Annotated in this window: 36 protein-coding genes, 1 tRNA gene, 2 rRNA genes, 6 pseudogenes and 1 riboswitch (1 of these 46 running past the window's edge); of the genes and pseudogenes, 30 read left to right on the top strand and 15 right to left on the bottom strand. The window is 68.3% G+C overall.

Annotated features, from left to right (window positions below; all coding sequences use genetic code 11):
• The 7 genes from MU852_RS04685 to MU852_RS04655 form a co-directional block, all read left to right on the top strand.
• Positions 1 to 2029: ribosomal RNA gene (locus tag MU852_RS04685) — 23S ribosomal RNA — on the top strand; it begins 750 nt to the left of the window's first position.
• Between the two features lie 89 nt (positions 2030 to 2118).
• A 5S ribosomal RNA gene (gene rrf, locus MU852_RS04680) occupies positions 2119 to 2233 on the top strand.
• A gap of 104 nt (positions 2234 to 2337) precedes the next feature.
• Positions 2338 to 2414, top strand: a tRNA-Met gene (locus tag MU852_RS04675).
• Between the two features lie 318 nt (positions 2415 to 2732).
• Positions 2733 to 2943: riboswitch (cobalamin riboswitch) on the top strand.
• Between the two features lie 109 nt (positions 2944 to 3052).
• Positions 3053 to 4039, top strand: coding sequence for a DUF1852 domain-containing protein (locus tag MU852_RS04670; RefSeq protein ID WP_249751223.1), 987 nt, complete (start codon positions 3053 to 3055; stop codon positions 4037 to 4039).
• Between the two features lie 27 nt (positions 4040 to 4066).
• A complete protein-coding gene (locus MU852_RS04665) occupies positions 4067 to 5095 on the top strand; it encodes a methionine synthase (protein WP_249751222.1) in 1029 nt (342 codons plus the stop codon).
• A 5-nt stretch (positions 5096 to 5100) separates the two neighbouring features.
• Positions 5101 to 6099, top strand: coding sequence for a bile acid:sodium symporter family protein (locus tag MU852_RS04660; protein ID WP_249751221.1), 999 nt, complete (start codon positions 5101 to 5103; stop codon positions 6097 to 6099).
• A 25-nt stretch (positions 6100 to 6124) separates the two neighbouring features.
• A complete protein-coding gene (locus MU852_RS04655; RefSeq protein WP_249751220.1) occupies positions 6125 to 6649 on the top strand; it encodes a flavin reductase family protein in 525 nt (174 codons plus the stop codon).
• A gap of 55 nt (positions 6650 to 6704) precedes the next feature.
• Here MU852_RS04655 and MU852_RS17715 read toward each other — a convergent pair whose 3' ends face one another.
• The gene (locus MU852_RS17715) at positions 6705 to 7304 is read right to left on the bottom strand and encodes a TonB-dependent receptor domain-containing protein (protein WP_347342340.1); all 600 of its coding nucleotides are present in this window, start codon (positions 7302 to 7304) and stop codon (positions 6705 to 6707) included.
• A gap of 86 nt (positions 7305 to 7390) precedes the next feature.
• Positions 7391 to 8761: pseudogene (locus tag MU852_RS04650) on the bottom strand (TonB-dependent receptor domain-containing protein); the annotation flags it as partial.
• Between the two features lie 106 nt (positions 8762 to 8867).
• Between MU852_RS04650 and MU852_RS04645 the strand changes: the two are divergent.
• Positions 8868 to 9140, top strand: coding sequence for a helix-turn-helix domain-containing protein (locus MU852_RS04645; protein WP_249751219.1), 273 nt, complete (start codon positions 8868 to 8870; stop codon positions 9138 to 9140).
• A 5-nt stretch (positions 9141 to 9145) separates the two neighbouring features.
• A complete protein-coding gene (locus MU852_RS04640; RefSeq protein ID WP_249751218.1) occupies positions 9146 to 9901 on the top strand; it encodes a class I SAM-dependent methyltransferase in 756 nt (251 codons plus the stop codon).
• Between the two features lie 52 nt (positions 9902 to 9953).
• On the opposite strand, the pseudogene MU852_RS04635 reads toward MU852_RS04640, so the two are convergent.
• The 4 genes and pseudogenes from MU852_RS04635 to MU852_RS04620 all read right to left on the bottom strand — a co-directional run bounded on the left by MU852_RS04635 (position 9954) and on the right by MU852_RS04620 (position 14360).
• A pseudogene (locus MU852_RS04635) lies at positions 9954 to 10270 on the bottom strand (MerC domain-containing protein).
• A gap of 196 nt (positions 10271 to 10466) precedes the next feature.
• Complete coding sequence (locus MU852_RS04630) at positions 10467 to 10901, bottom strand: transcriptional repressor (protein ID WP_249751217.1); 435 nt, start codon at positions 10899 to 10901, stop codon at positions 10467 to 10469.
• Between the two features lie 7 nt (positions 10902 to 10908).
• A complete protein-coding gene (locus tag MU852_RS04625; protein WP_249751216.1) occupies positions 10909 to 12318 on the bottom strand; it encodes a YncE family protein in 1410 nt (469 codons plus the stop codon).
• 23 nt (positions 12319 to 12341) lie between these two features.
• Positions 12342 to 14360, bottom strand: coding sequence for a TonB-dependent receptor domain-containing protein (locus tag MU852_RS04620; RefSeq protein ID WP_249751215.1), 2019 nt, complete (start codon positions 14358 to 14360; stop codon positions 12342 to 12344).
• A 178-nt stretch (positions 14361 to 14538) separates the two neighbouring features.
• Here MU852_RS04620 and MU852_RS04615 point away from each other — a divergent pair, with 178 nt between their 5' ends.
• The 4 genes from MU852_RS04615 (at position 14539) to MU852_RS04595 (ending at position 22246) form a co-directional block, all read left to right on the top strand.
• A complete protein-coding gene (locus tag MU852_RS04615) occupies positions 14539 to 15525 on the top strand; it encodes a LysR family transcriptional regulator (protein WP_249751214.1) in 987 nt (328 codons plus the stop codon).
• A gap of 219 nt (positions 15526 to 15744) precedes the next feature.
• On the top strand, positions 15745 to 18651 hold the full coding sequence (locus MU852_RS04610; RefSeq protein ID WP_430641189.1) for a TonB-dependent receptor: 2907 nt from the start codon (positions 15745 to 15747) through the stop codon (positions 18649 to 18651).
• 518 nt (positions 18652 to 19169) lie between these two features.
• A complete protein-coding gene (locus tag MU852_RS04600) occupies positions 19170 to 20684 on the top strand; it encodes a glycoside hydrolase family 3 protein (protein ID WP_347342370.1) in 1515 nt (504 codons plus the stop codon).
• Between the two features lie 32 nt (positions 20685 to 20716).
• Positions 20717 to 22246 carry a tryptophan halogenase family protein gene (locus tag MU852_RS04595; protein ID WP_249751212.1) on the top strand — a complete coding sequence of 510 codons (1530 nt, stop codon included), beginning with the start codon at positions 20717 to 20719 and terminating at the stop codon, positions 22244 to 22246.
• On the opposite strand, the gene MU852_RS17710 is transcribed toward MU852_RS04595, so the two are convergent.
• The 5 genes from MU852_RS17710 to MU852_RS04575 all read right to left on the bottom strand — a co-directional run bounded on the left by MU852_RS17710 (position 22219) and on the right by MU852_RS04575 (position 27946).
• Positions 22219 to 22575: a glycoside hydrolase family 30 beta sandwich domain-containing protein gene (locus MU852_RS17710; RefSeq protein ID WP_347342339.1), complete on the bottom strand. Its 357-nt coding sequence runs from the start codon at positions 22573 to 22575 to the stop codon at positions 22219 to 22221. The genes MU852_RS04595 and MU852_RS17710 overlap by 28 nt on opposite strands.
• Positions 22575 to 23564: a glycoside hydrolase family 30 protein gene (locus tag MU852_RS04590; protein ID WP_347342338.1), complete on the bottom strand. Its 990-nt coding sequence runs from the start codon at positions 23562 to 23564 to the stop codon at positions 22575 to 22577. Before MU852_RS04590 ends, MU852_RS17710 begins: the two co-directional genes overlap by 1 nt.
• 150 nt (positions 23565 to 23714) lie before the next feature.
• Complete coding sequence (locus MU852_RS04585) at positions 23715 to 24755, bottom strand: LacI family DNA-binding transcriptional regulator (RefSeq protein ID WP_249751211.1); 1041 nt, start codon at positions 24753 to 24755, stop codon at positions 23715 to 23717.
• Between the two features lie 93 nt (positions 24756 to 24848).
• Complete coding sequence (locus MU852_RS04580) at positions 24849 to 25763, bottom strand: HpcH/HpaI aldolase/citrate lyase family protein (RefSeq protein WP_249751210.1); 915 nt, start codon at positions 25761 to 25763, stop codon at positions 24849 to 24851.
• A gap of 50 nt (positions 25764 to 25813) precedes the next feature.
• Positions 25814 to 27946, bottom strand: coding sequence for a malate synthase G (locus MU852_RS04575; RefSeq protein WP_249751209.1), 2133 nt, complete (start codon positions 27944 to 27946; stop codon positions 25814 to 25816).
• An 83-nt stretch (positions 27947 to 28029) separates the two neighbouring features.
• On the opposite strand from MU852_RS04575, the gene MU852_RS04570 reads away from it, so the two are divergent.
• The 9 genes and pseudogenes from MU852_RS04570 to MU852_RS04530 all read left to right on the top strand — a co-directional run bounded on the left by MU852_RS04570 (position 28030) and on the right by MU852_RS04530 (position 36706).
• Positions 28030 to 28371: a helix-turn-helix domain-containing protein gene (locus MU852_RS04570; RefSeq protein WP_347342369.1), complete on the top strand. Its 342-nt coding sequence runs from the start codon at positions 28030 to 28032 to the stop codon at positions 28369 to 28371.
• A complete protein-coding gene (locus MU852_RS04565; protein WP_249751857.1) occupies positions 28254 to 28943 on the top strand; it encodes a substrate binding domain-containing protein in 690 nt (229 codons plus the stop codon). The genes MU852_RS04570 and MU852_RS04565 overlap by 118 nt, the downstream gene beginning before the upstream one ends.
• 84 nt (positions 28944 to 29027) lie before the next feature.
• Positions 29028 to 30531: pseudogene (locus tag MU852_RS04560) on the top strand (CoA-acylating methylmalonate-semialdehyde dehydrogenase).
• Between the two features lie 7 nt (positions 30532 to 30538).
• Positions 30539 to 31673, top strand: a pseudogene (locus tag MU852_RS04555) (isobutyryl-CoA dehydrogenase).
• Positions 31670 to 32719: an enoyl-CoA hydratase/isomerase family protein gene (locus MU852_RS04550; RefSeq protein WP_249751208.1), complete on the top strand. Its 1050-nt coding sequence runs from the start codon at positions 31670 to 31672 to the stop codon at positions 32717 to 32719. The pseudogene MU852_RS04555 and the gene MU852_RS04550 overlap by 4 nt, the downstream one beginning before the upstream one ends.
• Positions 32720 to 32747: 28 nt before the next feature.
• Positions 32748 to 33646 (top strand): annotated as a pseudogene (gene mmsB / locus MU852_RS04545) (3-hydroxyisobutyrate dehydrogenase).
• Position 33647: 1 nt separating this feature from the next.
• Positions 33648 to 34433: an enoyl-CoA hydratase gene (locus MU852_RS04540; protein WP_249751207.1), complete on the top strand. Its 786-nt coding sequence runs from the start codon at positions 33648 to 33650 to the stop codon at positions 34431 to 34433.
• A gap of 300 nt (positions 34434 to 34733) precedes the next feature.
• The gene (locus MU852_RS04535; RefSeq protein ID WP_249751206.1) at positions 34734 to 35456 is read left to right on the top strand and encodes a flavin reductase family protein; all 723 of its coding nucleotides are present in this window, start codon (positions 34734 to 34736) and stop codon (positions 35454 to 35456) included.
• A gap of 62 nt (positions 35457 to 35518) precedes the next feature.
• On the top strand, positions 35519 to 36706 hold the full coding sequence (locus MU852_RS04530; protein ID WP_249751205.1) for an acetyl-CoA C-acyltransferase: 1188 nt from the start codon (positions 35519 to 35521) through the stop codon (positions 36704 to 36706).
• Positions 36707 to 36728: 22 nt separating this feature from the next.
• Here the strand turns inward: MU852_RS04530 and MU852_RS04525 are convergent, their stop codons facing one another.
• Complete coding sequence (locus MU852_RS04525) at positions 36729 to 37109, bottom strand: response regulator (RefSeq protein ID WP_283843780.1); 381 nt, start codon at positions 37107 to 37109, stop codon at positions 36729 to 36731.
• A gap of 126 nt (positions 37110 to 37235) precedes the next feature.
• Positions 37236 to 38678 (bottom strand): helix-turn-helix domain-containing protein, encoded by a 1443-nt coding sequence (locus tag MU852_RS04520; RefSeq protein ID WP_249751203.1) that lies wholly within the window; start codon positions 38676 to 38678, stop codon positions 37236 to 37238.
• A gap of 130 nt (positions 38679 to 38808) precedes the next feature.
• Here MU852_RS04520 and MU852_RS04515 point away from each other — a divergent pair.
• Positions 38809 to 40343 (top strand): annotated as a pseudogene (locus MU852_RS04515) (acyl-CoA carboxylase subunit beta).
• Positions 40344 to 40704: 361 nt separating this feature from the next.
• Here MU852_RS04515 and MU852_RS17705 read toward each other — a convergent pair.
• Positions 40705 to 40866, bottom strand: coding sequence for a GIY-YIG nuclease family protein (locus tag MU852_RS17705; protein ID WP_347342337.1), 162 nt, complete (start codon positions 40864 to 40866; stop codon positions 40705 to 40707).
• Between the two features lie 125 nt (positions 40867 to 40991).
• On the opposite strand from MU852_RS17705, the gene MU852_RS04505 reads away from it, so the two are divergent.
• The 7 genes from MU852_RS04505 to tdh all read left to right on the top strand — a co-directional run bounded on the left by MU852_RS04505 (position 40992) and on the right by tdh (position 50158).
• Positions 40992 to 42971 carry an acetyl-CoA carboxylase biotin carboxylase subunit gene (locus MU852_RS04505; protein WP_249751202.1) on the top strand — a complete coding sequence of 660 codons (1980 nt, stop codon included), beginning with the start codon at positions 40992 to 40994 and terminating at the stop codon, positions 42969 to 42971.
• A gap of 25 nt (positions 42972 to 42996) precedes the next feature.
• On the top strand, positions 42997 to 44349 hold the full coding sequence (locus MU852_RS04500; RefSeq protein ID WP_430641214.1) for a methylmalonyl-CoA mutase family protein: 1353 nt from the start codon (positions 42997 to 42999) through the stop codon (positions 44347 to 44349).
• Complete coding sequence (gene scpA, locus MU852_RS04495) at positions 44346 to 46502, top strand: methylmalonyl-CoA mutase (protein WP_249751200.1); 2157 nt, start codon at positions 44346 to 44348, stop codon at positions 46500 to 46502. Before MU852_RS04500 ends, scpA begins: the two co-directional genes overlap by 4 nt.
• Entirely contained in the window at positions 46499 to 46921 is a 423-nt protein-coding gene (gene mce, locus MU852_RS04490) for a methylmalonyl-CoA epimerase (protein ID WP_249751199.1), read from the top strand. Before scpA ends, mce begins: the two co-directional genes overlap by 4 nt.
• A gap of 51 nt (positions 46922 to 46972) precedes the next feature.
• Positions 46973 to 47851, top strand: coding sequence for a DUF4232 domain-containing protein (locus tag MU852_RS04485; protein ID WP_249751198.1), 879 nt, complete (start codon positions 46973 to 46975; stop codon positions 47849 to 47851).
• Positions 47852 to 47915: 64 nt separating this feature from the next.
• On the top strand, positions 47916 to 49106 hold the full coding sequence (locus tag MU852_RS04480; RefSeq protein WP_249751197.1) for a glycine C-acetyltransferase: 1191 nt from the start codon (positions 47916 to 47918) through the stop codon (positions 49104 to 49106).
• Positions 49106 to 50158 carry an L-threonine 3-dehydrogenase gene (tdh, locus tag MU852_RS04475; RefSeq protein ID WP_249751196.1) on the top strand — a complete coding sequence of 351 codons (1053 nt, stop codon included), beginning with the start codon at positions 49106 to 49108 and terminating at the stop codon, positions 50156 to 50158. The genes MU852_RS04480 and tdh overlap by 1 nt, the downstream gene beginning before the upstream one ends.
• 76 nt (positions 50159 to 50234) lie before the next feature.
• Here the strand turns inward: tdh and MU852_RS04470 are convergent, their stop codons facing one another.
• Entirely contained in the window at positions 50235 to 51260 is a 1026-nt protein-coding gene (locus tag MU852_RS04470) for a DNA topoisomerase IB (RefSeq protein WP_249751195.1), read from the bottom strand.
• Between the last annotated feature and the right edge of the window lie 75 nt (positions 51261 to 51335).

Genomic DNA, 51335 nt, shown 5'->3' with positions numbered 1-51335 from the left:
AACTGGAGGTCCGAACCGGTGTCTGTTGAAAAAGACTCGGATGACTTGTGGATAGGGGTGAAAGGCCAATCAAACCTGGACATAGCTGGTTCTCCGCGAAATCTATTTAGGTAGAGCGTCCGACGAATTCCTTGGGGGTAGAGCACTGGATGGTTGCGGGCTGCGCGAGCGGTACCAATACTAACCAAACTCCGAATACCCAAGAGAACTATCGGGCAGACACACGGCGGGTGCTAACGTCCGTCGTGAAAAGGGAAACAACCCTAACCATCATCTAAGGCCCCCAAGTAACGGCTAAGTGGGAAACGATGTGGGATTGCTTTGACAATCAGGAGGTTGGCTTAGAAGCAGCCATCCTTTAAAGAAAGCGTAACAGCTCACTGATCAAGCGATCCTGCGCGGAAAATGTAACGGGGCTCAAGCCGTTCGCCGAAGATATGGGTTTGCAGTTTACTGCAAGCGGTAGCGGAGCGTTCCGTAGGCCGGTGAAGGTCAGGCGTGAGCCTGGCTGGAGGTATCGGAAGTGAGAATGCTGACATGAGTAACGATAGGAGTGTGAGAGACACTCCCGCCGAAAGACCAAGGGTTCCTGCGTAAAGCTAATCTGCGCAGGGTTAGTCGGCCCCTAAGGCGAGGCTGAAAAGCGTAGTCGATGGGAAGCAGGTAAATATTCCTGCACCAGCTGGAAGTGACGGATGGCATAACTTGTACGGGCTTATTGGATTGTCCGTGCAGGGGCGTTGTCCCTGGAAATAACTCCAGCAGAGACCGTACCCGAAACCGACACAGGTGGTCAGGTAGAGCATACCAAGGCGTTTGAGAGAACTGTGCTGAAGGAACTCGGCAAATTGCACGCGTAACTTCGGAATAAGCGTGACTCACCCTGCGCAAGCAGGACTGAGTGGCACAAGCCAGGGGGTAGCGACTGTTTAGCAAAAACACAGGGCTCTGCGAAGCAGCAATGCGACGTATAGGGTCTGACGCCTGCCCGGTGCCTGAAGGTTAAAGGGAGATGTGAAAGCGTCGAACTGAAGCCCAGGTAAACGGCGGCCGTAACTATAACGGTCCTAAGGTAGCGAAATTCCTTGTCGGGTAAGTTCCGACCTGCACGAATGGCGTAACGACTTCCCCACTGTCTCCAGCACAGGCTCAGTGAAATTGAATTCCCCGTGAAGATGCGGGGTTCCCGCGGTCAGACGGAAAGACCCTATGAACCTTTACTATAGCTTCGCCTTGGCGTTAGCGACCGTATGTGTAGGATAGGTGGGAGACTATGAAGCCGGGGCGCCAGCCTCGGTGGAGTCGTCCTTGAAATACCACCCTTACTGTCGTTGACGTCTAACCGAGGGCCGTTATCCGGTCCCGGGACATGGCGTGGTGGGTAGTTTGACTGGGGCGGTCGCCTCCCAAAGTGTAACGGAGGCGCGCGATGGTGAGCTCAGAGCGGTCGGAAATCGCTCGTCGAGTGCAATGGCATAAGCTCGCCTGACTGCGAGACTGACAAGTCGAGCAGAGACGAAAGTCGGCCATAGTGATCCGGTGGTCCCGCGTGGAAGGGCCATCGCTCAACGGATAAAAGGTACTCTAGGGATAACAGGCTGATTTTGCCCAAGAGTCCATATCGACGGCAAAGTTTGGCACCTCGATGTCGGCTCATCACATCCTGGGGCTGGAGCAGGTCCCAAGGGTATGGCTGTTCGCCATTTAAAGTGGTACGTGAGCTGGGTTCAGAACGTCGTGAGACAGTTTGGTCCCTATCTGCCGTGGGTGTTCGAAGCTTGAGAGGATCTGTCCCTAGTACGAGAGGACCGGGATGGACATACCTCTGGTGGACCTGTCGTGGCGCCAGCTGCGCAGCAGGGTAGCTAAGTATGGAATAGATAACCGCTGAAAGCATCTAAGCGGGAAACTAACCTCAAAACAAGGCTTCGCTGAGGATCGTGGAAGACTACCACGTTGATAGGCCAGGTGTGGAAGCGCGGCGACGCGTGTAGCTTACTGGTACTAATAATCCGATCGGTTTGATCGTTTCTCAGCAAAACTCATTCGATGATTGCTTCCTTGACCGAAGCAATCTCAGACAATGTCTTCTCTTCATTCCGCTGTCCGCCTCGTTGACCTGGTGGCTATGTCGGAGGTTCCCCACCCGATCCCATTCCGAACTCGGTCGTTAAGCCCTCCAGAGCCAATGGTACTTCGTCTTAAGGCGCGGGAGAGTAGGTCGCCGCCGGGTCTACCAGGCGGACAGCCGAATGAAGCGATTATCCTTGGCATACCGCGCTTCGCGCGACTTGAGGCCAGGCTCGAACCGTTCTTCCTCACGATCCTACCGTTCGCCGCGGGATGGAGCAGCCCGGTAGCTCGTCAGGCTCATAACCTGAAGGTCGCAGGTTCAAATCCTGCTCCCGCACCCAATGTCACCTCACTTTCCAAAGTGAGCCGAATATCAGAACCCCCGCCGGCAGCCGCCGCGGGGGTTTTACTTGTCTGGATTCCGTGCCGGAGAAAACGCGATAGCCCGGCGCACGAAACGTCCTTGGCCACCTTGTTGCAGGCCTGCAGGGAAGGTGCATTTCCGCGATCCGGCAGGTCAGGTGCGTCTTCACGCCGATCAGCACGCGGCGTCCTGACGTGAGGCCGACGCGGCGGCCAGGGTCGCCTATGGGAAATAAACATATAAGGATATCCTTATATCATTCTTGACTTCGCCGGCGCCTGTGGCAGGGTGGCGGCGTCGAGGTTCTGCGCGCGGCTTTCGGGCTGGGCGGAGCTAAGAGGGAAGCCGGTGGAACGCTTGCTGCGTTGATTCCGGCGCTGCCCCCGCAACTGTGAGCGGCGAGCCGAAGGTCCATCTCGTGTCACTGACGCCCCCGGGCGTTGGGAAGGCCGGACCGGAAGCCGTGACCCGCGAGCCAGGAGACCTGCCCCGACAGATAACGTCCTCCGGCGGGGTGTCGGTCAGGCCGCATGAGCGCCGGCACGGGACGATCCCGCGTGCGAGCGGTCGCGCGTTCCTGCCTGCTGTCTCGCCACAGCATCAACGGCAAAGAGCATGGCGAGCAGCGACTTCACCTTCACCCTCAAGCGCACCGCGCTGGACGAGAACTACGTTCCTGCCGAAAACACGCGGATCACGACCAACTTCGCCAATCTGGCCCGGGGCGAGAGCCGTCAGGAGAACCTGCGCAACACCCTCAGGATGATCGACAACCGCTTCAACTCGCTGGCGGCTCAGGACAATCCGAAGGGGGATCGCTATGCGGTCGAACTGCAGATCGTCTCCGTCGAGATGAGCGTCGCCCCGGGCGAGGGGACAGACAGCTTCCCGCTGATCGAAATCCTTCAGACGACCATCGTCGATCGACAGACCGGCGCGCGCATCGACGGGATCGTCGGCAACAACTTCTCCTCCTACGTCCGCGACTACGACTTCAGCGTGGTGCTGCCGGCGCACATGAAGGCCAATCCCGGCGCCTTCGCGCCGGCCGACTTCGGCGACCTGCACGGCAAGCTGTTCAAGCATTTCCTGAAGTCGGCCGCCTATCGGGACAATTTCGGCAAGCCGCCGGTCATCTGCCTGAGCGTGTCGAGCAACAAGACCTATCACCGGACCGGCGCCGAGCACCCCGTGCTGGGTATGGAATATGAGAACGACGCGTTCTCGCCGACCGATCAGTATTTCGCGAAGATGGGGATGAAGGTCCGCTATTTCATGCCCAAGGGCAGCGTGGCGCCGTTCGCCTTCTATCACATCGGCGACCTGACGGGCGATTACACCGATCTGGAGCTGGTCAGCACCATCGCCACGATGGAGACCTTCCAGAAGATCTATCGGCCCGAGATCTACAACGCCAACTCCCCGGCGACCGAGCAATATCAACCCAGCCTGAAGGCCCAGGACTATTCCTTGACCCGGATCGTCTATGACCGGGAGGAGCGCAGCCGGCTGGCCGTCGAACAGGGCCGGTTCGTCGAGGAGCGCTTCATCAAGCCCCACCGGGCCGTCCTGGACCAGTGGTCCGCCGACTTCGCCGCCTGATCCGTCCCGAATTCACGAGCCCGACGCATGACCAAACTCTTTCCCACCTCGACCGCCGGCAGCCTGCCCAAGCCCTCCTGGATCGCGACGCCGGAGGTGCTCTGGTCGCCCTGGAAGCTGGAAGGCGAGGATCTGGTCGCCGGCAAGCAGGACGCCCTGCGTCTGGCGGTCGACGATCAACAGAAGGCGGGCATCGACATCGTCGGCGACGGCGAACAGACCCGCCAGCATTTCGTGACGACCTTCATCGAGCACCTGGACGGCGTGGATTTCGAGAAGCGCGAGACGGTGCGCATCCGCAATCGCTACGACGCCAGCGTGCCGACGGTGGTCGGCGCCGTATCGCGCTCCAAGCCGGTCTTCGTCGAGGACGCCAGGTTCCTGCGGGCCCAGACCGACCAGCCGATCAAATGGACCCTGCCGGGGCCGATGACGATGATCGACACCCTCTATGACGCCCACTACCAGAGCCGCGAGAAGCTGGCCTGGGAGTTCGCCAGGATCCTGAACGAAGAGGCGCGGGAGCTGGAGGCCGCGGGGGTCGACATCGTCCAGTTCGACGAGCCGGCCTTCAACGTCTTCTTCGAAGAGGCCAACGACTGGGGGATCGCTGCGCTGGAGCGGGCGGCCGAGGGTCTTAAATGCGAAACCGCCGTCCACATCTGCTACGGCTACGGCATCAAGGCCAACACCGACTGGAAGAAGACCCTCGGCTCCGAATGGCGCCAGTATGAGGAGACCTTCCCCAACCTGCAGAAATCGAGCATCGATATCGTCTCGCTGGAATGCCACCACTCGAACGTGCCGATGGACCTGATCGAACTTATCCGGGGCAAGAAGGTCATGGTCGGCGCCATCGACGTGGCCTCGGACATCGTCGAAACGCCCGAGGAGGTCGCCGACACCCTGAGGAAGGCGCTCCAGTTCGTCGACGCGGACAAGCTCTATCCATCGACCAACTGCGGCATGACACCCCTGTCGCGCCGGGTCGCCAACGGCAAGCTGAAGGCCCTGGGCGCGGGCGCCGAAATCCTGCGGAAAGAACAGGCGGCCTGATCGGCATGACCGCGTTGCTGAACCGGCTGCGGCTGGACCCGTATATCCTCGCCATCATGGCCATGGTGGTCTTGGCGGCGGTGCTGCCCGCGCGCGGCGCCGGCAAGGACGTGCTGGACGTGGTGGTGCACGCCGCCATCGCGATCCTGTTCTTCATCTATGGCGCGAAGATTTCGCCGGCGGCGATCTGGGCGGGGATCACCCACTGGCGGCTGCAAGGCCTGGTCTTCGCCACGACCTTCGTCGTCTTCCCCGTGATCGGGCTGGGGATCGTCGCCCTGACGCGCGGTCATCTGGACGACGGCCTGGTCACCGGCCTGCTGTTCCTGTGTCTGTTGCCCTCGACGGTGCAGTCCTCGATCGCCTTCACCTCGATCGCGCGCGGCAACGTCCCGGCCGCGATCTGCTGCGCATCGGTGTCCAATCTGGCCGGGGTGGTGATCACGCCGGTGCTGGCCACGATGTTCCTCAGCGCCCAGTCCGGCGGCCTGTCGCTGGACGCCGTTCGCGACATCGCCTTGCAGATCCTGCTGCCGTTCGTGCTGGGTCAGGTCGCCAGGCCGATCGTCGGCGACTGGTTCACCCGGCAGAGGACGCTGACGATGCTGGTGGATCGCGGGTCGATCCTGCTGGTGGTCTATTCGGCCTTCAGCGCCGGGGTGGTGGCCGGGATCTGGAGCCAGGTCACGCCGCAAAGCCTGGCGCTGGTGGTCGTTCTGGACCTCCTGATGCTGGCGATCGTCCTGGTCTTCACGACCGCGGCCAGCCGCCTTCTGCGCTTCAGCGTCGAGGACGAGATCGCCATCGTCTTCTGCGGTTCGAAGAAGAGCATGGCCAGCGGCCTGCCGATGGCCAACATCATCTTTCCGGCCGCCACGGTGGGCCTGATCGTCCTGCCGCTGATGCTGTTCCACCAGATGCAGCTGATGGTCTGCGCCGCCCTGGCCCGGCGTTACAGCCGGCGGCCGGAAGAGGCGGTCCGGCCGGTCACGGCGCCCGCATGACGCGGCGCGCAACGAGGTCCCGCACATGACCCCCCTCAGCGACATCACCGAACAGACCGATCTGCGTCGGCTGTTCGGGCGGTTCCCGACCGGCGTCACCGCCCTGTGCGCCATGGATGACGATCAACCGCTCGGCATGACCGCCAGCGCCTTCGTCGCGGTCTCGCTCGATCCGCCCCTGGTGTCGGTGTGCGTCAAGCACGGCTCCTGGACCTGGCGGCGACTGCGTACGCGCGAACGCCTCGGCATTTCCTTTCTCGGCGACAGCCACGCCGTGGCGGCGCGCCAACTGGCGCAGCGCGGAGGCCTGGATTATGAGGCGGGGGCCAGCGGCGCCCTGTTTCTGGCGAGCGCGACGGCCTGGCTGGAATGCTCGATCGACAAGGAGATCGAGGCGGGCGACCACGACATCGTCCTCCTTCGGCTCCACCGGTCCGCCGCCGCCGACGGCGTGCTGCCGCTGATCTTCCATTCCAGCGATTTCCACACGATCACGCCGCTCCGACGAGCGAGCGCCGCCGCGGTGACGTCGTCGCCTCAGGCGTCCTGAACGCAGGGCGTCCGGGCGGTCGGCGGAGGCGATCCTGTCGCCTCCGCCTTGCGCCTCAGAACCGCGCGCGCAGGCCCAGGACGAAGTTGCGGCCGCGCAGCGGCGCCAGGGTGCTGATGAAGGAGGCGTGGTTCAGCGCCCGTTCGTCCAGCAGGTTGGTTCCGCGCACATAGACCTGGGCGCCGACCGGCCCCAGGTCGAAGTCGTAGGCCGCCGTGGCGTTGACCATGTCGTAGCCCGGCGTCGTCGTCTCATAGTCGGCGATCCGATCCTGTTCGAAGACGCGGATGTATTCCAGCGAGCCGGACCAGGGGCCCTGGACAAGATCGCCGCGGGCGCCGAGGCGGGCCGCCGGGATGCGGGGCAGGTCGCCGCCGTCATCCAACTCCGCCTGGACGTAGTCGCCGAACACGGTGGCCGACAGGCCCGGCGCGAAGCGATGGGTCGCTTCGCCCTCGACGCCGGTGAAGGTCGCGTCCGCCTGGGTGTACTGGATCAGGCGGAAGTCCTCGAACTGGTCCAGCGTGTCGGCGTAGATGTAGCCGTCATAGGCGTAGCGATAGGCGCTGGCGGCGAAGGTGGTGTCGCCGCGCGTCTTCTTGATCCCCAGTTCGGCCGAGACGACCGTTTCCTCGTCCAGATCGGCCGATCCCATCTCATAGGTGTTGGTCGCCAGGTGCACCCCCCGGCGTAGAGCTCCTGGACGTTCGGGGACCGCTGGGAGCGGGCGACCGACAGGGACAGGGCGTAGTCGGGCGCGAAACGCCAGCTGGCGCCGACCGAGGCGGAGAAGGGCTGGAAGTCGCGTTCCGGGTAGCGGCTGGCCGGCGTTCCGCCCGGAACGCGTGAGGTCTGCCATTCCTGCCTGAGCGCGCCCTCCAGGTTCCAGTCGCCCAGATCGTAGGTCTCCAGCAGAAACACGGCGGCCGTCTCGGTCTCGCTGGGCTGGACGAACGATTCCAGGCCGTCGGCGGCGAAGTCGCTGCGCGAGACCTGGCCGCCGATCACGCCGCGCAAGCCGGCGACGGGCGCGTGCTGCACCTCCAGGCGCGCGTCGTAGCCGGTGTTGGAGAAGGTGGTGGCGACCGTCCCGTCGTCGATCTCGTCGTGCTGGTAGTCGGTGTAGCCGCCGCGGAAACGGATGCGCTCCACGCCCGCGAAGGGATCGCGCAACTCGCCGCGTACGTCGACGCGTCGGCTCACCAGGTCGACGGTCGGCACGTGTTCGTGTTCATGCTCGTGGTCATGGTCGTGATCGTGGTCATGGTCGTCCTCGTCATGGTCATGGCCGCCGCAGTGCAGGCTGGAGCCGTGCGGATGGCAGTCCTCGTACTCATGACTGTGGCCCGGCAGTCCATATTCGCTGCGCTGTTCGGTGAAGGCCGCGCCCAGGTAGCCGCGCGAGCCGATCCACGACAGGCCCAGCGTGCCGGTGGACGAGCTATTGAACGAGCCGTCCAGCACGTCCTCGTCACCGTCCGGGATCTCGTAGTCGTCGGTGCTGCGCGTGGCGGCCTCGACCCGCACGGCGAAGCCGTTTCCGCCGGCGGTCAGGCCCGCGACCGCCGCCTCCTCGTTGTCGGCCGAGCCGAGACGCACCTCGGCGACCCCTTCGCCGCCGTTCGCCGGCACGGCAGTCGGCACCTTCTTGTCGATCAGGTTGACCGCGCCGCCGATGGCGCCGCCGCCATAGAGAAGGGCGCTGGGACCCCGCAGGATCTCCACCCGGTCCAGCAGCAGGGGCTCGCCGCCCACCGCGTGATCGGGCGACACCTCCGAGGCGTCCATCAGGGCCGAACCGTCCGTCAGCACCTTGACGCGCGGGGCGGTCTGGCCCCGGATCACGGGCCGGCTGGCGCCGCCGCCGAAGGTGTCGGAACTGACCCCCGGCAGGCCATTCAGCGTGTCGCCCAGGGTCGCCTCGCGGCGATGGACCAGGTCGTCGCCGGCCAGCACCGCGACGTTGGAGACGACGGCGTCGCGCGACCGTCCCAGGGGATCGGCGGTGACCACCACCTCCTGCAACTGCGGGACGCCCGGTCCGGACTGATAGGCTGTCTTGGCCTGAACGCCGGTGGCGACAGCGGCCGCTGCCGCGGCGGATAGAAGCATGGTCTTGGAACGCATTGTCGCACCCCCGTTTTCGAAAGAGGGCTTTTGGCTATGTTATACCGTATCGTTACTCAAGGGCGTGACCGAAGGAATGAGCCGATCTGGGATGGGGCAGGATGTCGCACGGGACCTTCAGGAAGAGATCTGGAGGGAGGTGCATCGCGCCTTCGCGCGGCGTCGGGACGAGGAGGGGCTGACCCAGGCCGAGCTGGCCCGTCGCATGGGTCTGCAGCGAGAGCGGGTGCACTACTGGCTGAGCCGGCCCGAGCACATGACGCTCAAGGCGGCGGCCCGCCTGCTGGCGGGCATGGACGCGCGGCTGGAGTGCCGCACGCGCGCGCTGGAGCCCGCTCGGCCGCCGTTCGAACAGGCCGCCTGAGCGGCATGGCCTCCGCGCTGTTCGGACATGTCGAGGCGCTGCAGGGACGCACGCCCTGGGGCGGCTTCCTGGACGCCGGCACGGGCGTGAACTCCAGCCTGTGGAGCACGGCGCTCAAGACCGAGCGCTGGGTCGGCGTGACCGGATCGGCCGGCCATGCGGCCCAGGTGCGGGATCGGGCCGGCGCGGCCCTACGCCCGCAGGACCGGTTGGTGGTCGGGAACTGGACCGACGAAGGACTGCTGGCCGGGGACCGGTTCGACACGGTCCTGGCCGACTATCTGCTGGGGGCGGTGGAGGGCTTTTCGCCCTATTTCCAGGCGCAGCTGTTCCGGCGGCTGAAGCCCCATGTCGGCGGCGTCCTCTATGTGGTCGGTCTGGACCCCTATGTCGTCGGCCCGGTCGACACCGAGGCCGATCGCATGGTGCGGGCCATTGGGCGGATGCGCGATGTCTGCCTGACGCTGGCCGATGAGACGCCCTATCGCGAATATCCGGCGGAATGGGCGGTCAACAGCCTGACGGAGGCGGGGTTCACGGTGACCTCGGCGCGACGGTTTCCCAACCGCTATCGGGAGTCCTGGGTGAACGGCCAACTCGACATGGCGCGGCGTCGCCTGCCCCGGATCGCCGACCAGGGCTTGGCGGAGCGGCTGGGCCAGTCGATCGAACGCCTGCGCGCCGAGGGCCTGACCCTGTGCCGGCGCGAGGACGGTCTTCGAAGCGGCGCCGACTGGGTGATCCGGGCGGCGGTGGCCTGAACCCGCCGCCCCTCCGGTTCAAGCGCCTGTTTGCGGCGGGCGCCATAGCCGATCAGTGGGCGTGGCTTCGCTTGCGCCAGTTGACGATATGGGCGCTGGCCAGGATCAGGCCGCCCGCGATCGTCATCGGCGTCTCGGCCTCGTGGCTCGGGAACTCGGCCGCGGCGAGAAACAGCAGCGCAACGCCCAGCGCGCCGGCCCCGATCAGGGACCAGTTCCGCCGGCCCTCCGCATCGGGCAGGCTCAGCACATAGGCGGCCAACGGTCCGGCCATGCCGGCGAACAGCCAGTGCACCCACGCCGCCTCGGCCAGGCGCCCGCCAGCGGAAACAGGCTGACCAACAGCGGCAGGGCCAGACAATGGATCATGCACAGTCCCGACAGGGTAACCCCCATCGCATCGCCCGCTCTTTGCATCGCCATGTGCCGCCTCTCCGTTTCTGTAGAAACGTTATATAATAACACATGAAGCTGAGGCCAGCCCCCAGGTCGTGAAATTGATGCGTCTGTGCGCCGCACGGTCGAGGGCAAGGGCGGCGTCTCTTGCGACGCCGCTCCCCCGTGTTCAGGCCTGAAGGTCCGGCCGGGCGGGCAGGGGCGTGACCCGCACCTCGACGCCTTCGGCCAGGGCGAAGCCGGCCCGGGTCAGGGCGGCGTGAAGCGCGTCCAGGGCGTCCGGAGCCTCGATCTGGCGGACGGCGCCGGCGCTGGCGTCGACCAGGGTGATGCGGCGCGCGGCGCCCTTCAGGCTGAAATAATGTCGGCGGCCGTCCCGCGCCGACAACTCCGCCACGCCGGCGTCGCGCAGCAGGTTCAGCGTGCGCGAGACCGTGGCGCGGGAAACGGGACCATGCCGGCGCGCGTCGAGCCACAGTTGCTCGGCGTGAACCGGCCGATCCGCGGCGGCGAAGGCCCGGAGCACGGCGGCGCGCTCCGGGTTCACCAGGTGACCGCGCGCCTTCAGCACGCCGGCCAGCCTCTCGGCCGAGGACGCCGTCATGCCGGCCTCAGCGGCGCGGCGTGATGCGCCAGACGGTGTTGGCGTCGTCCTGTTCGCCGCCCTTGGTCACCGCATAGATCACCCCCCGGCCGTCGGTCGCGACGTGATTGGCCTGGGGCGCGCCATCCAGACTGGCCAGCAGCCGGCCGTCCGCATCGACGACCGCGATCGTGCTGGAGCCGCGATTGGCCACGAAGGCCTGGCGGCTGACCGGATCGAAGACGACGTTCAGGGCGCCGGCGCCGACCGGCGTGTCGGCGACCACGGCGCCGGTCTCGCCGTCCAGGATCACCACATTGTCGGACCCCTGCGCGGCCACGAAGATCCGGCCGGTCCGGGGATCGTGCGACACGCCGATGGCGCTGCGGGCGCCGGGGACGGGCAGGACCTTCAGCACCGCGTCCGTGCGGGTGTCGATGACGGCGACCTCGTTGGTGCTGTTGCTGACGACATAGAGGCGGTGCGCCTCGGCGTTCAGCGACAGGCTGGCGGCCGAGAACCGCTCGCCGCGCACGGTCGAGGCGATGGCGATGCGGCGGGCGACCTCGGGCCGGGCGGTGTCGAAGACGACGACTTCCGGCTCGAAGGTGGCGCTGGCGTAGGCCTTGTTCAGGGCCTGGTCCACGACGACGTCGCGGGCGTGGTTGACCGTGCCCGGATCGAACTGGCGCACCAGGGACAGGTCGGACTGGCGATAGACCGCCACGGTGTTCTGGCGGCTCTGCGTCACCCAGACGGTGTCGTGCGCGTCGTCCACGCCGACGCCATACACCGCGAACAGGCCGCCGTCGGCGGGCGCGCCGTCGCGTCCGACGCGCGCCGGCGCCGGGGCCGGCGTCATGCGCGCCTCGATGGCCAGGGTGTCGGCGTCCATGCGCAGCAGCTCGGACTGGCGCACCGGCGGGCGGCCCACGGCCGAGGTGACGAAGATCGCGTCGTTCTTGGCGCTGTAGGCCGACTGATAGAGGCCGCGCGTCGCCGCGCCGCGCAGGATGTCGTAGCGGTCCTCGCCCGAGGCCGGGATGGCCGGCGACACCTTCAGCTCGGCCACGACGGCGGCGTAGGGGGCGGGCGACACGACCACCAGCGGGTGGACGCCCACGGCCGCGTCGGCGGGCAGGCGGAAGCGGGCCTCGAAGCCGCCCTCGGCGTCGGCGGTCAGGTCGGGCGTCAGGGGCGTGGTTCCGTGCAGCAGCCGCACGGTCTGGCCGGGCGCGAAGCCCTGGCCCGTGGCCGTCACTTCGGCGCCGGGCAGGATGGGCTGGCCCCGCGTCGCGGCGGCGAACCCGACCCGGCCCTCGAAGGTCTTGGCCGGCGCGGGAAAGGCCGCGGCCGACTGGGCCAGGGCGGAAGAGGCGGGCAGGGCGGCGCCCAGAAGCGCCAGGACGGCGGCGGAAGCGGCGATGTCGCGGATCATGGTCATGGTTCCTTCGGCCTGGATCAGAAGCGGGCGGTCAGACCGGCCCAGACACGGGCCTTGTCGTTGACGTAGCCGTATTCCTCGTAGGTCATCTCGTGGTTGAAGAGGTTCTGGATGCCCGCACGCAGCGTCACCTTGTCGTCGAGCCTGTAGGAGCCGCCGACGTCGACGGTGGTGTAGGCCGGGGCCAGGATGTTCGACCCGCTGGGCTGCACCGTCGATTGCAGTTCCTGGCCGTAGTAGATGGCGCGGATGAAGCCGCTGACCCGGGCGTGGCGCGGGCGGAAGGTCAGGGCGACGCTGCCCTGCGATTCCGGCGTCTGGTTCAGCGACGCCCCGGCCTGGGCGCCCGTCAGCTGTTCGGAATCGGTCAGGGTGCCGGTGGCCTTCAGCGTCATGCTGTCGGTGAGGCGGGCGTCCAGCGTCGCCTCAAGTCCCTGGATGCGCGCGTCGTCGATGTTGACGTAGGTCGTGGGCGGGCGGCCGATGGAGCTCAGCGGCTCGTCAACGCACCAGGCCTGGGCCTCCAGGCAGGTGACGCGCAGGATCTTGTCCTTGAAGTCGGTCTGGTAGGCCGTCAGCCCGATCTCGACGCGCGGCGAGACCGTATAGATGACGCTGCCCTCGTAGGTCAGCGAGGTCTCGGCCTCCAGGTCCGGGTTGCCGTAGATGGTGCCGCCCCGGCTGTTCTGGCCCCAGTCGGCCAGGGTCTGGCGGATGTCGGGCGCGCGAAAACCGGTCGAGACGCCGCCCTTGACGATCAGGCCGTCCGTGGGCTTCCACACGCCGTACAGGCGCGGCGAGACCTGCGAGCCATAGAGGTCGTGGTCATCCAGGCGCACGCCGGCGGTCAGGGCGAAGCGGGAGGTCAGGCTCCATTCGTCTTCGGCGAACAGGGCCCATTGGGTCCGGTCGGCCGCGTCGCGGACATTGCCGTCGACGGTCAGGCCGTTGCCGCTGGGCGCATACAGGTCGGCGAAGTTGTAGTAGGCCCCGATGTTCAGGATGTGCGCGCCGATCGGCACGATCCAGGCCGTCTGGGCGACCGTGTTCTTGATGTTGACGTCGGTTTCCTTGCGGGTCGCGTCCTCGAACTGGACGAAGGACTGGGACGTGGAGCGGCCCCAGACGCCCGAGTGGTTGATCGAATAGACGAAGCGCTCCTGGCTCTGGATCGATTTCGTGCCTTCCGGCGCGTCTTCGGTGATCTCGGTGGTGCGGCCCGCCGTCTGGATGGACTCCTGATCGTAGTAGGCGGCCTCGAACAGCAGGTCGTGGTTCGGGTTCAGGCTCCAGCCCAGCTTGGCGGACAGGCTGTCGTCCTTGCGCTCGGGCGAGGCGGTCAGGATGTCGTCCTCGGCGCGGCGGTTCATCGACGCCGACAGCTGCAGGCCCAGGGTGTCGGCGATCAGCGGCCCGCTGGCGTACACGCTGGCGTCGTAATAGTCGCCGTAGTCGCCGTCCGTCTGCGCCGTGCCGTTGACGCGGACGCTGCCGGTCCATTCGTCGCCGATGCGGCGGGTGATGACGTTGATCACCCCGCCCATCGCGTCGGAGCCGTAGAGGGACGACATCGGGCCGCGCACCACCTCGATGCGCTCGATCATCTCAACCGGCGGCAGCAGGCCGCTTTCGGCGATGTTGCCGCCGTTGGTGCGCGACTCGCGCGAGTTCAGGCGCTTCCCGTCCACCAGGATCAGGGTGTAGGCGCTGCCCAGGCCGCGGATGGAGATGTCGCGGCTGTTGCCCTCGCCAGGCGTCACGGTGACGCCGGGCACGTCCAGCAGCACGTCGGTGATCTGGGTGTAGGGGCTGCGCTCCAGGGTTTCGCGCGTGATGACGCTGATGGAGGCCGGCGCGTCCTTGACCTGCTGCTCGCGCCCGGCGGCGGTGACCACCACTTCCTCCAGTTCCGACGGCGCCGTGGCCTGGACCGTGTTCTGGACCGTGTTCTGGGCCCGGGCGCCCGAAGCGCACAGGGCGGTGGTGGCGAGAAGGACGGCGCTCAGGACACGCGGTCGGGTCGTGAAGACAGGCATGAAGCTCCCCTGGTGAAGACGGCGCGACAGCGTTCGACCTGCGTCGATCCGCCGCCGAGATCGGTCAGGCTCCGCCTTTGAAAGCGGAGCCGGGCGCATCTAATAGTCATTCGCAGAACGGGCCATGACGACCTCGGCATGAGGCTCATGCGCGCGTCACATAATGGAGACCACCGCCTTGCACCTCGCGCGCCGCCTGGACCTGCGCCTGCTGTCCAGCCTGGAAATCCTGCTGGAGACCAGGAGCGTCTCGCGCGCGGCCGACCGTCTGGGCGTCAGCCAGCCCGCGATGAGCCGCATCCTGGCGCGCCTGCGGGACCAGCTGGACGATCCGCTGCTGGTGCGCGGGCGCGGCGGCATGGTCCTGACGCCGCGGGCCGAGGCGCTGGCGGGTCCGCTGAAGGGCTGGCTGAGCCAGGGGGAGGCCATGTTGCGGCCGGCGGCGTTCGATCCCGCCAGCCTGGACCGCACCTTCCGCATCGCCTCCACGGACTTCGGCATCCTCAGCGTGATCCGGCCCGTGGCTCCGGCCCTGGCCGAGGCGGCGCCCGGCGCCTCGATGGAGATCGAGGCCCTGTCCGCCAACAGCCTGCGCCGGCTGGCCGAGGGGCGGCTGGACCTCGTCGTCATCGGCTATCCGCCCGAGGGCAACGGCGTCCGCTTCCGCAAGCTGTTCACCGAAAGCCGCCTGGGCCTGATGCGACGCGGGCACCCCGCCTCGGCTGTCGCGCTGACGCCGGACAATCTGTTCGACTGGCCGCATGTCACGGCCCTGGTCGGCGACGGCTTCAGCGATCCCCTGGAGCACCTGGCCGGCGAAGGCCAGGGCCGGAAGGTGCTGATGGCGGCCCCGAGCTTCGCCAGCGTGCCCTTCATGGTGGCCGACACCGACGCCCTGGCCATCCTGCCGTCGAAGGCGGCGCGTCACTTCGCCCGGGTTTACGACCTGGACACCTTCGAGCCGCCGATCCCGCTGCCGACCTTCGACTATTATGTCGCGTGGCATGATCGGTCCCTCGCCGACGGCGCCACGCAATGGCTGGCCGAGGAGATGGCGGACTCCGTCGCCGCCTTCGAAGAACGGAAGCGCCAAGCGGTCGTCCGGCCGCCAAGGATGCCGGCCACGCCGCCCCCGATCGGTCTGCTGGCCGCAACGGCGCGGTGAGCGGATCGCCTCTGGGACCCTGTCCGCTGGACGCCGCTTTGCCCGTGACCGCACTGGCGCCGTCCTGACCTCCCATCCAGATCGGCAGGCCCGCTGAGACACCGCCATTGGACTTGCAGTTCCTCCAAGATGCGATAGGGTTATGGAAGCGCTTCCAACAGCGCCAATGAAATAGGGGCATGCCGCCAAGGCGTGTCGAGGGAACGGAAGGGGAGAGCCATGGGCAGCGCATTCGCTGGCTTTGATGAAACACGTTCGAAGGGAAGGTCGCGACTGCGGTTGACCGCGTCTCTTCTGGCGCTGGCGGCGGGGCTGCCGGGGGCCGCCCTGGCCCAGCAGGCGACGGAGCCGGCGGACGCCAGCCAGCCGACCGAGGTCGAAGAGATCGTAGTCACCGGCCTGCGGCGGGGCCTGGCGGATTCGATCGCCACCAAGCGGAACGAGACCTCGATCGTCGAGGCGGTGTCGGCCGAGGACATCGGCAAGCTGCCGGACGTTTCGATCGCGGAGTCGATTGCGCGCCTGCCCGGGCTCGCGGCGCAGCGGGTCAACGGACGCGCCCAGGTCATTTCCATTCGCGGCCTGGCGCCGGACTTCACCACCACCCTGCTGAACGGTCGCCAGCAGGCCAGTTCGGGCGACAACCGGGCGGTGGAGTTCGACCAGTATCCGTCGGAACTGCTGTCCGGCGTGGTGATCTACAAGTCGCCGGACGCCGAGATTTCGGGCATGGGCCTGTCGGGCACGGCGGACCTGCGCACCGTGCGTCCGCTGGAGTTCGGCGACCGCGCCCTGGCGATGAACCTGCGCGGCGAGATGACCGAGGGCGACGCGCTGAACGACGACATGCGCAACTACGGCGGCCGTTTCTCGATCAGCTATATCGACCAGTTCATGGACGACACCCTGGGCGTGGCCTTCGGCTACGCTCACCTGGATTCCCCGTCCCAGAACCAGCACTTCAAGGCCTACAACTACGAGGCCTTCGGCGGCGTGTGCCAGCCCAATCCCGACGACGTGGCGCCCTGTTCGCCCAATACGGTGACGCCGGACGCGGCCGACGCCGCCCTGATCGTGAACGGGCAGGAAATCTTCGCCACCTCGCGTCTGAATCAGCGTGATGCGGCCATCGGCATCATCGAGTGGCGGCCGAACGACCGGCTGCGGTCGGTCCTGGACCTCTATTATTCCAAGTTCGACCAGGAAGAGACGACGCGCGGCGCGCAGTGGTTCTCCAACGGCTGGGCGGACGGCGCCTATTTCACCGATGTCGTCGCTGAGGATGTCGGCGGGTCTCTGATCGCGCGCAGCGGCACGCACCACAACGCCGTCCCGATCATCCGCAACGACTACAATACCCGCCAGGACGAGATTTTCTCGGCCGGCCTGAACACCGAATACCAGCTGAGCGACCGGACACGGATCGTCGCCGACCTGTCGTATTCGACCAATCAGCGGACCGAGCAGATCCTCGAGACCTACGCCGGCTACGGCCAGGGCGTGGGCGGCGTGTCGGGGGCGACGCCGGACGTCGGCCGCACCTATGACGTGATCGACTTCGTCATCAACGACGACGGCTATCCGACCTATTCGGAAGGACTGGACTACGCCGACGCCTCCCAGGTGACGCTGGGCGACCGCGCGCCGTGGGGCGGCTGGGCGCACGATGGCGCCATTCGCTTCCCGGATGTCGAAGAGAGCATCCTTGCCTTCGACGTCAAGGGCGAGACGACGATGGACGGCTTCTTCCACACCCTCACCTACGGGGTGAACTGGGCCAACCGCGACAAGTCCAAGCGGGTCGACGACTTCGACCTGTTCCTGAAGAACGGACGTCAGCAGGTGCTGGTCGATCCGCAATATCTGGTGAAGCCGACCTCGCTGGACTGGGCCGGCTTCGGCGAGGTGCTGTCGATCGATCTGGAGCGCGCGCTGGACGTCTATTACGACCGGGCGCCGATCCTGGACGCCAACTTCTACGACAAGAACTGGGACATCGAGGAAGAGGTCACGACCGCCTTCGTCAAGCTGGACTTCGAGGGCGGGAACTGGCGCGGCAACGTCGGCATGCAGTTCGTGGGCCAACACCAGGAGTCCACCGGCGTCGTCATCAATGGCACGGAGGCGGGACAGCCGATCGTGCCAACCTCGGTGACGAAGGGGGCGGATTATCTCGACATCCTGCCCAGCCTGAACCTGATCTACGACCTGGGCCGCGGACAGCGCATTCGGTTCGCCGCCTCTCGCACCATGGCGCGGCCGCGCATGGACGAGATGCGGGCCAATGTCACGCCGGGCTTCAACTCCCTGGTCTGCACCGGGCAGAGCTGCCAGCCGGGGCAGGTGGTCAATCCGTGGTCGGCCTCGGGCGGCAATCCGGAGCTTGAGCCGTGGCGGGCGAACGCCTTCGACTTGGCCTATGAGTGGTACGTGGACGCCACGACCTATCTGTCGATCGCGGGCTTCTACAAGGATCTGGAAAGCTACATCTACGTCCAGAACGGCACGTTCGACTTCACCGGCATTCCCTTGCCGTCCACCGCATCCGCCATCCTGGAGACGGGCGCGATCATCAGTCCCATCGGGCAGATCAGCCTGCCGGCCAACGGCGACGGCGGCACGGTGCAGGGACTGGAGATCAGCGGGGCGCTGAACTTCGGCACGGTGTGGGAGCCGCTGGACGGCCTGGGCGTGCTGGGCAGCATCTCCTTTACGGAGTCGGACCTGAATCCGGCCCCGGACGGACAGACGGTGCGCATCCCGGGCCTGTCGGGCACGGTCTACAACATCACCGGCTACTACGAGAGGAACGGCTTCCAGGCCCGCATCTCCAAGCGGTTCCGCGAGGCGTTCAAGGGCGAAGTGGTCCAGTTGTTCGCCACGCGCGGCTACACGGAAATTCTCGACGACGAGCAGATCGACGCCCAGATCGGCTACACCTTCGAGGAGGGGCCGCTGGAGGGACTGGGCCTACTGTTCCAGGTCAACAACCTGACGAACTCGCCCTATCGCACGCGGATCGGCATCGACGGCGGCGGCGTCACCACGGCGGACGGCGGCGCATTGCCGGAAACCTACGAAGAGTACGGCCGGCAGTTCCTGTTCGGCGTCAACTACCGGTTCTAGGGCGCGTCTTCCCCCGCTCTGGCCTGGGCGGGACGCCCGTCGTCCCGCCCGTCTTCTTTTATCCAGAAACGAAGAGATTCGGCGCATGACCTTCCACAAGACGACGCTGCTTCCCCTGCTGCTGCTGGCCGGCTGCGCCGTCGCGCCCATGACGGACGTCGCGGGTCCGATAGACGGCTCGGACTGGCCCGCGCTTCGGGCGCCCGCGCCGGACGCCGCGATGGAGGCCCGCATCGCCCGGATCGTGGCGGGCATGACCCTGGCGCAGAAGATCGGCCAGATCACCCAGCCGGACGTGCGCTACATCACGCCCGACGAGGTCCGTCAGTACTACATCGGATCAGTGCTGAACGGCGGCGGCGCCTGGCCCGGGATGAACAAGCACGCGACGGTCGCCGAGTGGGCGGCCCTGTCGGACCGTTTCCACGATGCGGCGCTGGCGACCGACATGGCCACGCCCATTCCCCTGATCTGGGGCACGGACGCCGTTCACGGCCACAACAACGTCTCGGGCCACCCTGTTTCCGCACAACATCGGCCTGGGCGCCGCGCACGATCCCGCGCTGATCGAGCGGATCGGACGGGCGACGGCCCGCCAGGTGCGCGCCACGGGCATCACCTGGGTTTTCGCGCCCACCCTGGCGGTCGGCGAGAACCGCCGATGGGGCCGGACCTACGAAAGCTATTCCAGCGATCCGCAACTGGTCGCCGAATACGGCGAGGCGCTGGTCCGCGGACTTCAGGGGCGGCTGACCGGCGACGGGGACGTGGTCGCCACCGCCAAGCACTACATGGGCGACGGCGGCACCTACAACGGCGTCGACCAGGGCGAGACCCGCGCGACCCGCGCCGAGATGATCACCCGGCATGGCGCCGGCTACTACACCGCGCTGAACGCCGGCGTGCAGACCGTCATGGCCTCCTACAGCAGCTGGAACGACGTCCAGGCCGGGCGCGACTACGGCAAGATGCACGGCAGCCGCGAGATGCTGACCGACGTGCTGAAGGACCGCCTCGGCTTCGACGGCTTCGTCGTTTCGGACTGGAACGGCATCGAGCAGGTCCCCGGCTGCACCAAGTCGCACTGTCCCCAGGCGATCAACGCCGGCGTCGACATGGTGATGGTCCCCGAGGACTGGCGCGCCTTCATCCAGAACACCACCCAGGACGTGGAGGCCGGCCGCATTCCCGTGTCGCGCATCGACGACGCCGTGACGCGCATCCTGCGGGTGAAGCTGCGCTCCGGCCTGTTCGACCGCGCCCCGTCTGACAGTCGCTTCAACGGCCGCGCGGAGGCGATCGACGCGGCGGAACTGGCCCGTGAAGCGGTCCGCAAGTCGGTCGTGCTGCTGAAGAACGAGGACAAGGCCCTGCCGCTGGCGCGAGGCGCGGGCAAGGTGTTGGTGGTTGGCGACAGCGCCGACAGCCTGTCGAACCAGACCGGCGGCTGGTCCCTGACGTGGCAGGGGACGGAAAACTCCAACGCCGACTTCGCGACCGGATCGACGCTGCTGGGCGCGCTGAAGTCCCAGTTGGGCGCGGAGAACGTGGTCTATTCGCCCGACGGCTCAGGCGTGGACATGAGCGCCTTCTCCAAGGTCGTGGTGGTGCTGGGGGAGACGCCTTACGCGGAATACAACGGCGACGTCCGCTTCCCCACGCCGGTCCAGCACAGCCGCCTGCATCCGCGCGACCTGGCGGCCCTTCGCGCCGTATCGGGCAAGGGCGTGCCGGTGGTGTCGGTGCTCTATTCCGGGCGCCCCGCCTACGCCAACGACCTGATCAACCTGTCGGACGCCTTCGTCGCCGCCTTCCTGCCGGGCACGGAAGGCGCGGGGCTGGCGGACGTGCTGCTGGGCGGCCGTTTCGACTTCACGGGACGGCTGTCTTTCGCGTGGCCCGGATCGGCCTGCAGCACGGGCGAGGGGGCGGGCGACGTGGTGCAGTTCCCACGCGGTTACGGCCTCAGCTACGCGCGGCCCGCGCGCACCGGCGAACTTCCCTTGCCCGCGACGCCGGGAACCTGCGACTAAGCAGCACAACAAGACCCTCCAGGGAGGAAGGCGTGCGCCAACTGAAGAGGATCCTCATCGTCGGGGGCGGGTCCGCCGGCTGGATGACGGCCGCCCTGTTCTCGAAACTGTTCCGGGGCCGGTACGACATCACGCTGGTGGAGTCGGACGCCATCGGAACCATCGGCGTCGGGGAGGCCACCATCCCGGCGATCAGGAAGTTCAACGAGCTGATCGGACTGGATGAGAACGACTTCATCCGTCGGACCCAGGGCAGCTTCAAGTTGGGCATCCAGTTCGTCGATTGGTTGCGCAAGGGCGATCGCTACATGCACGCCTTCGGCGTGATCGGACGGGACCTGGGCTGGCTGCGCTGCCACCAATACTGGCTGAAGATGCGGGAGAGCGGCGGCGCGGGCGACCTTGGCGCCTATTCCATCAATGCGGCGGCCGCGCTGGAGAACCGCTTCATGCGGCCCGACCCCAAGATGAGGTCGTCCCCGCTGGGCCAGATCACCTACGCCTTCCAGTTCGACGCCGGGCTCTACGCCCGCTACCTGCGACAGATGTCCGAGGCGGCCGGCGTCGTGCGGCGCGAGGGCAAGGTCTGCGCCGTCCAGCTGCGAGCCGAGGACGGCTTCGTCGAGTCCGTCACCCTGGAAGACGGCGAGGTCATCGCCGCCGACCTGTTCGTCGATTGCTCGGGCTTCCGCGGCCTGATCATCGAGGAGGCCATGAAGACCGGCTACGAAGCCTGGACGCAATGGCTGCCGTGCGACCGGGCCATCGCCGTGCCCTGCGCCCGCACCGAGCCGTTCACCCCCTACACGCGGGCCACGGCGCGGGACGCCGGATGGCAGTGGCGCATTCCGCTGCAGCACCGCACCGGCAATGGCCACGTCTTCTCGAGCCGGCACATGGACGAGGCCGAGGCCGAACGGGTCCTGCTGGCCAATCTGGATGGGGCGCAGCTGGCCGAACCCAACCGCATACGGTTCGTCACTGGCAAGCGGCGCCGGATATGGAACCGGAACTGCGTCGCGGTCGGTCTGGCGGCGGGGTTCCTGGAGCCGCTGGAGTCCACCAGCCTGCACCTGATCCAGTCGTCGCTGATCCGTCTGGTGCGGCTGATGCCCGACGCCGGGTTCGACCCCGCCAACATCGACGAGTTCAACCGCCAGACCGACTTCGAATACGAGCGGGTGCGGGATTTCATCATCCTGCACTACAAGGCGACCGAGCGGGACGACACGCCCTTCTGGCGCCACTGCCGGGACATGCCCGTGCCCGACACCCTCCAGCGCAAGATCGACCTGTTCCGCGCCAACGGCCGTGTGTTCCGCGAGGACGACGAACTGTTCACCGAGGAGAGCTGGATCCAGGTCTTCCTGGGGCAGGGGATCACGCCGCGCCATCCCGATCCCCTGGTCGACGTGACCGACGAGGCGGCGATCGACCGCTATCTGGGCGACATCCGCAGCGTCGTCGGCAAGTGCGTCGCCAGGATGCCGCCGCACCCCGACTATGTGGCCCGGATCGTCCAGGCGCCGCAGGGTCAGGCGGCCGGCGCTTCCCAGACATAGGTGGCCGCGCTGCGGGCCGGCAGAACCGTCTCGCCGCGCCAGCCTTCCTCGCCCACCGTCAGCGGAGCGGGCTCGGCGCGCTCGTTGTACAGCACCAGCACGCGCTGGCCGTCGGGGTTGACGAAGGCGACGCTAGAGACGCCTTCGATCTGGCTGGACCCGACCCGCACGGCCCCGGGCCGCACGAAGCGGCTGGCGTGGCCGAAGGCGTAGTATTCCTGGTTCGGCGTCACCGCGCCCGTGCGGCTGTCGATCGTCACGACGCCCCGGCAGTCGCCGCATCCGCCGGCGTGCGGTCCATGGTTCTCGTCCAGCGCGAGATTCCACATCAGGACGCCGCGCCCCAGTTGCGCGTCGAACCGATGATCAGCGTCTTCATCGTCCAGCCGAAGGAGTCTCCGAAATCGGCGGCCCAGTCGCCGCCTGAGCATTCGGTGAAGAAGACGTCCTTGTCGGGATGGACGCGTCGGACCTGGTCCTGAGCGGCGACGTCGCCGGCGTAGCAATGCCAGGCGACGCCCGAGACGTAACGGCGCGCCGTGTCGTCGGCCAGCACGCCCAGCGGCTGCTGGGGCTGGTCCCAGTTGTGGTCCCAGTCCAGGATCCTGGCGTCGATCCCGGCCTGGGCCAGGGCCGGCCCCAGGTGGCGGCCGATGAAGACCGCGCGCTGCGTCGCCGGCCATCGCATGCCGGGATAGCTGTCCGGCTCGAAGTCCGGCTCGTTCTGGATGCTGAGGTAGTCGGTCGGCACGCCGTTGTCGGCCGCGGATCGGATGTAACGCAGCCAGTAGTCGGCGTAGGTCGTATAGTGTTCGGGCTTCAGCGTGCCCTGGATCAGGCTGCCGGTGGTCTTCATCCAGCCGGGCGCGCTCCACGGCGAGGCCATGACCTTGAGGTCCGGATTGATCGCCATCGCGGCGCGCACCGTCGGGAAGACATGCTCTTCCATGCGGCGCGTCGAAAACCCCGCCAGTGTGGGGTCGGGCGCGTCGGCCAGGCTGTAGTGGTCGAGCGAGAAATCCGAGGCGCCGACCGTCACCCGCGTGAAGCTGAAGCCCAGTCCTTCGCCGTCGCGCCCGAAAAGGGTTCGAAGCAGCGCGTCGCGCGCCGCGGGCGTCAGGCGGGTCTGGATCAAATAGGCCGAGGCGTCGGTGATGGAGGCGCCGAAGCCGACCATGGACTGCTTGCGATCGTCCGGCGTGACCACGATCCCCGGGGCGTCGCGCCCGTCCCGTCGAAGCACGAACGGGGTCTGCTCGCTCAGGAGCCGGCTCTGGTCGCCGGTCGTGACCCAGTGGCGCACGGGCGTCTGCGCCAAGGCTGGCGTCTCAAGGATCGCGGCCGCCACAGTCGCGGCCGCCAGGATCCCGAGGATTGTTCTCGTCCGTCGCATGGATTTCCTCCTGCCCGCCTGCCGGCCGGTCATTGTTATGGAAGCGCTTCCAGCATCGCAGTCCTGGTTATCGAGTCAAGGCGCGCCGGGCGGTCCGCTGGACTCGCGGGCGATCACCCTGTGGGGCAGGGTCTCGAAGCGGGGGCCGTCCTCTTCCCCCGCCAGTCGCCGGGCGATCGCGCTCACCGCCGCTCCAGCCATGTCCTTCAACGGCTGGTGCACGGTCGTCAGCGGGGGCCAGACGATTTCCGACATCGGCGTGTCGTCGAACCCCGTGATGGAAAGTTCGTCCGGCACCGACAGGTGCAGGCCGTGCGCGACCGACAGGGCGCCGGCGGCGGTGTCGTCGTTGGCGCAGATGATGGCGGTGGGCGGGCTCCTTTCGCCGAGCAGCCGTCGCGTATGTTCGACCCCGGAGCGGAAGGTGAAGTCGCCGCCCAGCACGCGGACGGACGCCGGGTCCAGGCCTTGGCTCTTCACCGCGCGGCGCAGCCCTTCGAGACGACGGGCGGCTGAGAGGTGGCTCTCAAGGCCCGTGATGTAGGCCAGGTTTCTGTGACCCAGGCCGAGCAGGTGGCGGGCCACGTCGTAACCGCCCGCCTCATCGTCCACGCCGACGCCGTCGGCCAGGCCGCGGGTCGACGGCGAGGGCGAGATCAGGGCGACGGCGCATTGAGCGGTCGCGGCCTTCACCAGATCAGGGTCGTCAGAGAACGGCGGCGTCAGCACCACGCCCTGGCAGCGCTGGGTGCGGATCAGCTCCAGCACCTGCCGCTTCCAGTCGGGGCTGTGCTGCGGCACGTGGTGCGTCAGGAGATGACGCCCCTGGACCAGGCACTCGCGCAGCGCGCCCAACTCCAGCGCCGACGCGTAGAACGAGTTGGGTTGCGCATCGAAGTCGGAGGCGAACACCAGAGCGATCAGACCGCTGCTGCCGCTGGCCAGGCTGCGCGCCTGCGGGTTGACGGAGTAGTTCAGCGACCGGACCGAGGCCCAGACGCGATCGCGGACCTCGGGGCGGACGTTCGGCCCGTCGTTGAGCACGCGGGACACCGTCGTGCGCCCTACGCCGCTATGGCGCGCCACGTCATCGATGGTCGGTCGGCGAGCCTGCATTCTTATCCCGCGAAGCGCGGCCCTTCTATGGAGGAAACGGCCGCGGTTCGTCCACCTCTCCGACCGTTCGCGCCCGATCCAGGGATGGGGCGATCAGCGGCCGGCGATGCGTTCGGCCTTGGCCACCAGGCCTCGAGCTTGGCGGATCGAGGCGACGTCGATCATGCGGCCGTCCAGCGTGGCGGCGCCGCGCCCCTGGCCCGCCGCCTCGTCCATCGCGGCCAGGATGCGGCGCGCCTGGGCGACCTCGCCTTCCGGGGGGGTGAAGACGGCGTTGATGGTCTCGATCTGGCCGGGGTGAATGGCCCATTTGCCGTCGAAACCCATCGCGGCGGTGCGGCGGGCGGCGGCCTGAAGACCATCCAGGTCGGCGTGGCGCGACCACGGGCCGTCCAGGGCGCGCAGGCCGTTGGCGCGCGCGGCGACCAGGATGCGCGACATCGGATAGTGCCACAGGTCGCCCGGGTAGGCCGGGTCCTGTTCGCCGATCGCGGTGGTGCGGGCGCCGGTCGAGGCGGCGTAGTCCCCGGGGCCGTAGTGCAGGGCCTCGACACGCGGCGAGGCGGCGGCGATGGCGTCGACGTTCGCGATCCCCTGGGCGCTCTCGATGATCAGCTCCAGGCCGACGGGCTTGGCGCGGTCCTGTTCGCGCTCGACCTGGGCGACCAGGGCGTCCAGGGCGTGGACATCGGCGGGGCGATGGACCTTGGGCAGCATCAACAGGTCCAGCCGGTCGCCTTCGCCCTCCAGCACGGCGACCACGTCGCGAAAGGTCCAGGGCGTGTCCCAGGCGTTTACGCGGATCGACAGGGTCTTTGAGCCCCAGTCGAACATCGACGGGGCGCGGGCGGCGTTGGCGCGGGCCTGGGCCTTGTCGGCGTCGGCGACCGAATCCTCCAGGTCCAGGAAGACCACGTCCGCATCGCTGGTCGCCGCCTTTTCGATGAAGCGCATCGAAGCGGCGGGGACCGACAACTGGGACCGGTTCAGGCGGACAGGAGCGGACATGAGAGCGGCCTCAGGCGACGGACGATTCCGCCGCCTGTCTAGCACGGCCTTCAGCGCGCCGCCTTGGCCCTGGCGCGGAAGGCGTGCAGCAGCGGCTCGGTGTAGCCGTTGGGTTGGGCCGCGCCCTCGAAGATCAGGGCGCGCGCGGCCTGGAAGGCCAGGCTGTCGTCGGGGGACGGCGCCATCGGTCGATAGGCGGGGTCGCGGGCGTTCTGGGCGTCGACCTTGGCGGCCATGCGGATCAGGGCGTCGTCCACCTGCTCGGCCGTGCAGACGCCGTGCATCAGCCAGTTGGCCAGGTGCTGCGCCGATATCCGCAACGTCGCCCGATCCTCCATCAGGCCCACGTCGTCGATGTCGGGCACCTTGGAGCAGCCGACGCCCTGGTCGATCCAGCGCACGACATAGCCCAGTATGCCCTGGCAGTTGTTGTCCAGTTCGCGCGCGACCTCGTCGGGCGACCAGTTGGTGTTGGTGGCCAGCGGGATCGTCAGCAGATCGGACAACGGCGGCGGCGCCTGGCCCGCCAGTTCGCGCTGGCGGGCGGCGACGTCGACCTGGTGATAGTGGACCGCGTGCAGGGTCGCGGCGGTCGGGCTGGGCGTCCAGGCGGTGTTGGCCCCGGCCTGGGGGTGGGCGATCTTTTCCTTCAGCATGGCGGCCATGCGGTCGGGCGCCGCCCACATCCCCTTGCCGATCTGGCCGCGCCCCGCCATTCCGGCGGCCAGGGCGATGGCGACGTTGCGGGCCTCATAGGCCTGGATCCAGGCCGAGGCCTTCATCTCGGCCTTTCGCACCATCGGCCCGGCGCGCATGGAGGTGTGGATCTCGTCGCCCGTGCGGTCCAGGAAGCCGGTGTTGACGAAGACGATCCGGCCCCGGACCGCGGCCATCACGGCGGCCAGATTGGCCGAGGTGCGGCGTTCCTCGTCCATCACCCCGATCTTGATCGTGTGGCGCGCCAGGCCCAGCAGGTCCTCGACCGCATCGAAGACGCGGTTCGTGAAGGCGGCCTCGGCCGGCCCGTGCATCTTGGGCTTGACGATATAGACCGAGCCCTCGCGGCTGTTGCGGAAACGGCCGGCGCCGTCCAGGTCGTGCTTGGCGATCAGGGTGGTCAGGACGGCGTCGACCAGACCCTCGGGCGCCTCGGACCCATCGGGCAGGCGGATGGCGGGCGTGGTCATCAGGTGGCCGACGTTGCGCACGAACAGCAGGCTGCGGCCGGGCAGGGCGAGGGGCGCGCCGTCCGGTGCGACATAGGCGCGGTCCTCGGCCAGGCGGCGGGTCAGGGTCCGGCCGCCCTTGTCGAAGTCGGCCGACAGGTCGCCCTTCATCAGGCCCAGCCAGTTGCGATAGGCCGCGACCTTGTCGGCGGCGTCCACGGCCGCGACCGAATCCTCCAGGTCGACGATGGTGGACAGGGCCGATTCCAGCACCACGTCGGCCAAGCCCGCCGGATCGGTCGCCCCGATCGGGTGGGCGCGGTCGATGACCAGTTCGATGTGCAGGCCGTGGTGGCGCAGCAGCACCGCCTCCGGCGCCGCCGGGTCGCCGCGATAGCCCACGAAGGCGGCCGGATCCGCCAGCGCCGGCGACAGGGCGCCGTCACGGACCGACCAGCCTGACGCCTCGGCGTGTGAGCCTTCGGCCAGCGGAACGGCCTGGTCCAGGAAGGCCTTGGCCCAAGCGATGACCTTGCCCCCGCGCGCGGGGTCGTAGCCGCCGCCCGCCGCCGGGACCGGCGAAATGGCGTCCGTGCCGTACAGGGCGTCATACAGGCTGCCCCAGCGGGCGTTGGCGGCGTTCAGCAGGAAGCGGGCGTTCAGCACCGGCACGACCAGTTGCGGCCCCGCCGCGATCAGTTCGGCGTCCACCCTTTCGCTTTCGACCTGGAACGGCGCGGGTTCGGGAACCAGATAGCCCATCTCGGTCAGGAAGTCGGTGTAGGAGGCGCCCTCCACGGCGCCGGGGCGGGCGTCGTGCCAGGCGTCGATCCGCGCCTGCATGCGGTCGCGCTCGGCCAGCAGGGCCAGGTTCTCGGGCGTGAACCGGTCCAGCAGGACGGCGAAGCCGCGCCAGAAGGCGTCCGCCTGCAGCCCCAGGCCGGGCAGGGCCTCGGTTTCCACGAAGGCGGCCAGGTCCCGGGCCACGGACAGGCCGGCGCGATCGACGGTGCTCATGGGCGTCCTCACTTTCACGACCCATCCTAAGGGGTTGCGGCCCGCACGCCAGACGCAAAGATGGATGATCTGTCGTGCGGATCATGCAAAGATCAGTCATGGATGACGAATACGCCCTGTTCGCCGCCGTGGTGGAGCACGGCAGCCTGTCGGCCGCGGCGCGGGCGATGCGCCTGTCGCCGGCGATGGCGTCGCGTCGGCTGGCGCGGCTGGAGGACCGGCTGGGCGTCCGGCTGCTGAACCGCACCACCCGCCGCCAGAGCCCACCGAGGCGGGGGCGGCCTTCTATCGCCGCGTGGTGGAGATACTGGCGGCCTCGCGCGAGGCCGAGGCGCTGGTCGCGGGCGGCGCCCGGACGGCGGCGGGACCCTTACGGATCACCGCGCCGACCTCGTTCGGGCGGATGCACGTCGCGCCCTATCTGAAGGGGTTTCTGGATCGTCATCCCAAGGTGGCGCTGCGGCTGGACCTGTCGGACGCCTATGTCGATCTGGTGGGCGAACGCTATGACCTGGCGATCCGCATCGGCCAGCGGGTGGAGGCCTCCATGGTCGGGGTGCGGCTGGCGTCCAATCGGCGGGTGCTGTGCGCCAGCCCCGCCTATATCGTGGAACACGGCGAGCCCCGGACGTTGCGGGATTTGTCAGGCCACCGGCTTCTGGCGGCGGCGGGCCAGTCGCCGTGGCGGCTGCAGGGGCCGAACGGCGCGGTGTCGGTCACGGTAGACAGCCGGGTGGCCACCAACTCCAGCGAGGTGGTGCGCGAACTGGCCGTCGCCGGCGCGGGCATCGCGCTGCGTTCGACCTGGGACATTCACCAGGATCTGGCGGCGGGCCGTCTGCGGGTCGTGCTGCCCGATCACCAGGGCGCGCAGTCGGTGGGGCTTTACGCCGTGCATCCGCGTTCAGACCTGGTCCCGGCCTCGGTCGTCGCCTTCGTCGCCTATCTGGCGGACCTCTACGGCGATCATCCGCCTTGGGAAGATCGCGCCGAATGACGCCGGTCGGGGCGAATTTCCTGGCGTCCAGCTTTCGTCGGCGGCCACAGGACTGCTAGACACGCCCAAAACAAGGAGGAAACCATGCGCGACATCCGCCACTTCATCGACGGTCAGGCTTTCGAGGGTTCCTCGGGCCGGTTCGGCGACGTGTTCGATCCCAACACGGGCGAGGTGCAGGCGCGCGTGCAGCTGGCCACGACGGCCGAGGTCGACCGCGCGGTGCAGGCCGCCCAGAACGCCTTCGACGGCTGGGCCAGCACCAATCCCCCAGCGCCGCGCGCGGGTCATGTTCGAGTTCAAGCGCCTGGTTGAGGCGCGGATGGACGAACTGGCCGAACGGCTCAGCAGCGAGCACGGCAAGGTCATCGCCGACTCCAAGGGCGACATCCAGCGCGGGCTGGAGGTGATCGAATTCGCCTGCGGCATCCCCCACGCGCTCAAGGGCGAATACACCCAGGGCGCCGGCCCCGGCATCGACGTCTATTCGATGCGCCAGCCGCTGGGCGTGGTGGCGGGCGTCACCCCGTTCAACTTCCCCGCCATGATCCCGATGTGGATGTTCGGCGTGGCCATCGCGGTGGGCAACACCTTCGTGCTGAAGCCGTCGGAACGCGATCCGTCGGTGCCGGTGCGCCTGGCCGAACTGATGCTGGAGGCCGGGGCGCCGAACGGCGTGCTGAACGTGGTGCACGGCGACAAGACGGCGGTGGACGCCATCCTGACCCATCCGCTGGTGCACGCCGTCAGCTTCGTCGGCTCGTCCGACATCGCCCACTATGTCTATCAGACCGGCGCGGCCAACCATAAGCGGGTCCAGGCCATGGGCGGCGCCAAGAACCACGGGATCGTCCTGCCCGACGCCGATATGGACCAGGTGATCAAGGACCTGTCGGGCGCGGCCTTTGGCTCGGCCGGCGAACGCTGCATGGCCCTGCCGGTGGTCGTGCCGGTGGGCAGGAAGACCGCCGACGAACTGCGCGAGCGGATGGTCGCCGAAATCCCGACGATGCGGGTCGGCGTCTCGACCGACGCGGGCGCCCATTACGGCCCCGTCGTCACCGCCCAGCACCGCGACCGCATCGCCGGCTGGATCGAGAAGGGCGTCCAGGAAGGCGCCGAACTGGTGGTCGACGGCCGCGACTTCAGCCTGCAGGGGCACGAGAAGGGCTATTTCATCGGCCCGTCGCTGTTCGACCATGTGAAGCCCCAGATGTCGTCCTATCAGGAGGAGATCTTCGGCCCGGTGCTGCAGATCGTGCGCGCCGAGACGTTCGAGGAAGCGTTGGCCCTGCCGTCCAACCACCAATACGGCAACGGCGTCGCCATCTTCACCCAGAACGGCCGCGCGGCCCGCGACTTCGCCGCGCGGGTGAACGTCGGCATGGTCGGCGTCAACGTGCCGATCCCGGTGCCGGTCGCCTATCACACCTTCGGCGGCTGGAAGCGCTCGGCTTTCGGCGACATCAACCAGCACGGCATGGAGGGCGTCCGCTTCTGGACCAAGACCAAGACCGTGACGGCCCGGTGGCCGGACAGCGAACTGGAGCACGCCGACAGTTCCTTCGTCATTCCGACGATGCGTTGAGGCCGACATGGATTTCGCCCTTACCGACGATCAGCGCGCCATTCAGGATGCGGCGCGCGCCTTCGCCCAGGCGGAGCTGGCGCCCCATTCGGCCCGGTGGGACGAGGACAAGCATTTCCCCGTCGAGGTGATGAAGCAGGCGGCCGAGATGGGCTTCTGCGGCATCTACACGGCCGAGGAACACGGCGGCATGGCGCTGGGCCGGGTCGAGGCGGCGGTGATCTTCGAGGAGCTGTCGCGCGGCGACGTGGCGACGGCGGCCTTCCTCTCGATCCACAACATGGCGACGTGGATGATCGACCGGTTCGGGGCGGACGATCTGCGCGCGCGGTTCGTGCCCGATCTGGTCGGCATGGAGAAGATCGCCAGCTATTGCCTGACCGAACCGGGCTCGGGGTCCGACGCGGCGGCGCTGCGCACCACGGCGGTGCGCGACGGCGACTGCTATGTGCTGAACGGCTCCAAGGCCTTCATCTCGGGCGCCGGAACGTCGGACGTCTATGTCGTCATGGTCCGCACGGGCGGTGAGGGGCCCAAGGGGGTTTCCGCCATCGTCGTCGAGGCGGGGACCCCCGGCCTGTCGTTCGGGGCCCAGGAAAGGAAGATGGGCTGGAACGCCCAGCCGACCGCCATCGTCCAGTTCGACGACTGCCGCGTGCCGGTCGCCAACCTGCTGGGCGAAGGGGGCGGGTTTCAAATACGCCATGGCCGGGCTGGACGGCGGACGGCTGAACATCGCCGCCTGTTCGCTGGGCGGGGCGCGACTGGCGCTGGAGACGGCCCAGGACTACGTCGCCACCCGCAAGCAGTTCGGCCGTCCGATCGGCGAGTTCCAGGCGCTGCAGTTCCGCCTGGCCGATATGGCGACGGACCTGGAGGCGGCGCGGCTGATGGTGCTGCGCGGCGCGTGGGCCATCGATAACGACCATCCCGAAAAGACCAAATGGTGCGCCATGGCCAAGCGCCTGGCCACCGACGCCTGTTTCCACATCGCCGACGAGGCGCTGCAGCTGCACGGCGGCTACGGCTATCTGAAGGACTATCCGCTAGAACGGATCGTGCGCGACCTGCGGGTGCACCGCATCCTGGAAGGCACCAACGAGATCATGCGCGTGATCATCGCACGGGAGATGGCGAAGTGAGCGAAGCGGAGGTCATCACCCGCATCGAGAACGGCGTCGGCCGCATCACGCTGAACCGGCCCAAGGCGATCCATGCGCTGAACCGGGCGATGTGCGAAACGATGACCGAGGCCCTGCTGGCCTGGCGCGACGACCCTGCCGTCTCCTCCATCCTGATCGACCATGCGGGCGAACGGGGCTTCTGCGCCGGGGGCGACATTCGCATGATCGCCGAGAGCGGGGCGGGGGATGCGTCCGAGGCCAAGGCCTTCTTCCTGGCCGAATACCGGCTGAACCACCTGATGTTCGACTATCCCAAGCCGATCACGGCCATCGTGGACGGCATCGTCATGGGCGGCGGGGTCGGCATCTCGGAGCCGGCCAGGGTGCGGATCGCGACCGAGCGGACGACCTACGCCATGCCGGAAACGGGCATCGGCCTGTTCCCCGACGTGGGCGGCGGCTGGTTCCTGCCGCGTTTGCCGGGCCAGACGGGCGTGTGGCTGGCGCTGACGGGCGCGCGGCTGAAGGCGGCGGATACGGTGGCGCTGGGCATACACACGCATTTCGTGGCTGCCGACGATCTGATCGATTTGGTTGAGTCGATCGGATACCACCCCCATGCCCCCAATGCGGACGCCGATGCTTGGGCGAGCGCGACCGGCCCGGCACCGCTTGAGCCTTATCGCGAGGCCATCGACCGACTGTTCGCCTTCGATACGGTCGAGGAGATATTCTCGGCGTTAGCGGCCGAGGGCTCAGACTGGGCGATGGCGCAGCTGGCGATCTTGAAGACCAAGTCGCCGCAGTCGCTGAAGGTCACCCTGCGCCAGTTGCGGACCGGCGCGACGCTGAACAGCTTCGCCGACAACATGGCGATGGAATACGCCCTGGGCGGCCGGGTGGTGCGGACCCACGACTTCCAGGAAGGCGTTCGCGCCGTGATCGTGGACAAGGACAATGCGCCGAAATGGTCGCCCGCGACCTTGGACGGCGTGACCGACGCGGTGCTGGACGATCTGTTCGCGCCGCTGCCGGACAATGAAAAATGGACGCCGCTGGCCTGACCGCGGCGCCGACAAAGGGAGAGAGACCATGACCAAGATCGCCTTCATCGGCCTGGGCAACATGGGCGGCGGCATGGCCGCGAACCAGGCCAAGGCCGGCCATGCGGTCGCCGCCTTCGACCTGTCGGCCGAGGCGCTGGAGCGCGCGGGGGGCGCGGGCTGCACGCCGGTCGGATCGGTCGCCGAGGCCGTGAAGGACGCCGAGGTGGTCATCACCATGCTGCCGGCCGGTCCGCACGTCCTGAAGGTCTATTCGGAACAGATCCTGGGCGCCGCGCCGTCCAGCGCCTTGCTGCTGGACTGTTCGACCATCGACGTGGAGACCGCGCGCAAGGTCGCGGGCCTGGCGCGGGACGCCAGCTACGCCTTCGCCGACGCGCCGGTGTCGGGCGGCGTGGCGGCGGCCGAGGCTGGCACGCTGGCCTTCATGGTCGGCTGCGACGAGGGCGACTTCGGCCGCGTCGAGGCGGCGCTGGAGCCGATGAGCCGCATCACCATTCGGGCCGGCGACCACGGCGCGGGCCAGGCGGCCAAGATCTGCAACAACATGCTGCTGGGCGTCAGCATGATGGGGACCTGCGAGGCCATCGCCCTGGCCGAGAAGCTGGGCCTGGACCCCGAGCGCTTCTTCGAGATCGCATCCAAGTCGTCGGGCCAGTGCTGGAGCGTGACCAGCTATTACCCTTGGCCCGGTCCGGTTCCGACGGCGCCGTCGAACCGCGGCTATCAGGGCGGTTTCGCCACGGCCATGATGCTGAAGGACCTGAAGCTGGCCCAGGACGCGGCGGCCAAGAGCGGCGCCTCGACCCCCTGGGCGCCCAGGCCGAGGCCATGTACGCCCTGTTCGACCGCCTGGGACATGGCGGCCACGATTTCTCGGCCATGCTGCAGCTGCTGCGCGGCCGCCTTTCCGAACTGGAGACCTGACATGGCCGACGCCTATTCGACCCTGCTGATCGAACGCCACGCGGACGGCTATGCGGTCGTGACCCTGAACCGGCCCGAGGCGCTGAACGCGCTGAACTCGACCCTGTTCGGGGAACTGGCGGCGTTTCTGGATGCGGTCGAAGGCGACGACAGCGTGCGCTGCCTGGTCCTGACCGGATCGGCCAAGGCCTTCGCCGCCGGCGCCGACATCAAGGAGATGGCGGACCAGTCCTACGCCGACATGTTCAAGGGCAACTTCTTCGCCCTGGGCCATGACCGCATCACCCGGTTCAGGAAGCCGATCATCGCGGCGGTGTCGGGCTATGCGCTGGGCGGCGGGTGCGAACTGGCCATGCTGTGCGACTTCATCATCGCGTCCGAGACGGCCAAGTTCGGCCAGCCCGAGATCAACCTGGGCGTCGCGCCCGGCATCGGCGGGTCGCAGCGGCTGACCCGCCTGGTCGGCAAGTCCAAGGCCATGGACATGATCCTGACCGCGCGGATGATGGACGCGGCCGAGGCGGAACGCGCCGGGCTGGTCAGCCGGGTGGTCGCGCCCGACGCCCTGCTGGACGAGGCGCGCGCGGCGGCGGCGAAGATCGCCTCGCAAAGCCCGCTGGCGGTGATGATGAACAAGGAAATGGTCAACGTCGCCCTGGAGACGACCCTGACCGAGGGCGTGCGCTTCGAACGCCGCCTGTTCCACAGCCTTTTCGCCTTCGAGGACCAGAAGGAGGGCATGTCCGCCTTCGTCGAAAAGCGCAAACCGGACTTCAAGGGCCGCTGACGCCCCCGCGCGCTGGCGCCGGACCGCCGTGACGCCTTAATAGGGCGAACCCTTCAACGATCCAGGATCGCCTCGCCTTCATGTCCTCGCCCTTCGCCATCGACGAACCGGACCTGGAGTCCTGGGGCGAGGCCGACGATCCCGTGGTGGTGCTGGTCGGTCCGCGCGAAAGGCTTTCCGCGGACTGGCGCGCCTCTGTCCGGGCCTTGGTCGAGGCGGGACGGCGCGTGGTCGCGCCCGACCTGGACGGGCTGGAACCAGCCCGCGCGGCGGCGGCCCCTGCGCCGTCTGGTGACGGAAATGTCGTCGAGGCCTTCGATCCTGTGCGCGGCCGAGAGTCGCGACCGGGTCGTCCAGGCGCTGTCGGGCGCCGGCCCGTCCCTGGCGGCGGCGGTGATCGTCGCGGGCGGGGAGGCCGTCGAGATCGAAGCGTTCGGCGCGCCGGTGCTGGTCGTGGCGCCCGACCAGGGCGAGGCGTTCGACACCGCGGTCGTCGGCTTCCTGGAGAAGGCCGCCCCGCGCGAGGCCCTGGTCTATCACTCGGGGTCGGACGCGCGGACCCTGCGCGACGCCCTGGGCTGTTTCGCGACCGGCGTGACGGTGGTGACGACCCGCGACGGCGAAGGTCTGCCCGTCGGCCTGACCGCCAACTCCTTCAGCGCGGTGTCGCTGGACCCGCCGCTGATCCTGTTCTGCCTGGCCAAGAGCTCCAGCAACCTGGACCGGTTCCGGACGGCCGAACACTTCGCCATCAATGTGCTGCACATCGGCCAGCAGCCGACCTCGGGCGTCTTCGCCCGCTCGACCGAGGATCGCTTCCAGGACGTGGCCTGGGAGGCGTGGGACACCGGCGCGCCGATCCTGTCGGGCGCCCTGGCCAGTTTCGAATGCGCCACCCACGAGGTGGTCGAGGCCGGCGACCATCTGGTCTTCATCGGCCGGGTGCTGCGGGCGCGGTTCGAGCCGCGGCGCGACCCGCTGCTGTATTTCCGGGGCAAGTATCGGCGGCTTCACTTCGCCTGAGCGCCCTGTTCACGACGCTTGGCGCGTCCTATCTGTGCGCCGAAGATCAAGAGGAAACCGTCATGTCCGCGTCCGATCCCGTCGTCATCGTCTCATACGCCCGCACGCCGATGGGCGGCTTCCAGGGCGCGCTGTCGGACGCCAAGGCCACCGACCTGGGTGCGGCGGCGGTGAAGGCGGCGTTGGATCGGGCCGGCCTGGCCCCCGAGAAGGTCGAGCAGATCATCATGGGCTGCGTCCTGCCGGCGGGCCTGGGCCAGGCGCCGGCGCGTCAGGCGGGCATGGGCGCCGGCCTGCCGGTCGGAACCGAGGCCACGACCATCAACAAGATGTGCGGTTCGGGCATGCAGGCGGCGATGATGGCGCGCGACGCCCTGCTGGCGGGGTCCGCCGACGTCATCGTGGCGGGCGGCATGGAGTCCATGACCAACGCCCCCTATCTGATGCAGAAGCACCGCGGCGGCGCCCGCATCGGCCACGACGTCATCTCGGACAGCATGTACCTGGACGGGCTGGAGGACGCCTACAATCCCGGCAAGCTGATGGGCCAGTTCGCCGAGGACACGGCCCAGGCCTATCAGTTCACGCGCGAGCAGCAGGACGCCTATGCGACCGCCAGCGCCGCGCGCGCCAAGGCGGCGCAGGACAGCGGCGGCTTCGACGCCGAGATCGTGCCGGTCGAGGTCAAGACGCGCAAGGGCGTGGTCACGGTCGATCGCGACGAGCAGCCGACCAAGTCCGATCCGTCCAAGATCCCGAACCTGAAGCCCGCCTTCGGCAAGGACGGCACCATCACCGCCGCCTCGGCCGCCTCGATCTCGGACGGCGCCGCCGCCCTGGTCATGATGCGCCAGTCGACGGCCGAGGCGCTGGGCCTGACGCCGGTCGCCCGCGTGGTCAGCCAGGCCGCCCATGCGCACGAGCCCAGCCTGTTCACCACCGCCCCGGTGTTCGCGCTGCGCAAGGCGCTGGAAAAGGCGGGCTGGTCGGCCGACGACGTGGACCTGTGGGAGGTCAACGAGGCCTTCGCCGTGGTGCCGATGATCGCCATGCAGGAGCTGGGCGTCCCCCACGACAAGATCAACGTCAACGGCGGCGCCTGCGCCCTGGGCCATCCGCTGGGCGCCTCTGGCGCGCGCGTGCTGACCACCCTGCTGTCGGCGCTGACGGCGCGGGGCAAGACCAAGGGCGCGGCCGCCCTGTGCATCGGCGGCGGCGAAGCCACCGCCATGACGGTGGAACTGGTCTGACCGTCCTGAGAGGCGGGAAAACCTAGGCGGCGTGGCGGCGAATGTCGTCGGCCAGGCGCGCCGGGTCGAACGGCTTGGCGATCACGTCCGCCGCGCCCAGGGCGCGATAGCGGGCGCATTCGTGCTCGGCCGCCCGGCCGGTCAGGAACACCACCGGCGTCTCCGCCAGGCCGTCCAGGCCCCGCAAGGCGGCCAGCGTCGCCGGGCCGTCCATCTCCGGCATGCAGACATCCAGCAGGATCAGATGGGGCGGCGGCGCGGCCTTCAGATGCTCCAGCGCCGCCGGTCCCGAATCCAGGGAGGTCAGGGTCATGTCCTCGGCCGTGGCCAGGCACAGGGCGATCAGATCGCGCATTTCGGCGTCATCATCGACATGCAGAATCAGAAGGGTGCGAAACGACATAGGGCGCGATACGCAATCAAGGTCGGCGCGGATGCCGAAGCTTGGGTTTAATTCGGGTCGGAAGTCGATTTGTCCAGGCGAATCAACCTGACAGGCGACGACGAGACCAGTGTTACCCGAACCCGATCACCTGTCAAAGCGCTGGGCGGGCGCGCTTCCGAAGCGGTAGGGCACCACGCCGCGCTCGTTCTCGGGCACCTCCAGGGTGCGATCGATCGGCGGGAAGGCGCGCTGGGTGCAGTCGGTCCGTTCGCAGATGCGGCAGCTGACCCCGATCTTGGTCGCCGGCCCATTGAGGTCCAGCCCGGCCGAATAGATCAGCGACGGCGCATGCTCGACCTCGCATCCCAGCGACAGGGCGTAGCGACGGTCGTTGGCCAGGTAGGAGCCGCTGGGCTTGGACACGCTTTTCGCAATCGAGACATAGCGCGAGCCGTCCGGCATCTCGGCCAGTTGCACGTCGATGCGGTCGGGCGCGGCGAAGGCCTCGTGCACGTTCCACAGCGGGCAGGCCCCGCCGAAGCGCGCGAACTGGAAGCGCGTCGCGCTGTGCCGCTTGGTGATGTTGCCGGCCATGTCCACGCGGGCGAAGTAGAAGGGCACGCCGCGCCAGCCCGGCCGCTGCAGGTTCGACAGTCGGTGGCAGACCTGTTCGAAACTGACCTGGAAACGGGTCCGCAGCCGGTCGATGTCGTGCCGCTCCTCGCGCGCCGCCTCCAGGAAGGTCTTGTACGGCAACAGGGTCGCGCCGGCGGCGTAGTTGGCCAGGCCGATGCGGGCCACGTCGCGTGCGGCGTCGGTGCGGAAGGCCGCCTGGTCCAGTTCGGCTTCGATCTGCCCGCGGAACGACAGCAGGGCCAGCTGGTGGGCCATCTGGAAGGTGCGGGTCGCGCCCGGCCGCCAGGCGTCCAGCGTCAGCACGCGATTGACCGGGTCATAGCGGCGCAGCGCCTCCTGCCCGCCCACGGTGACGACCCGCACGCCGTGGATGTCGCCCAGCGCCGCCTCCAGCGACCGCTCGATCTGGCCTTCGCGCGGAAGGCCGGCGGCCAGCCTCTCGGCCGCCGTGTCCAGGCTGTCGATATAGTTGTCGCGATAGTGGAAGAAGTCGCGGACCTCCTCGAACGGCAGAACGGCCACGCCGGCGCCGCGTTCGTCGCGGCCCAGGGTGTCGTCCAGCGCCTTCACCCGCTCGTCCAGCCGGCGGAAGGTCTGGTGCAGCGCCAGGAACTGACGCGCCAGTCGCGGCGTATTGACCACCGCCTGCTTCAGCTCGGCGGCGGTGGGGGGCTCGGCCTCGCCGCTGACCGGGCCGGCGATGTCGGTGGTGGCTTCGCGCAGGTCCGCCAGCAGGCGCGCGTCGCCCTCCAGGTCGAACAGGCTGGCGTCGACGTGAAAGGCGCGCGTCAGGGCGATCAGAACGCGCGCCGTCGCCGGCCTCTGGTTCGTTTCCAGCTGCGACAGATAAGACGGCGACAGGCCCAGACGCTCGGCGCACGCCTCCAGCGTCCAGCCCCGCGCCTCTCGCAGCTTCCTCAGCTTGGCGCCCAGAAACAGCTTCTCAGCCATTCGCAACTTCGCAGATCAACCCAACATCCTTTGCAAACCCCGCAGTTCCGCACTTTTTGCGAAGTTGCGTTTGCGTATTTGCGATGAAGCCGCCACCCATAGCGCAACGAACGGGAGGTCCGACACCGAAATGACCCAAGTCATCCTGGAGGAACTGGAGCGCCGCCGCGCCGCCGCCAAGCGGGGCGGCGGGGAAAAGCGTATCGCCGGCCAGCACGCCAAGGGCAAGCTGACCGCGCGCGAACGCATCGACGTGCTGCTGGACGAGGGCTCCTTCGAGGAGACCGACATGTTCGTGGAGCACCGCAGCCACGACTTCGGGATGCAGGATCAGCGCATCCCCGGCGACGGGGTGGTGACCGGGCGTGGGACCATCGGCGGCCGGCTGGTCTATGTCTTCTCAAAAGACTTCACCGTCTTCGGCGGCAGTCTGTCGGGCGCGCACGCGGCCAAGATCGTCAAGCTGCAGAAGATGGCCCTGACCACCGGCGCGCCGATCATCGGCCTGTTCGACGCCGGCGGGGCGCGGATTCAGGAGGGGTCGAGAGCCTGGCGGGCTACGCCGACATCTTCCTGCAGAACACCCTAGCCTCGGGCGTCATTCCCCAGATCAGCGTCATCATGGGGCCGTGCGCGGGCGGCGACGTCTATTCCCCCGCCATCACCGACTTCATCTTCATGGTGAAGGATACGTCCTACATGTATGTGACCGGCCCGGACGTGGTGAAGACCGTCACCAACGAGGTGGTCAGCCACGAGGACCTGGGCGGCGCGCGGGTCCATGCGGGCAAGTCGGGCGTGGCGGACGGGGCGTTCGAGAACGACCTAGAGGCCCTGTCGGAGGTGCGCCGCCTGATCGGCTTCCTGCCCCTGTCGAACCGCGAAAAGCCGCCGGTGCGCGACAGCTATGACGAGCCGGAGCGGGACGAGGCCTCTCTGGACACCCTGGTCCCCGCCAATCCGAACCAGCCCTACGACATGAAGGAGCTGATCCTGAAGGTGGTGGACGAGGCCGACTTCTTCGAGATCGGCGCCGACTTCGCGAAGAACATCGTCTGCGGCTTCGGCCGACTGGACGGCCAGACGGTGGGCGTGGTCGCCAACCAGCCCCAGGTGCTGGCGGGCGTGCTGGACATCGATTCAAGCCGCAAGGCCGCGCGCTTCGTTCGCTTCTGCGACGCCTTCGACATTCCCCTGGTGACCTTCGTCGACGTTCCGGGCTTCATGCCGGGGACGAAGCAGGAGTATGGCGCCCTGATCAAGCACGGGGCCAAGCTGCTGTTCGCCTACGCCGAGGCGACGGTGCCCAAGCTGACCGTCATCACGCGCAAGGCCTATGGCGGCGCCTATGACGTGATGAGTTCGAAACACCTGCGCGGCGACGTCAACTACGCCTGGCCCACCGCCGAGATCGCCGTCATGGGGGCGAAGGGGGCGGTCGAGATCATCTTCCGCAAGGAGGCCGGCGATCCCGAGGCCCTGGCCGCGCGCGAGGCCGAATACAAGGAGAGGTTCGCCAACCCCTTCGTGGCGGCGGGCCTGGGCTATATCGACGACGTCATCATGCCCCACGGCACGCGGCGCCGGCTGGTGAAGGCGCTTCGGACGCTGAAGAACAAGGTCCAGGAGAACCCCTGGAAGAAGCACGACAATATTCCGCTGTGAGGGGCGTTTCCTTGCATATTTCCCCTCCCGTCATCCTAGGCCTTGTGCCTAGGATCCAGAGACTCCGTCGAGGACGGTGCGCACCTTCGAACACCGGGAGTCTGGATCCTCGGGACAAGCCCGAGGATGACGAGGTTGAAAACGGTGGCTCACTCCTCCTCCGGCGGCCAGTCGCGGTACGTCTCGGGATCGGACGGCGTCTCGACCCCGTTTCGCGCCAATCCGTCGAACAGGTCCGCCCAGTCCGGGTTCGTCCGTTCGATCAGGTTCGCCTTCCAGTCGCGAGGCCAGCGCTTCAGCGACTTCTCCCGCTGGATGGCGCCGGTAATGGTGTCGTGGAATTCGTACCAGACCAGCCGCTTCAGGCCGTACCGTTGGTGAAGCCGTCGATGACGCCTTCGCGGTGCTGGGCGACGCGCGAGACCAACTGACTGCTGACGCCGATGTAGATCGCGCCGTGCATTCGATTGGTCATCATGTAGCAGCCGATCAGGCCGTCGCGTCCGACCATCGCATCCCCCATTTCCCGTCATCCTCGGGCTTGTCCCGAGGATCCAGACTCCCGGTGTCGACCGTGGCCCCTCGGCCACGACGGAGTTTCCGGATGTTAGGCGCAAGGCCTAGTATGGCGGCAGAGGAAATATAGCCATGTTCTCCAAAATCCTCATCGCCAATCGGGGCGAGATCGCGGTTCGGATCATCAAGACCTGCCGCCGCATGGGCATCAAAACGGTGCAGGTCTATTCGGAGGCCGACGCCGGGTCGCTGGCGGTCGAGATGGCCGACGAGGCGGTGCTGATCGGGCCGGCGCCGGCGGCGCAGTCGTATCTGCTGGCGGACAAGATCGTCGAGGCGGTGCGCCAGACGGGGGCGCAGGCCGTGCATCCGGGCTTTGGCTTCCTGAGCGAGAACGCCGGGTTCGCGCGACGGCTGAGGGGCGAGGGGATCGCCTTCATCGGTCCGAACCCCGAGGCCATCGAGGCCATGGGCGACAAGATCAGCTCCAAGAAGCTGGCGGCCGAAGCGGGCGTGTCGACCGTGCCGGGGCACATGGGCCTGATCGAGACGCCGGAGGAGGCGGTCACGATCGCCAACGAGATCGGCTATCCGATCATGATCAAGGCGAGCGCCGGCGGCGGCGGCAAGGGCATCCGGGTGGCCCATTCGGACGCCGACATGGCCGAGGGGTTTGCGGCGGTGAAGGCCGAGGCGCTGAACGCGTTCGGCGACGACCGGGTCTTCCTGGAGAAGTTCATCGTCGATCCGCGCCATATCGAGATCCAGGTGCTGGGCGACAAGCACGGCAACATCGTCCACCTGTTCGAGCGCGAATGCTCGATCCAGCGCCGGAACCAGAAGGTCATCGAGGAGGCGCCGTCGCCCTTGCTGGACGAGGCGACCCGCATGGCCATGGGGGCGCAGGCCGTCGCCCTGGCCCAGGCGGTGAACTACGACTCGGCCGGCACGGTCGAGTTCGTGGCCGGTCAGGACAAGAGCTTCTACTTCCTGGAGATGAACACCCGGCTGCAGGTCGAGCATCCGGTGACGGAGCTGATCACCGGCGTCGATCTGGTCGAACAGATGATCCGTTCGGCCTGGGGCGAACAGCTGGCGTTCAAGCAAGAGGACCTGTCGATCGACGGCTGGGCCATCGAGAGCCGCATCTACGCCGAGGACCCCTATCGCGGCTTCCTGCCCTCCATCGGCCGCCTGGTCCGCTACGAGCAGCCCGAGGAAGGCGATCAGGGCGACTACACTGTTCGCAACGATTCCGGCGTCCGGGAGGGCGACGAGATCAGCATGTTCTACGACCCGATGATCGCCAAGCTGTGCGCCTGGGGGCCGACGCGCGAGGCGGCGGTCGAGGGCATGGCACGCGCCCTGGAAGACACCCACCTGTCGGGCCTGGGCCATAACGTGCCCTTCCTGGCGGCGGTGATGGATCAGGAGCGGTTCAGGTCGGGCCAGCTGTCGACCAGCTATATCAAGGACGAGTTCCCCGAGGGCTTCCACGGACTGAAGCCTTCGGCGGAGCAGGAGCGGATCCTGATCGCCGCTGGCATGGCGATGCACGAGATCATCGCCGAACAGGACGGCGATCCGTCCGACCGCACCGACTGGATCGTCATGCTGGACCGCGGGATGCATGGCGTCGGCCTGTCGTATGACGCCGACGAGGCGATGATCCTGACCCTGACGGGCGGGGGCGACATCCGCCTGTCGGACATCGACTGGCGCCCGGGCCTGGCCCAGTTCAAGGCCGAGCTGGACGGCGAACCCTTCACCGCCGAGGTCAAGCGCGCCGCCGACGGCTTCGACATCCGTCACCGCGCGGCCAGGGCGCGGGTGCGGGTGCTGCGCCCGCACGTGGCCGAGATGTATGCGCGCCTGCCGGAGAAGGTGGCGGCGGACACGTCCAAGCTGGTGCTGTCGCCGATGCCGGGCCTGGTGGTCGATATTCCCGTGGCGGTCGGCCAGGAGGTCAAGACCGGCGAAACGGTCGCCATCATCGAGGCCATGAAGATGCAGAACATCCTCAAGGCCGAGCGCGACGCCGTGGTGAAGGCGGTCTCGGCCAAGGCCGGCGATCCGGTGGCGGCCGACGACGTGCTGGTGGAGTTCGGATGATGGGGGGCTTCCCCATCCCCACCCCCTGGAATGGCGCGAGGCGGCCGAGAAGGCGCTGAAGGACCGGCCGCTGGAGTCGCTGCTGCATCTGGACGCGGACCGACTGGTCACGCGTCCGCTCTACGCCGACGCGACGGGCGTGCAGCCGGTCTTCGCGCCGCGCCCGTCCGATGCGGAAGGGCGGGCCTGGGATCTGCGCACCCTGGTCGAGGGCGACGACGCCGAGGCGGTGAACGCCGCGGTCCTGACCGACCTGGAGAACGGCGCGGCCTCGGTCCTGCTGGCGGGCGGGGTGCTGTCGGACGGGGCCTGGCTGGGGCGTGCGCTGGACGGCGTGGCGCTGGACCTGGCGCCGGTCGCGCTGGACGCGGGCTTCGACGGGCCGGCGGCGGCGGACGCGCTGGCGGCCCTGGCCAAGGGGGCGCCGCGCGCGCTGCTGCGCTTTCATCTGGACCCGATCTCGGCCTTCGCCGAGGCGGGCGGATCGCCGCGCCCGATCGAGGATCATCTATCAGAGGCGGCCGAGGCCGCGGCGCGCCATGCGGCGACCTATCCCGAGGCGGGCCTGTTCCTGGCCAGCGGCCGGGTCGCGCACGAGGCGGGCGCCTCCATCGCCCAGGAACTGGCCTTCGCGGCCGGCGCCGCGGTCGCCTATGTCAAGGCGGGCGTCGCGGCGGGCCTGACGGTCGAGGCGGCGCTTCGCGGCGTGACGCTGAGCCTGTCGGTCGACCAGGAATATTTCGACGGCCTGGCCAAGGTGCGGGCCCTGCGCCTGATCTGGGCCAGCCTGTCCAAGGCGTTCGGCGTGGACGCGCCCGCGGTGATCGAGGCGCGCTCGTCGCGGCGGATGCTGTCGGCGCGCGATCCGTGGCCGAACCTGCTGCGGCTGACCGCGGCGGGTTTCGCCGGCGCGGTCGGGGGCGCGGACGCGGTGGTGCTGGACGGCTTCACCCGCGCCGAGGGCCTGGCCGACGCCTTCGCCCGGCGCCAGGCGCGCAACACCCAACTGGTCCTGATGGAGGAGGCCAATCTGGGCCGGGTCGACGATCCGGCGTCGGGCTCCTGGTATCTGGACGCCCGCACGCGCGAACTGGCCGAGGCGGGCTGGGCCGAGTTCCAGGCCATCGAGGCCGAGGGCGGCCTGATCGAGGCGTTGAAGGGCGGGATCGTCCAGGGCCGGATCGCGCGGGCGCGCCAGATGCGCGAGGCCGGCTTCGCCAACGGCGCGGCCCAGATCGTGGGCGCGACCAAATACGTCGATCCCGAGCCGCGTCCGGCGCCGGTGGAAGCCGACGCCCCGCGGCGCGCGCCGGCGAACCCCGACCTGGCCCTGAGGCCGATCCGTTTCGCGGCCCCGTTCGAGGAGGCGGCGCAATGAGCTTTCCCGACTTCAGCAAGATCGCCCTGGATCTGGCGCCGACCGAGACGGGACCCGCGCGCGAACCCTGGATCACGCCCGAGGGGCTGACGGTCAAGACGGCCTATGGCGCGCCCGACGCGGAGAGGCTGGAGCATCTGCATGGCCTGCCGGGCTTCGCCCCCTTCGTGCGGGGCCCTTATCCGACCATGTATGCGGGCGCGCCGTGGACGATCCGGCAGTATGCGGGCTTCTCGACCGCCGAGGAGTCCAACGCCTTCTATCGCCGCAACCTGGCGGCGGGCCAGAAGGGCCTGTCGGTCGCCTTCGACCTGGCCACGCACCGGGGCTACGATTCGGACCATCCGCGGGTGAAAGGCGACGTCGGCATGGCGGGCGTGGCCATCGACAGCATCTACGACATGCGCACCCTGTTCGACGGCATCCCGCTGGACCAGATGTCGGTGTCGATGACGATGAACGGCGCCGTCCTGCCGATCCTGGCCCTCTATGTCGTGGCGGGCGAGGAGCAGGGCGTCGACCACGCCAAGCTGACCGGGACCATCCAGAACGACATCCTCAAGGAGTTCATGGTCAGGAACACCTACATCTATCCGCCCGAACCCTCGATGCGGATCATCGCCGACATCTTCGCCTGGACGGCGCAGGAGACGCCCAGGTTCAACAGCATCTCCATCTCCGGCTATCACATGCAGGAGGCGGGGGCGTCGGCGGACATCGAACTGGCCTACACCCTGTCGGACGGGATCGAATATCTGCGCGCGGGCAAGGCGGCGGGCATGTCGATCGACCGGTTCGCGCCGCGCCTGAGCTTCTTCTGGGCCATCGGCATGAACTACTTCATGGAGGTGGCCAAGATGCGGGCCGGCCGCCTGTTGTGGGCCGACGCCGTGCGGCGCGAGGGAGGCGAGAACCCCAAGTCGCTGTCCTTGCGGACCCACTGCCAGACTTCGGGCTGGTCGCTGGCGGCGCAGGACGTGTTCAACAACGTCAGCCGGACGATGGTCGAGGCGATGGCGGCGGCGGGCGGCCAGACCCAGAGCCTGCACACCAACGCGCTGGACGAGGCGCTGGCCCTGCCGACCGACTTCTCAGCGCGGATCGCGCGCAACACCCAGATCCTGCTGCAGCAGGAGACCGGGCTGACGCGGGTGATCGACCCGTGGGGCGGCAGCTACTACGTCGAGCGGCTGACCCAGGAGCTGGCGGAACGCGCCCGCGCCCACATGGCCGAGGTCGAGGCGCTGGGCGGCATGGCCAAGGCCATCGAGGCCGGCATTCCCAAGCTGCGGATCGAGGAATCGGCGGCCAAGACCCAGGCGCGGATCGACACCGGCCAGCAGACGGTGGTCGGGGTGAACAAATATCTGAATCCGGTGGTCGACGACATTCCGATGCTGAAGGTCGACAACGCCGAGGTCCGCGCCCGCCAGATCGAGAAGCTGCAGCGCCTGCGCGCCGAGCGGGACGAGGCGGCGACCCAGGCCGCCCTGACCGAACTGACCAACGGCGCGCGCGGGAGCGCCAATCTGCTGGAGCTATCGGTGCGGGCGGCGCGGGCCAAGGCGACCGTGGGCGAAATCTCGGACGCGCTGGAAGCCGCCTTCGGCCGACACGTGGCGACCGTGAAGACGGTGTCCGGCGTCTATGCCAAGGAGGCGGGCGGCGACGCCCGTTTCGCCCGCGCCCGCGACATGGTCGCCGCCTTCGTCGAGAACGACGGCGGGCCGCCTCGCATCCTGATCGCCAAGCTGGGCCAGGACGGGCACGACCGGGGCCAGAAGGTGGTCGCCACCGGATACGGCGACCTGGGCTTCGACGTCACCGCCGGCGCCCTGTTCCAGACCCCGGCCGAGGCGGCGAAGGATGCGGTGGACAAGGGCGTCCATGCGGTGGGCGCCTCGTCGCTGGCGGCGGGGCATCTGACGCTGGTGCCGGAACTCAAGGCCGAGCTGGAGAGGCTGGGGCGGCCGGACATCATGATCGTGGTCGGCGGCGTGATCCCGCCGTCGGACGTGCAGCCCCTGCTGGATATGGGGGCGGCGGCGGTCTATCCGCCCGGATCGGTCATCGCCGACACCGCCATCGACCTGATCGAGAAGCTGAACCAGCGACTGGGCTACGCCCAGCCCGCCCCGAAGGAGACCGCATGATCGGCGCCCTGAACCATGTCGGCGTCGCCACGCCGTCCATCGCCGATTCGATCCGGCTGTATCGCGACGTGCTGGGCGCGACCAAGGTCGGGGAGCCGTTCGACCTGCCGGCCCAGGGGGTCAAGGTCTGTTTCATCGACACGCCGACGGCGCAGATCGAACTGATCGAACCCTATGACGACACGTCGCCCATCGTCGGCTTCCTGGCCAAGAACCCCAAGGGCGGGCAGCACCACGTCTGTTTCGAGGTCGAGGACATCCACGCCGCCCTGGCGGAAATGCGGGCCAAGGGGGTGACCGTTCTGGGCACGGGGGAGCCGAGGATCGGCGCGCATGGGACGCCGGTGGTCTTTCTGCATCCGCGCGACATGGGCGGGGTGCTGATCGAGCTGATGGAGACGCCGAAAGGCGATCACTAAGCGGAGCCTTTCGACGGTTCGGGCCGTTGAGGCGGAGGAAGGAGCCTTCTCATGACCCGTCGTCTCGCCGTCGTCGCCCTGGCCTGCCTGACCGGCGCGGCCGCCTGCCAGCAGCCGGCCCCGGACGACGCGCCCGCGCCCACGCCGCCAGTCGAAGCGGCGCCAAGCACCGCGCCCGCCATCGGCTACGCCTGCGAGAGCGGGGTCACGATCCAGGCGCGTTACCCCGACAGCGCCACGGCCGAGCTGGTCTATCGCGACCAGACGCTGGCCCTGCGCTCGGCCGTGGCGGCCAGCGGCGCGCGCTACGTCGGCGAGGGCGTCGAATGGTGGACCGCCAACCGCAACGGCGAGGAGAGCGCCACCCTGAGCCGTCTGGGCCCGAACGACCAGACGGGAACCGCCGTGATGGAGCGCTGCACGCGGCCGACCACGGGCGGCGACCCGGTCGGGCCCTTGCCCGCCCCGACCCCCGCTCCCGGCGGCGTCCTGCCGGCGTCGACCCCGTGCAAGGGGCCGCAACTGAGGCTGTCGGTCGGGGACGGCGACGCCGGCGCGGGCAATCGCGTGCGCAACTTCGCCCTGGAGAATGCCGGGAGCCAGCCCTGCACCCTGACCGGCTATCCCACCGTGACGGTGAGGGACGCCGACGGCGATGTGCTGTCCTCGATCCGCGCCGAGCAGAGCCCGGGCAGCTATTTCCGCCAGGGTCAGGCCCCCACGCCCGTCAGCCTGGCGCCGGGCGGCAAGGCCCTGTTCGAGGTGGCCTGGAACGTGGTGCCGCACGAGGGGGAAGGCGAGAAGACCTGCCCCGCAGCCAAGACGATCCGCGTGGTCGCGCCCGCCGATACGGCGGCCCTGACGACCCCCTTCGAGTTCACGCCCTGCGGTGGACGCATTCGGGTCAGCCCGCTTCGCGCGGCGGACTGATGGGGCGACGGGCGCGGCGTCGGGCGGGGTGGAAAGCGGACCGGATTCGGCGTAGGTCGCGGCCATGACCCAGAGCTTCTACGACCGCGTCGCCGGCGAACTGAACGACATCGACGCGCAGGGGCTGACCAAGCCCGAGCGCGTCATCGCCTCGCGCCAGGGGCCGGTGATCCAGGTGGCGGGGCGCGAGGTGCTGAACTTCTGCGCCAACAACTACCTGGGCCTGGCGGGCGACGAGCGGGTGACCCAGGCCGGGATCGCCGCGCAGCGGAAGTGGGGCGCGGGCACGGCCTCGGTGCGCTTCATCTGCGGCACCCTGGAGATCCACAAGGAACTGGAGGCGGCCATCGCCGGCTATCTGGGTTTCGAGGACGCCATCCTGTTCGCGGCGGCCTTCGACGCCAATGGCGGCCTGTTCGAGCCGCTGCTGGGCGAGGGCGACGCCATCGTTTCGGACAGCCTGAACCACGCCTCGATCATCGACGGGGTTCGGCTGTGCAAGGCCAAGCGCTACCGCTTCGCCAACTCCGACATGGACGCGCTGGAGGCGCAGCTGAAGCAGGCCAAGGCCGACGGCGCGCGCGACATTATCATCGCCACCGACGGCGCCTTCTCGATGGACGGCTATATCGCCAAGCTGAAGGACATCCGCGCGCTGGCCGACAAGTACGACGCCCTGATCATGGTCGACGACTGCCATGCGACCGGCTTCCTGGGGCCGCAGGGGCGCGGGTCGTTCGCCCATCATGGGGTCGAGGTGGACTTCGTCACCGGCACCTTCGGCAAGGCGCTGGGCGGGGCCATGGGCGGATTCATCTGCGCCCGGAAGGCGGTGGTCGAACTGCTCAAGCAGCGGGCGCGGCCCTATCTGTTCTCAAACGCCCTGTCGCCAGCGGTGTGCGGGTCGAGCCTGGAGGCCATCCGCATCGCGCAGGGAACCGAGGGCGATGCGCTGCGCACGCGCCTGTCGGCCAACGCCCATCGCTATCGCGGGGCCATGGCGGACGCCGGCTTCACCCTGCTGGAGGGCGAGCATCCGATCATCCCGGTGATGCTGAGCGACGCCAAGCTGGCCCAGGATTTCGCCGCGCGGGCGCTGGAGCTGGGCGTCTATGTGATCGGCTTCAGCTTCCCGGTGGTGCCGCGCGGCCAGGCGCGCATCCGCACCCAGATGTCGGCGGCGCACACCTTCGAGCAGATTGATCAGACGGTCGCGGCGTTCACGACGGCCGGCAAGGAGTTGGGAGTTATCTGATGGCGGAAACGATGAAGGCCCTGGCCAAGACCGGGCCGGTGCAGGGGCTGGAGCTGATCGACGCGCCGATCCCCGAGGCGGGACCGGAGGACGTGCTGATCAAGGTGCACCGCACGGCCGTGTGCGGCACCGACATCCACATCTGGAACTGGGACGAGTGGTCCCAGAAGAACGTGCCGACGCCGATGATCACCGGCCACGAGTTCGCCGGCGAGATCGTCGCCGTGGGCAAGGAGGTCGATCGCCCGCTGAAGATCGGCCAGCGCGTCTCGGCCGAGGGCCACGTCATCGACCTGAACTCGGAAGCGGCGCGGGCCGGGCACTTCCATCTGGACCCCAAGACGCGCGGCATCGGCGTGAACCGCCAGGGCGCCTTTGCGGAATATGTCGTGGCGCCGGCGTTCAATGTGATCGAGCTGCCCGACGACGTGCCCTACGAGATCGGCTCGATCCTGGATCCGTTCGGAAACGCCGTGCACACGGCCCAGCAGTTCGACCTGCTGGGCGAGGACGTGCTGGTCACGGGCGCCGGGCCGATCGGGGTGATGGCGGCGGCGGTGGCGCGCCATGCGGGCGCGCGCACGGTGGTCCTGACCGACATCAACGACTACCGGCTGGAACTGGCGCAGAAGGTGGCGCCGGGCGTGCGGACGGTGAATACGACGAAGGAAGACCTGCACGACGTCGTCAAGGAACTGGGCATGAAGGTCGGCTTCGACGTCGCCCTGGAGATGTCGGGCTCGCCCATCGCCTTCAGGCAATGCGTCGACACCCTGATCATGGGCGGCGGCCTGGCCATGCTGGGCATCCCCTCCAAGCCGATGGAGACGGATTGGGGCGCCATCATCCTGAAGGCGCTGACGATCAAGGGCGTCTATGGCCGCGAGATGTTCACGACCTGGAGAAAGATGCTGGGCCTGCTGAAGGCCGGCCTGGACCTGAGCCCGCTGATCACCCACCGCCTGGCCTATGACCAGTATCGCGAAGGCTTCGAGGCGATGAAGTCCGGACAGTCGGGCAAGGTGGTGCTGGACTGGGACAAGGCGGCCTAACCGGGGCGGCCTGACCGGGGCGGCCTGACCGGGGCGGCCTGATCGGGACGGCGTGACGGTCCAGTAAGGCGCCGTCCTATCCGGCCTGACGGAGCGCCCTGACCAGGGCGGTCTCGAAGGCCTTCGCCTCGGGACCGGGCAGGACGTCGGCCATCGTTCCGGCCTGGAACAGGTCGAACACGCGCGGGTGGACATAGGAGGCGCGGCAGACGGTCGGCGTATTGCCCAGAAGGCCGGACACCGCCTTCACGCACAGGGTGATCTTGCGCTTGCCGTCGGTCTGGGAGGTCGGCGGCTCCATCTCGCGCAGCGCCCGCGCGGCCGAGACGGTGCCGGCCCAGGTGCGGAAGTCCTTGGCCGAGAACTGTTCGCCCATGGCGTCGCGGATATAGGCGTTCACGTCGTCCGAGGTGACGGGGCACAGGTTGCCCTCCGCGTCGCGATATTTGAACAGCTGCTGGCCCGGCAGGTCTTCCAGCGCGCGGACCACGCGGGCCAGGCGGCGGTCCCGGACGCTGACGGAATGATCCTTGCCGCTCTTGCCGCGAAACTCGAACGTCAGGGCGGCGCCGTCGACATCCAGATGGCGCTTGTGAAGGGTCGTCAGGCCGTAGCTGCGGTTCTGCTTCGCATAGACCGCATTGCCGATGCGGATCAGCGTCAGTTCCAGCAGACGCACGGCGGTGGCCAGCACCTTGGCCTTGCACACGCCGCGCAGGCCCAGATCGTGTTCCACCTGGGCGCGCAGCTTGGGAAGCGCGCGGGCGAAGGCGGGCAGGCGATCGAACTTGTTGGTCGAGCGGGCCGTGCTCCAGTCGGCGTGATAGCGGTACTGCTTGCGGCCCTTGGCGTCCCGGCCGATGGCCTGGATGTGGCCGTTGGCGCGCGGACAGATCCACACGTCGGTCCAGGCCGGAGGGATGGCCAGGGCGCGGATGCGGTCCAGCACCTTGGGGTCGCGGATCGGCCGCCCCTTCGCGTCGCGATAGGACCAGCCCTTGCCGGCGCGCCGGCGGCTCAGGCCGGGATGGTCGTCGCTGCACCAGGACAGGCCCTGCGGAACCTCGATGTCGGGTTCGAAGGCGGGGGAACCGTCGGGCATGGGCGTCTTCCTGAACTCCGCCGGCCACCGCCGGGGCGAGCCACGAACGCGAGGCCGGTCCGCCGGGTTCCGCTT

Origin of the sequence: Brevundimonas albigilva (assembly GCF_023503965.1) — a bacterium.
Classification (GTDB): domain Bacteria; phylum Pseudomonadota; class Alphaproteobacteria; order Caulobacterales; family Caulobacteraceae; genus Brevundimonas; species Brevundimonas albigilva.
Note: the sequence above shows the minus strand (reverse complement) of the source record. Positions and strands in the feature narration are given on the sequence as shown.

Excerpts from the sequence above, each read along its gene's own strand:
- MU852_RS04670 (WP_249751223.1), top strand. The coding sequence starts at position 3,053 with ATGGCGAGCAGCGACTTCACCTTCACCCTCAAGCGCACCGCGCTGGAC.
- MU852_RS04665 (WP_249751222.1), top strand. The coding sequence starts at position 4,067 with ATGACCAAACTCTTTCCCACCTCGACCGCCGGCAGCCTGCCCAAGCCC.
- MU852_RS04660 (WP_249751221.1), top strand. The coding sequence starts at position 5,101 with ATGACCGCGTTGCTGAACCGGCTGCGGCTGGACCCGTATATCCTCGCC.
- MU852_RS04655 (WP_249751220.1), top strand. The coding sequence starts at position 6,125 with ATGACCCCCCTCAGCGACATCACCGAACAGACCGATCTGCGTCGGCTG.
- MU852_RS17715 (WP_347342340.1), bottom strand. The coding sequence starts at position 7,304 with ATGGGATCGGCCGATCTGGACGAGGAAACGGTCGTCTCGGCCGAACTG.
- MU852_RS04645 (WP_249751219.1), top strand. The coding sequence starts at position 8,868 with ATGGGGCAGGATGTCGCACGGGACCTTCAGGAAGAGATCTGGAGGGAG.
- MU852_RS04640 (WP_249751218.1), top strand. The coding sequence starts at position 9,146 with ATGGCCTCCGCGCTGTTCGGACATGTCGAGGCGCTGCAGGGACGCACG.
- MU852_RS04630 (WP_249751217.1), bottom strand. The coding sequence starts at position 10,901 with ATGACGGCGTCCTCGGCCGAGAGGCTGGCCGGCGTGCTGAAGGCGCGC.
- MU852_RS04625 (WP_249751216.1), bottom strand. The coding sequence starts at position 12,318 with ATGATCCGCGACATCGCCGCTTCCGCCGCCGTCCTGGCGCTTCTGGGC.
- MU852_RS04620 (WP_249751215.1), bottom strand. The coding sequence starts at position 14,360 with ATGCCTGTCTTCACGACCCGACCGCGTGTCCTGAGCGCCGTCCTTCTC.
- MU852_RS04610 (WP_430641189.1), top strand. The coding sequence starts at position 15,745 with ATGGGCAGCGCATTCGCTGGCTTTGATGAAACACGTTCGAAGGGAAGG.
- MU852_RS17710 (WP_347342339.1), bottom strand. The coding sequence starts at position 22,575 with ATGTGGAATCTCGCGCTGGACGAGAACCATGGACCGCACGCCGGCGGA.
- MU852_RS04585 (WP_249751211.1), bottom strand. The coding sequence starts at position 24,755 with ATGCAGGCTCGCCGACCGACCATCGATGACGTGGCGCGCCATAGCGGC.
- MU852_RS04580 (WP_249751210.1), bottom strand. The coding sequence starts at position 25,763 with ATGTCCGCTCCTGTCCGCCTGAACCGGTCCCAGTTGTCGGTCCCCGCC.
- MU852_RS04575 (WP_249751209.1), bottom strand. The coding sequence starts at position 27,946 with ATGAGCACCGTCGATCGCGCCGGCCTGTCCGTGGCCCGGGACCTGGCC.
- MU852_RS04570 (WP_347342369.1), top strand. The coding sequence starts at position 28,030 with ATGCAAAGATCAGTCATGGATGACGAATACGCCCTGTTCGCCGCCGTG.
- MU852_RS04540 (WP_249751207.1), top strand. The coding sequence starts at position 33,648 with ATGGCCGACGCCTATTCGACCCTGCTGATCGAACGCCACGCGGACGGC.
- MU852_RS04535 (WP_249751206.1), top strand. The coding sequence starts at position 34,734 with ATGTCGTCGAGGCCTTCGATCCTGTGCGCGGCCGAGAGTCGCGACCGG.
- MU852_RS04530 (WP_249751205.1), top strand. The coding sequence starts at position 35,519 with ATGTCCGCGTCCGATCCCGTCGTCATCGTCTCATACGCCCGCACGCCG.
- MU852_RS04525 (WP_283843780.1), bottom strand. The coding sequence starts at position 37,109 with ATGTCGTTTCGCACCCTTCTGATTCTGCATGTCGATGATGACGCCGAA.
- MU852_RS04520 (WP_249751203.1), bottom strand. The coding sequence starts at position 38,678 with ATGGCTGAGAAGCTGTTTCTGGGCGCCAAGCTGAGGAAGCTGCGAGAG.
- MU852_RS17705 (WP_347342337.1), bottom strand. The coding sequence starts at position 40,866 with ATGGGGGATGCGATGGTCGGACGCGACGGCCTGATCGGCTGCTACATG.
- MU852_RS04505 (WP_249751202.1), top strand. The coding sequence starts at position 40,992 with ATGTTCTCCAAAATCCTCATCGCCAATCGGGGCGAGATCGCGGTTCGG.
- scpA (WP_249751200.1), top strand. The coding sequence starts at position 44,346 with ATGAGCTTTCCCGACTTCAGCAAGATCGCCCTGGATCTGGCGCCGACC.
- mce (WP_249751199.1), top strand. The coding sequence starts at position 46,499 with ATGATCGGCGCCCTGAACCATGTCGGCGTCGCCACGCCGTCCATCGCC.
- MU852_RS04485 (WP_249751198.1), top strand. The coding sequence starts at position 46,973 with ATGACCCGTCGTCTCGCCGTCGTCGCCCTGGCCTGCCTGACCGGCGCG.
- MU852_RS04480 (WP_249751197.1), top strand. The coding sequence starts at position 47,916 with ATGACCCAGAGCTTCTACGACCGCGTCGCCGGCGAACTGAACGACATC.
- tdh (WP_249751196.1), top strand. The coding sequence starts at position 49,106 with ATGGCGGAAACGATGAAGGCCCTGGCCAAGACCGGGCCGGTGCAGGGG.
- MU852_RS04470 (WP_249751195.1), bottom strand. The coding sequence starts at position 51,260 with ATGCCCGACGGTTCCCCCGCCTTCGAACCCGACATCGAGGTTCCGCAG.